This is a genomic window from Gramella sp. MAR_2010_147, assembly GCF_900105135.1.
GTDB lineage: Bacteria > Bacteroidota > Bacteroidia > Flavobacteriales > Flavobacteriaceae > Christiangramia.
In genome coordinates this window covers 865070-922740 of sequence record NZ_LT629741.1, presented here as the reverse complement: position 1 = coordinate 922740, position 57671 = coordinate 865070, and the positions used below count along the sequence as shown (strand labels likewise).

54 protein-coding genes (2 of these 54 running past the window's edge) are annotated in these 57671 nt (G+C 35.9%); 24 read left to right on the top strand and 30 right to left on the bottom strand.

The genetic code is table 11. The features are described from left to right. On the bottom strand, positions 1-497 hold the beginning of the coding sequence (locus BLT95_RS04085; protein ID WP_089666841.1) for a nicotinate-nucleotide adenylyltransferase. It extends 967 nt beyond the left edge of the window; only the first 497 of its 1464 coding nucleotides appear in the window; its start codon is at positions 495-497; its stop codon lies beyond the left edge, outside the window. Positions 498-601: 104 nt separating this feature from the next. Between BLT95_RS04085 and BLT95_RS04080 the strand changes: the two genes are divergently transcribed. Both BLT95_RS04080 and BLT95_RS04075 read left to right on the top strand, forming a co-directional pair. Then, positions 602-1363 (top strand): MBL fold metallo-hydrolase, encoded by a 762-nt coding sequence (locus tag BLT95_RS04080; protein WP_089664865.1) that lies wholly within the window; start codon positions 602-604, stop codon positions 1361-1363. A gap of 1 nt (position 1364) precedes the next feature. Then, positions 1365-1862, top strand: coding sequence for a hypothetical protein (locus BLT95_RS04075; RefSeq protein WP_089664864.1), 498 nt, complete (start codon positions 1365-1367; stop codon positions 1860-1862). Here BLT95_RS04075 and BLT95_RS04070 read toward each other — a convergent pair. From BLT95_RS04070 to BLT95_RS04030, 9 genes are all read right to left on the bottom strand, one after another. Next, on the bottom strand, positions 1859-2515 hold the full coding sequence (locus tag BLT95_RS04070) for an alpha/beta fold hydrolase (RefSeq protein ID WP_089664863.1): 657 nt from the start codon (positions 2513-2515) through the stop codon (positions 1859-1861). The two genes, BLT95_RS04075 and BLT95_RS04070, sit on opposite strands and share 4 nt — an antisense overlap. Beyond that, positions 2515-2838, bottom strand: coding sequence for a hypothetical protein (locus tag BLT95_RS04065; protein ID WP_089664862.1), 324 nt, complete (start codon positions 2836-2838; stop codon positions 2515-2517). Before BLT95_RS04065 ends, BLT95_RS04070 begins: the two co-directional genes overlap by 1 nt. A 12-nt stretch (positions 2839-2850) precedes the next feature. Continuing rightward, positions 2851-4101, bottom strand: coding sequence for a dihydroorotase (locus BLT95_RS04060; protein ID WP_089664861.1), 1251 nt, complete (start codon positions 4099-4101; stop codon positions 2851-2853). Further along, on the bottom strand, positions 4098-6017 hold the full coding sequence (locus tag BLT95_RS04055) for a BatA domain-containing protein (protein WP_089664860.1): 1920 nt from the start codon (positions 6015-6017) through the stop codon (positions 4098-4100). The genes BLT95_RS04060 and BLT95_RS04055 overlap by 4 nt, the downstream gene beginning before the upstream one ends. Positions 6018-6066: 49 nt before the next feature. Beyond that, on the bottom strand, positions 6067-7269 hold the full coding sequence (locus tag BLT95_RS04050) for a GAF domain-containing sensor histidine kinase (RefSeq protein ID WP_089664859.1): 1203 nt from the start codon (positions 7267-7269) through the stop codon (positions 6067-6069). Between the two features lie 63 nt (positions 7270-7332). Beyond that, a complete protein-coding gene (locus tag BLT95_RS04045) occupies positions 7333-8550 on the bottom strand; it encodes a GAF domain-containing sensor histidine kinase (protein WP_089664858.1) in 1218 nt (405 codons plus the stop codon). 54 nt (positions 8551-8604) lie between these two features. Beyond that, entirely contained in the window at positions 8605-9375 is a 771-nt protein-coding gene (locus tag BLT95_RS04040) for a TIGR02757 family protein (protein ID WP_089664857.1), read from the bottom strand. Between the two features lie 20 nt (positions 9376-9395). Next, a complete protein-coding gene (locus tag BLT95_RS04035; RefSeq protein ID WP_089664856.1) occupies positions 9396-10055 on the bottom strand; it encodes an ABC transporter ATP-binding protein in 660 nt (219 codons plus the stop codon). Positions 10056-10107: 52 nt separating this feature from the next. Continuing rightward, on the bottom strand, positions 10108-12477 hold the full coding sequence (locus BLT95_RS04030) for a DUF5916 domain-containing protein (RefSeq protein ID WP_231896409.1): 2370 nt from the start codon (positions 12475-12477) through the stop codon (positions 10108-10110). Between the two features lie 216 nt (positions 12478-12693). Here BLT95_RS04030 and msrA point away from each other — a divergent pair, with 216 nt between their 5' ends. From msrA to BLT95_RS04015, 3 genes are read left to right on the top strand one after another with little or no spacing between them, the layout of a single operon-like run. Then, the gene (gene msrA, locus BLT95_RS04025) at positions 12694-13236 is read left to right on the top strand and encodes a peptide-methionine (S)-S-oxide reductase MsrA (protein ID WP_089664854.1); all 543 of its coding nucleotides are present in this window, start codon (positions 12694-12696) and stop codon (positions 13234-13236) included. 1 nt (position 13237) lies between these two features. After that, positions 13238-13834 carry a GTP cyclohydrolase I FolE gene (gene folE / locus BLT95_RS04020; protein ID WP_089664853.1) on the top strand — a complete coding sequence of 199 codons (597 nt, stop codon included), beginning with the start codon at positions 13238-13240 and terminating at the stop codon, positions 13832-13834. 45 nt (positions 13835-13879) lie between these two features. After that, positions 13880-14182, top strand: a complete 303-nt coding sequence (locus BLT95_RS04015) for a hypothetical protein (protein WP_089664852.1) — start codon at positions 13880-13882, stop codon at positions 14180-14182. A gap of 85 nt (positions 14183-14267) precedes the next feature. Here BLT95_RS04015 and BLT95_RS04010 read toward each other — a convergent pair whose 3' ends face one another. From BLT95_RS04010 to BLT95_RS03975, 8 genes are all read right to left on the bottom strand, one after another. After that, a complete protein-coding gene (locus tag BLT95_RS04010; RefSeq protein WP_089664851.1) occupies positions 14268-16520 on the bottom strand; it encodes a TonB-dependent receptor in 2253 nt (750 codons plus the stop codon). 48 nt (positions 16521-16568) lie between these two features. After that, positions 16569-16886 (bottom strand): hypothetical protein, encoded by a 318-nt coding sequence (locus BLT95_RS04005; protein ID WP_089664850.1) that lies wholly within the window; start codon positions 16884-16886, stop codon positions 16569-16571. A gap of 1 nt (position 16887) precedes the next feature. Further along, a complete protein-coding gene (locus tag BLT95_RS04000; protein WP_089664849.1) occupies positions 16888-17193 on the bottom strand; it encodes a DUF6787 family protein in 306 nt (101 codons plus the stop codon). A gap of 29 nt (positions 17194-17222) precedes the next feature. Then, the gene (locus BLT95_RS03995; protein WP_089664848.1) at positions 17223-17651 is read right to left on the bottom strand and encodes a DUF6146 family protein; all 429 of its coding nucleotides are present in this window, start codon (positions 17649-17651) and stop codon (positions 17223-17225) included. Between the two features lie 39 nt (positions 17652-17690). Then, positions 17691-18257 carry a hypothetical protein gene (locus tag BLT95_RS03990; protein ID WP_157718011.1) on the bottom strand — a complete coding sequence of 189 codons (567 nt, stop codon included), beginning with the start codon at positions 18255-18257 and terminating at the stop codon, positions 17691-17693. Between the two features lie 126 nt (positions 18258-18383). Beyond that, on the bottom strand, positions 18384-19346 hold the full coding sequence (locus BLT95_RS03985; RefSeq protein ID WP_089664846.1) for a D-2-hydroxyacid dehydrogenase: 963 nt from the start codon (positions 19344-19346) through the stop codon (positions 18384-18386). A gap of 24 nt (positions 19347-19370) precedes the next feature. Continuing rightward, positions 19371-20435 carry a 3-phosphoserine/phosphohydroxythreonine transaminase gene (serC, locus tag BLT95_RS03980; RefSeq protein ID WP_089664845.1) on the bottom strand — a complete coding sequence of 355 codons (1065 nt, stop codon included), beginning with the start codon at positions 20433-20435 and terminating at the stop codon, positions 19371-19373. Positions 20436-20505: 70 nt separating this feature from the next. Then, positions 20506-21564, bottom strand: coding sequence for an acyl-CoA reductase (locus BLT95_RS03975; RefSeq protein ID WP_089664844.1), 1059 nt, complete (start codon positions 21562-21564; stop codon positions 20506-20508). Positions 21565-21705: 141 nt separating this feature from the next. On the opposite strand from BLT95_RS03975, the gene BLT95_RS03970 reads away from it, so the two are divergent. Beyond that, positions 21706-22059, top strand: a complete 354-nt coding sequence (locus BLT95_RS03970) for a 4Fe-4S dicluster domain-containing protein (RefSeq protein WP_089664843.1) — start codon at positions 21706-21708, stop codon at positions 22057-22059. Positions 22060-22152: 93 nt separating this feature from the next. On the opposite strand, the gene BLT95_RS03965 is transcribed toward BLT95_RS03970, so the two are convergent. Next, complete coding sequence (locus tag BLT95_RS03965) at positions 22153-23433, bottom strand: carboxypeptidase-like regulatory domain-containing protein (RefSeq protein ID WP_089664842.1); 1281 nt, start codon at positions 23431-23433, stop codon at positions 22153-22155. Between the two features lie 184 nt (positions 23434-23617). On the opposite strand from BLT95_RS03965, the gene BLT95_RS03960 reads away from it, so the two are divergent. Together BLT95_RS03960 and BLT95_RS03955 are read left to right on the top strand one after the other, a co-directional pair. Continuing rightward, entirely contained in the window at positions 23618-24352 is a 735-nt protein-coding gene (locus BLT95_RS03960) for a class I SAM-dependent methyltransferase (protein ID WP_089664841.1), read from the top strand. A 127-nt stretch (positions 24353-24479) separates the two neighbouring features. Next, positions 24480-25676 carry a hypothetical protein gene (locus BLT95_RS03955; RefSeq protein WP_089664840.1) on the top strand — a complete coding sequence of 399 codons (1197 nt, stop codon included), beginning with the start codon at positions 24480-24482 and terminating at the stop codon, positions 25674-25676. A gap of 118 nt (positions 25677-25794) precedes the next feature. Here BLT95_RS03955 and BLT95_RS03950 read toward each other — a convergent pair whose 3' ends face one another. Continuing rightward, the gene (locus BLT95_RS03950; RefSeq protein ID WP_089664839.1) at positions 25795-28464 is read right to left on the bottom strand and encodes a TonB-dependent receptor; all 2670 of its coding nucleotides are present in this window, start codon (positions 28462-28464) and stop codon (positions 25795-25797) included. A gap of 252 nt (positions 28465-28716) precedes the next feature. Between BLT95_RS03950 and ychF the strand changes: the two genes are divergently transcribed. From ychF to mscL, 5 genes are all read left to right on the top strand, one after another. After that, on the top strand, positions 28717-29811 hold the full coding sequence (ychF, locus tag BLT95_RS03945; RefSeq protein WP_089664838.1) for a redox-regulated ATPase YchF: 1095 nt from the start codon (positions 28717-28719) through the stop codon (positions 29809-29811). A 204-nt stretch (positions 29812-30015) separates the two neighbouring features. Further along, positions 30016-31878, top strand: coding sequence for a DNA topoisomerase IV subunit B (locus BLT95_RS03940; protein ID WP_089664837.1), 1863 nt, complete (start codon positions 30016-30018; stop codon positions 31876-31878). Continuing rightward, positions 31875-32369, top strand: a complete 495-nt coding sequence (locus tag BLT95_RS03935) for a hypothetical protein (protein ID WP_089664836.1) — start codon at positions 31875-31877, stop codon at positions 32367-32369. Before BLT95_RS03940 ends, BLT95_RS03935 begins: the two co-directional genes overlap by 4 nt. Next, complete coding sequence (locus BLT95_RS03930) at positions 32369-35014, top strand: DNA gyrase/topoisomerase IV subunit A (protein ID WP_089664835.1); 2646 nt, start codon at positions 32369-32371, stop codon at positions 35012-35014. Before BLT95_RS03935 ends, BLT95_RS03930 begins: the two co-directional genes overlap by 1 nt. Continuing rightward, positions 35014-35460, top strand: coding sequence for a large conductance mechanosensitive channel protein MscL (mscL, locus tag BLT95_RS03925; RefSeq protein WP_089664834.1), 447 nt, complete (start codon positions 35014-35016; stop codon positions 35458-35460). Before BLT95_RS03930 ends, mscL begins: the two co-directional genes overlap by 1 nt. Here mscL and BLT95_RS03920 read toward each other — a convergent pair. Together BLT95_RS03920 and BLT95_RS03915 are read right to left on the bottom strand one after the other, a co-directional pair. Next, positions 35457-35834: a DNA topoisomerase IV gene (locus tag BLT95_RS03920; RefSeq protein ID WP_089664833.1), complete on the bottom strand. Its 378-nt coding sequence runs from the start codon at positions 35832-35834 to the stop codon at positions 35457-35459. The genes mscL and BLT95_RS03920 overlap by 4 nt on opposite strands. A 31-nt stretch (positions 35835-35865) precedes the next feature. Beyond that, a complete protein-coding gene (locus BLT95_RS03915; protein WP_089664832.1) occupies positions 35866-36285 on the bottom strand; it encodes a helix-turn-helix transcriptional regulator in 420 nt (139 codons plus the stop codon). 280 nt (positions 36286-36565) lie between these two features. Between BLT95_RS03915 and BLT95_RS03910 the strand changes: the two genes are divergently transcribed. The 6 genes from BLT95_RS03910 (at position 36566) to BLT95_RS03885 (ending at position 43133) form a co-directional block, all read left to right on the top strand. Further along, positions 36566-37732 (top strand): M14 family zinc carboxypeptidase, encoded by a 1167-nt coding sequence (locus tag BLT95_RS03910; RefSeq protein WP_231896408.1) that lies wholly within the window; start codon positions 36566-36568, stop codon positions 37730-37732. A 74-nt stretch (positions 37733-37806) separates the two neighbouring features. Next, on the top strand, positions 37807-38286 hold the full coding sequence (locus BLT95_RS03905) for a winged helix-turn-helix transcriptional regulator (RefSeq protein ID WP_089664830.1): 480 nt from the start codon (positions 37807-37809) through the stop codon (positions 38284-38286). A 97-nt stretch (positions 38287-38383) separates the two neighbouring features. Next, positions 38384-40957 (top strand): phosphoenolpyruvate carboxylase, encoded by a 2574-nt coding sequence (locus BLT95_RS03900; protein ID WP_089664829.1) that lies wholly within the window; start codon positions 38384-38386, stop codon positions 40955-40957. After that, entirely contained in the window at positions 40958-41476 is a 519-nt protein-coding gene (locus BLT95_RS03895; RefSeq protein ID WP_089664828.1) for a DinB family protein, read from the top strand. Beyond that, a complete protein-coding gene (locus BLT95_RS03890; protein WP_089664827.1) occupies positions 41476-42486 on the top strand; it encodes a YihY/virulence factor BrkB family protein in 1011 nt (336 codons plus the stop codon). The genes BLT95_RS03895 and BLT95_RS03890 overlap by 1 nt, the downstream gene beginning before the upstream one ends. A 98-nt stretch (positions 42487-42584) precedes the next feature. Beyond that, a complete protein-coding gene (locus BLT95_RS03885; protein WP_089664826.1) occupies positions 42585-43133 on the top strand; it encodes a type 1 glutamine amidotransferase domain-containing protein in 549 nt (182 codons plus the stop codon). 157 nt (positions 43134-43290) lie between these two features. Here the strand turns inward: BLT95_RS03885 and BLT95_RS03880 are convergent, their stop codons facing one another. Further along, positions 43291-43590 (bottom strand): hypothetical protein, encoded by a 300-nt coding sequence (locus BLT95_RS03880; RefSeq protein WP_089664825.1) that lies wholly within the window; start codon positions 43588-43590, stop codon positions 43291-43293. Between the two features lie 92 nt (positions 43591-43682). Continuing rightward, entirely contained in the window at positions 43683-44753 is a 1071-nt protein-coding gene (aroB, locus tag BLT95_RS03875) for a 3-dehydroquinate synthase (protein ID WP_089664824.1), read from the bottom strand. Positions 44754-44841: 88 nt separating this feature from the next. Here aroB and BLT95_RS03870 point away from each other — a divergent pair, with 88 nt between their 5' ends. Beyond that, positions 44842-46041 (top strand): proline dehydrogenase family protein, encoded by a 1200-nt coding sequence (locus tag BLT95_RS03870; RefSeq protein WP_089664823.1) that lies wholly within the window; start codon positions 44842-44844, stop codon positions 46039-46041. Positions 46042-46049: 8 nt separating this feature from the next. Beyond that, positions 46050-46589 carry a 1-acyl-sn-glycerol-3-phosphate acyltransferase gene (locus BLT95_RS03865; protein ID WP_089664822.1) on the top strand — a complete coding sequence of 180 codons (540 nt, stop codon included), beginning with the start codon at positions 46050-46052 and terminating at the stop codon, positions 46587-46589. Here BLT95_RS03865 and BLT95_RS03860 read toward each other — a convergent pair whose 3' ends face one another. From BLT95_RS03860 to gcvT, 4 genes are all read right to left on the bottom strand, one after another. Further along, a complete protein-coding gene (locus BLT95_RS03860) occupies positions 46590-47318 on the bottom strand; it encodes a YebC/PmpR family DNA-binding transcriptional regulator (protein ID WP_089664821.1) in 729 nt (242 codons plus the stop codon). It abuts the gene before it with no gap. A gap of 92 nt (positions 47319-47410) precedes the next feature. Continuing rightward, positions 47411-47701, bottom strand: a complete 291-nt coding sequence (locus BLT95_RS03855) for a 4a-hydroxytetrahydrobiopterin dehydratase (protein ID WP_089664820.1) — start codon at positions 47699-47701, stop codon at positions 47411-47413. A gap of 86 nt (positions 47702-47787) precedes the next feature. Then, on the bottom strand, positions 47788-48603 hold the full coding sequence (locus BLT95_RS03850; protein WP_089664819.1) for a sugar nucleotide-binding protein: 816 nt from the start codon (positions 48601-48603) through the stop codon (positions 47788-47790). 5 nt (positions 48604-48608) lie between these two features. Continuing rightward, positions 48609-49691 (bottom strand): glycine cleavage system aminomethyltransferase GcvT, encoded by a 1083-nt coding sequence (gene gcvT / locus BLT95_RS03845; protein WP_089664818.1) that lies wholly within the window; start codon positions 49689-49691, stop codon positions 48609-48611. A gap of 130 nt (positions 49692-49821) precedes the next feature. Here gcvT and BLT95_RS03840 point away from each other — a divergent pair, with 130 nt between their 5' ends. Both BLT95_RS03840 and hutH read left to right on the top strand, forming a co-directional pair. Continuing rightward, on the top strand, positions 49822-51336 hold the full coding sequence (locus BLT95_RS03840; protein ID WP_089664817.1) for an NAD(P)H-hydrate dehydratase: 1515 nt from the start codon (positions 49822-49824) through the stop codon (positions 51334-51336). A gap of 112 nt (positions 51337-51448) precedes the next feature. Next, entirely contained in the window at positions 51449-52954 is a 1506-nt protein-coding gene (hutH, locus tag BLT95_RS03835; protein ID WP_089664816.1) for a histidine ammonia-lyase, read from the top strand. Here the strand turns inward: hutH and BLT95_RS03830 are convergent. Together BLT95_RS03830 and BLT95_RS03825 are read right to left on the bottom strand one after the other, a co-directional pair. Beyond that, the gene (locus BLT95_RS03830; RefSeq protein ID WP_089664815.1) at positions 52951-53325 is read right to left on the bottom strand and encodes a hypothetical protein; all 375 of its coding nucleotides are present in this window, start codon (positions 53323-53325) and stop codon (positions 52951-52953) included. The two genes, hutH and BLT95_RS03830, sit on opposite strands and share 4 nt — an antisense overlap. A 161-nt stretch (positions 53326-53486) precedes the next feature. Next, positions 53487-56039: an ATP-dependent Clp protease ATP-binding subunit gene (locus BLT95_RS03825; RefSeq protein ID WP_089664814.1), complete on the bottom strand. Its 2553-nt coding sequence runs from the start codon at positions 56037-56039 to the stop codon at positions 53487-53489. A 247-nt stretch (positions 56040-56286) separates the two neighbouring features. Here BLT95_RS03825 and gyrA point away from each other — a divergent pair, with 247 nt between their 5' ends. Continuing rightward, positions 56287-57671: the 5' portion of a DNA gyrase subunit A gene (gene gyrA, locus BLT95_RS03820; protein WP_089664813.1), read on the top strand. It continues 1147 nt past the right edge of the window; only the first 1385 of its 2532 coding nucleotides appear in the window; its start codon is at positions 56287-56289; its stop codon lies beyond the right edge, outside the window.

Genomic DNA, 57671 nt, shown 5'->3' with positions numbered 1-57671 from the left:
GTATTTTGCTGATGTCTGGCGTCATTTTCATGAAATCTTATGTGAAGAAGAATCTCGTTGTATTCTTCTCCAGGCTCCACCTGGTACCTGATTCCAACCCATCCATGACCTTTATATTTCTTGGCAAAATCTATGGTTGCCACTGTATTTGCGTAGGTAAAGAATAATTTATTAGGATGTTTTTCTCGGGAAATCCTTTCTTCAATAAGTCCGGTCTCATGGGCGAGCATTTTTTTTAATCTTGCCTCTGTAACATATCTACGGTCATTTTCAACCCCATAGATCGCATCACTAAAGTCTTTATCATAGGCACTCATTGCCTTTGCAATAGTTCCTGATGCCCCTCCAGCTCGGAAAAAATTACGCACTGTCTCCTGACCAGCACCAATCTCAGAAAATGTCCCGTAGATATTTTCATTTAAATTGATACGAAGGGCTTTGCTATTAATAGAAGGAACATTTTCAAATTCCTTATCGCCCATGATAGTAATTGGCATATTTTTCCTTTTAAATAAACAATGTTGTATGTATACTTCAAAAGTACTAAAAGCGGTAGGCATACAAAAAAATATATTTACTTTTGTGCTAAAAATAACACGGCTTGGACGTAACATTTTTAGGAACAGGAACATCACAGGGGATTCCAATTATTGGAAGTGAACATCCGGTATGCCTTAGTACAGACTCCAAAGACAAGAGGTTAAGGGTGTCTATTCTTATTACCTGGAACGATCTTAATATTCTTATAGATTGTGGCCCAGACTTCAGGCAGCAAATGCTTGCCAATAATGTTAAGAAACTCGATGCAATTTTCTATACACACGAGCATAATGACCATACCGCAGGCCTTGACGATATAAGACCTTTTTTTTTCAGACAGGGTGATATTCCCGTATATGCTCATAAAAGAGTATTAAGTGCACTTAGAAAACGCTTTGATTATATCTTTGCTACTGAAAATAAGTATCCAGGAGCACCCGGTGTCATTGAAAATATTATAGAGAATAAACCTTTCAATTTTCATGGTTTAACTGTAACCCCGGTTGAATTTATGCATAATAGATTACAGGTATTTGGGTTCAGGATGGAAGATTTTGCTTATTTAACAGATCTTAAATCTATTGAAGAAAAAGAAGTTGAGAAGTTGAGTGATCTAAAAGTTCTGGTAGTGAGCGCGCTGAGAATTGAGCCTCATCATTCTCATTTTAATCTAGAGGAAGCATTAGAATTTATTGAAAAAGTTAAGCCAGAACAGGCTTATCTAACACATATAAGCCATATGTTGGGGTTTCATGAAGAAGTGGAGAAAACCCTTCCAAAAAACGTTCATCTGGCTTTTGATAATTTAAAAATCACGGTTTAGCATGGGAAACAAGATATTGATGTATCTGTTCATTTTTACTCTTTTATTCTGCATTTTTATTTATGTAAATGATAAAAGAATATTGGATTCCAAACTGGAAAGGATAGAGAATCTTCAGGAGAAGCTGGAGCAAGTTGAAGCTGATGCTGAAAACTCAATGAACTCTACCAACAGTGAAGATTACTTCAGCCTGAAGAATAATGAAGACGCCATTACATATTTTGAGAATAAAGGCATTGATTATGATAATCTTATTCTAAGGATTGAAGATGCCATTATAAGTAAAAATAAGGCAGGGGAAGATAATCCACTTATTCCTGTGGATGGGATGGAAGGAGATATGCGCATTAATAAAATTAAAGTTTTAAACCACAAATGGGTTATTGCCGACTTTACTGATGGTACTTATTGGGGGGAAGTATTCTTAAGCTATGATGTAACCAAAGATGGTGACATTCAGTTTTTTACTGAAAAATCATTTATCTACCCACAATATTAAATTCGCTTTATTAGCCAGTCTTTAAATTCAAAGAAGTTTTGAGGAGCTACTCCATGTCCCACGGGAAATTCTGAATAGGAGTTTTCAATATCAAGTTCATCTAAAAAGGGTTTGGTCTTTCTAGCCCAATCTACAGGAATTACCTGGTCTACAGATCCGTGGGAGCAATAAAAACTCAAATTTGAAAAATCATTGTCTTCAAATCCTTTCGATATAATTCCTTTATTTACATACCCGCTTAAAGCGATTACATTCCTGATTTTTTGAGGATAGGAAAGGGCTACGGCATAGCTCAAGATACTTCCCTGACTAAACCCAAGAAGATTGATATTATCTGGATCTACCGGATATTTCTCTATCACTTCGTCAATAAAATCACGTATAGTGTCGCGGGAGGTGATGGCCTGTACATCATCACTAAATTTACCATCGTTATTATCCCAATGAATAGCATACCAGGCGTTTCCGTAGGGTTGCATGGTGTACGGGGCTTTGGCTGAAATGATAAACAAGTCTTCCGGTAATTCTTCAGCAAAAGAAAAAAGGTCGTTTTCATCGCTTCCGTACCCATGAAGAAGTATTAAAACCGGAGCTTTTGAAAGCTCTTTTTTAGGTTTTCTAATAATATGTTGCAGTGAAAATTCTGTAGTCATTATGTAATTGTACTAAACCATTTTTGAAATAGAGGTCCTAGAAAAGGGACCTCGCGTGTTTCTCCTTTTATTGCAGTAATAAGGCCATAACCCCATAATACAATAAAGCATACGTAAAAAGCGCCAATAATTAAGCCCTGATCAAACATGCCCATTAAAGCTCCTATGGCATAAAAAGTTATATTGATACCAAAGGCCTGTCTAATATGAAAACTGGCAAATCTGTCTTTGGTCTCTAGGTTCATAAAGTAAGCTATGATCGTGCCTATAATTGTAATATAGGCAACAATAGCAGTAGTTTTTGCCTGTCCCGTAATCTCCATTTTTTTATTAATTTATTTCAGAATAATTCCATTTTTAGTAATTACTCCCAGAGCTTTTCCCTTTAATTCCTTATGAAGGAAAATACTATTCTTTGAGGATGAAAGGATATCTTTTTCAGTAAAGCGGTATTTCTCACCAGGAATAAAAAGGCTTAAGTCTGCAACTTCTCCTTCCATGATCTTATAATCTTCAAGTTGAAATCGTTTTTTACCACTGCAAAGGATCTTAACAGCTTCATTTATTTCAAATTGAGTACATAAAGCACCAAAAGCAGATTCCAAACCAATACTGCCATAAAGTGCATTATCAAATTCCACTTTTTTATGTTCCACATCAATAGGATTATGATCTGTGGTAACCATATCTATAGTGCCATCTTTTAGACCCTTTATAAGAGCTTTGGCATCCTTCTTTGTCCTTAAGGGAGGCATTACTTTAGAATTCCCATCAAACTCCTTTAATTCATCATCATTAAGAACCAGATTATGAATTGCAACACTGCAACTTACATCCAGTCCTTTTTTCTTGGCTTCTTTAATGAGTTTGACAGATTTTTCGGTAGAAATAGTTGGAATATGTAACTTACCGCCAGTATATTCCAGCAAATAAAGATCTCTAGTGATTTGTAATTCTTCGGCAAGATTTGGGATCCCTTTCAAGCCAAGAGACGTACTGTTTTCATGTTCATTTACCATACCGTTGCCCGCGATCCTATTTTCCTGGGGATAACTTTGTATAAGGGCATCAAAATTCTGAGCATATTGCAATGCGATCTTTAGAAGATTAGGGTTGCGAAGAGGAGTTTTATAATCACCAAAACTTATTGCCCCGGCACCTTTCATGTCCAGTAATTCCGCCAGGTCTATACCTTCACTTTTATTGGTAAGCGCACCTATGGGGTAAAGCTGAACAGGGTGGCCATTGGCTTTTGCCTTGACTGCTGCAATACTCCCACTATGATCCAGCACTGGATTGGTATACGGATTCAAACCAACAGCACTAAAGCCAGATTTTCCGGCAGTATCCAATCCATTGGCAATTGTTTCTCTGTCTTCAAATCCAGGTTCGCCGAAACTTACGCTACTGTCAAACCAGCCACGAGAAACATGGAGGTTTTCAATATTAACTTCCTTATCTGCTTTCTCCTTTAGATTTTTGTCAATCTTTTTAATCACCCCATGATCAATAAATATATCAAGTTTTTTCTTGTGATGTTTGGAGGTGTCATCCAGGATTGTAATCGATTTTAAGAGTAGCTTCATTTGAGGAGTTTTATAAGTAGCATTTCGATGACTAAAAAGATCATGGCAAAAATAACAAACCATTTCCAAAGTGCCGTAATTTGAGAGGCTGCATTTGATTTGGAAAAATAATCTCTTACCGAATCATATATTTCAATATGATCTATTTTGGATAAATCAGCATAGCTGAGATCACTTTCGTTTCTATCATAGTTGAAACTAATATTGCCAATAGGAGAGGATGTATTCGATATTTCATAGTTCCCAGCTTCTAAAGAAATATTATTTGTACTAATTTCAACCCGATTGCCCAGGTTTTGTTGCTGAGGAATTACATTAACCTGCGATTTTGAAATATGTAATACCTGATCTTTTCCTATTTCTAACGGAATCTCAATAGTGCTCTCGCTGTTTGTTTTATAATAGAGCTCATTTTTCTTCAAAGAATTAAGACCAATTTGATAAAATACCGGGACTACTAATGGGGAGTTGATGAAGTTTGAGTTGGTAGTATTGAGTGCTGCAGTGAATAGGTAAATTGAATTTGTGCCTAAAAGAAATGCATGCCCATCCTGATATTTTAAAATGGAGCTGGAAGAATTTAGATTGTAAGAGTTCATAACCTTTGGATACTCAAAGTTTTCTGTTCTGTCTTCAAAAACATCCTGGAGTAAGGGGTGATCGTAAGTAATACTGGTAATTAACCTTTCTGCTGCCACTTTTTCACCAAATGCATTAAATCCAAAACTGTTCAAAATTTCAGAGTAATTAGTTGAATCTTCTGAAGGAATAATAATTATTGAAGTCCCTTTGCTATGAACATTATTTAAATTGTTTACAAGGGATGGAGAGATTTGATCAATTTCATTCAATATAATCAGGTTTGCCTCGTTTAGCTGATTGTAGTCAACCTGATTAGAAGTGAAATTTGAAATTTTAAATTCTGGCTCTGTATAGATCCTTTGTAGAAAACCAATTTCAGCATCAGCTATAATCACGGTTTTAATAGGATCACTTTTATTGATATTGAAAAATAGCTCGTTGTCATATTGAAGTCCAGAATCTTCGATTTCAATTTTACCCTTATTAATTTCTTTATTTTGAAGTCTGAAACTAATTGCTGCCTGTCCATTTTCGAATTTCGTAATCGTATTTCGTCCCAGTAAATCCTGATCGTCGAAAATTGAAATGCTTACCGGATCCTCTATGGCATTATTTGCCTTCAGTAAAATTCTTAGAGAGAGACTTTCTATATTAGAATCTTCAATATATGCACTGTCAATACTTATATTCATAATCTCGTCAGGCCTTTTATCTATAAAATGATAATTAACATTTTCAGGAGTTATTGCTGACGTAGATTCAGGAAAATTTTGAAAATCGGAGATGATGACCAGATTGTTTTCTGTATCAACAGAATTCTTAAAATATTTAGCTGTTTTTAGTTGAATTTGCCTAATATCGATTTGCTCACCTGTAAATTCAACCTCCTGAAGTTTCTTTCTTAGAACTGATGTTGAATGATTGAAATATTCAGAATTATTAGTAAAAACACCATATGAAATATCCTCCCGTAAATTATCCAGTAAATGATTTATAGATCTATGCAGTAAACTGGATTGCTCTGTGGTGGCCTGCATACTGAAAGAATTATCAAGATATATAAGTGTGTTTGCGTTAGCTAAAGCTTTGTCACTCGCCGGAATAAAGGGTTGAGCGAAAGCAAGAACGAGGCATGCGATCAATAATAACCGGGAAGTGAGGATTAAGAATTTCTTTAGTTTGGAACTTCTACGTGTCTCCTTAATTATCTTTTTTAAAAATTTTACATTGGTAAAATCTTCTTTTTGAAATTTTCTTAACCGGAATAAATGAACTAAAAGTGGAATTATTAGTAGAAACAGGGCATATAGTAATTCCGGATGTTGAAATTGCATATTCGGGAATAAGATTTCTCAAATATAGAAAATGAAAAGTGATTGGAGGTTAAAACCTTTTAATGCGGAATTTAAAATTACTTCCCTTTTCAGGCTCAGATTCTAAGGAAATACTTCCGCCCATAGATTCAATTAACTTTTTTACCGTCGCAAGACCAATTCCACTACCAAGATTTCCTTCTCGATCTACGGTTTCTAAAGTGGTAAATAAGTCGAATATATCATTGAACTTCTCTTCTGGAATACCTTTGCCATTATCTTTAACTTCAAAAAAGTAATATTCTTCATTCTTAGAAAATTCAATATGTACTTTTCTTATGTCCTTATCATTATATTTTAAAGCATTACTTAAAAGATTTAAAAAGACTTGCGTTAATGCAGCTTTATTAACATTGTGAAGCATCACATCATCTGGATAGGTGATCACAATATTATCAGCCACCTGGTAGAGATCTGTAATTCCTTTTAAAAGCTTTTTAAGATCTACATTGGTATAATCTTTTTCCATCACATGATCACTGCGATAAAAGCTTAAGATTCCATCTATATAATTGCGAAGAGAGTAGGAGGACTCTACCAGAAATTCTAAATACTGTTCTGTGTCTTCATCAAATTTGCCTTTATTCTCCTCTTTTAAAAGTTCGCTTAACGAAATAATATTTGCTAAAGGTGATTTTAGATCATGGGAAACAAGACTGGCAAATTTTTCAAGTTCTCTGTATTTTTCCTTCAATTTTGTCTGAACCTGATAAAGCTTATTTCTCTGTTTTCTGGATTCAAATAATTTCAGGGTTTGCTGTGCTAAAGCATATAAAGCTCGTTCTTGCTCTTCAGATAATGTTTTTTCTTCTGTATCAAAAATACAGAACACCGCTATCGTATGTCCCTGGGGGTTATGCAGTGGTACCCCAGCGTAAAAAGAGAATTCACGGTCATAGATACCTTTTGCTTTTGAAAAAATCTCAGGATCCTGAGATCTGTTTAAGAGAAGAATAGGTTTATCTGCATGGATGGCCTTTTCACAAAATGAATTTTTCCTGTCTATTTCTTTTATTTCGGCGCCATAAACGGACTTATTCCAAATCCTGTCTTTATCTACAATACTTATTTTTGCCACCGGCACCTCACAGATAGCGGCAGCAAGAAACGTAAGATTATCATAATCTTCGTCTGGCCCTGAATTTAAAATATTATACTCCTTTAATGCAGCCCTTCTAAGCTTCTCATTAAAAGGAACTAGTTTGTGTTGCATCGCCCCAATTAGAATCTTTTTTTAAAGTTATTTAAAAAAAAATAAGATTTACCCAAAAAAATCCTAATCTACTGTTTCCTGACGTTTTATGCTGAATTCAAAAAGTGTTCCTCTATCTACATCAGAGGTTAGGTGAATGTTTCCACCAAGGCTTTCAATCAATTTTTTAACCGTAGAAAGACCAATTCCATGACCTTTCTTTCCCTTTCGGTCTTTTGCAGCTATGGTTGTAAAAAGATCAAATATTTGATTTTGCTTATCCAGAGGAATTCCAATTCCATTATCGCTAATGCTAAAATTAAAGAACTCACGATTCTCTGTACAATCTATTTCAATGATTATCTTCTCGTTACTATTATACTTTAAGCTATTGCTTATGAGATTCATAAAAACCTGACCTAGAGCTGCGCTGTTCCCAAAGATTTTTAAGTTGTTATCTGGAAGGTTTATTTCGCAATTTTCTGCGATCTGCAATAAGTCTATGATATCCTCAAGAAGATCGTTAAGAAAAAATTCTTCATGGACACCAGAATGCGCTTTATTACTGGAGTAGTGATCTAATAATCCATTTATATAATCACTAAGTGTAAGCCCTGAATCTTTGAGATAATTGATGTACTCAAGTCCCTGGCTGTCTAATTGATTGGCATATTTTACCTTTAGCATATCTGCTGTTAGTATCATATTGGCCAATGGCATTTTTAAATCATGAGAAACGGTACTTGCAAATTCTTTAAGGATTCTGTTGTTCTCGTCTAGTTCTAATTTTAAGTTTTCAAGAGCCTTATTTTTTCTACGAGATTCAAAAAGCATTTCAACCTGCTTGCCTAATGCCTTTAAGGCTATCTTTTGATTTTTGTCTAAATGGTGTTCTTTAGAATCGTATACGCAAAGGGTTCCCATAGGAAAACCTTTATGGTCCAATAGTGAAATTCCGGCATAATAGTTTATGCGTGCTTCACTGGTTACAAATGGATTGTCCTTAAATCGCTCATCCTTAGAAGCGTTGGGGATTTCTAAAAATGTTTCAGGTTCCAGGATGGTATGGCCACAGAAAGAATCTTCTCTGGATGAACCACCAAGCTCAGTTCCAAATTTAGATTTGAACCAGTTATGATCTGAATCTATAATATTTATAACAGCAATGGGCGTTTTACAAATATAACTCGCTAATTGAGTAATACTGTCATAGGCATCTTCTGGCAAACTGTCAATAATCTCCAGCTCCCTTAGAGACTCAAGTCTTTGTGCTTCGTTAATTGGTATTGCAGGACTAATCATTGCTGAGAATTTTCAGGTGTTAAAGAAAACTAAAATTATTGAAAAAATCAAGGTTTAAAATTGTCCTTTTTCAAAGACACCCAGCCCGAATAATGCAAAATCATATTTAACCGGATCAGCAGGATCTAATTGTCTTAAACTATTGTCTAATTCGGCTAAAGCTTTTGAATCATTCATTTTTCGCTGCACTAATCCCAATTTCCTTGCCACATTTCCTGAATGAACATCCAAAGGACAGGAAAGTTGGGCTGAAGACAAACTTCTCCATAATCCAAAGTCTACTCCTTTTTCGTCATTCCTAACCATCCAGCGTAAAAACATATTAATGCGTTTTGCTGCAGATTTCTTTACTGGATCACTTACATGTTTCTCTGTTCTTCTTTGATGGGGTAACTCAAAAAAGGTATTCTTGAATTGATGAATGGCTGGCTGTAGTGTGTTTTCTGATGCATTTGCTTTAAAAACACTCTCTATTCCTCCATGTTTTGAATAGATATTGTTTAGAGCCTTGATAAAATATTTTAGATCTTCAGAATTAAAGGTTCTATGTACAAAGCCGTCAAGATTCTTGAGATCTTTTTCCTCATGATTTATAATAAACTCATAAGGACTCATATCCATGAGCTGCATGAGTTTTTTTGAATTTTTCAAAATACTCTTTCTATTGCCCCATGCAATAGTAGCAGTAAGAAAACCCGAGATTTCAATATCTTCTTTTTTTTGAAATAAATGTGGGATTTGAACAGGATCAGATTCAATAAATTTTGGGGTGTTGTATTGTTCCACTTTAAAATCGAGAAAAGATTTCAGTTCAGATGTATTCAAAAAAACTTAGAATTTAGGGTTTATATTATCTCGCCGTCTACCATAGTGAGTTTCCTGTCGGCCATATTAGCAAGTTCTTCATTATGCGTAACGATAACAAAAGTCTGCTCAAATTCGTCTCTAAGCTGGAAAAATAACTTATGAAGATTTTCAGCAGATTCACTATCTAGATTTCCTGAGGGTTCATCGGCAAAGATCACAGCCGGATTATTGACCAAACTTCTGGCAACAGCTATTCTTTGTTGCTCTCCACCACTAAGTTCTCCGGGTTTATGGGAAGCTCTGTTCTCAAGCCCTAGAAAACTTAAAAGCTCCATGGCTCTTTTTTCAGCTTCCTTTCGAGGGGTCTTATGTATAAATGCCGGGATACAAATATTCTCCAGTGCTGTAAACTCTGGTAATAACTGGTGAAACTGAAAGATAAAACCAATATGTTTATTTCTGAATTTGGACAGCTCCCGGGATTTTAACCCGTAGATATTGGTGCCATTAATCCTGAGCTCAGAATTTTTCTTTTTAGAAGGCTTATCTAAAGTACCCATTATTTGTAACAGGGTTGTTTTTCCTGCTCCAGAAGCACCTACTATAGATACGATCTCACTTTTTTTTATATGAAGATCTACAGCTTTTAGAACATGTAGGTCTCCGTAATATTTATGAATGTTTTTGGCAATGATCATTTACGAAAAATAAGTGCACCGAAATTAGCCAAATTAGGCAGATTCCCCAACTTTAACCACGTAATAAGTTCTTAATTCTATTATAATCTATAAAATAAACTACACGTAAGCTTAGGTTGTGTCGCGCCGGTTGGGCAAAGAGCCTATCTAAACTATCATTAAAACCTAGATAGCTAAGCTTATCATTATTAAAGATGGCATTTCTATAGAGTAAAACAGCCTCACTTCCAGGTGCAAACTGCCACCTGTAGCTCAAATCCAGGTTCCAGATATTAAAATTGGCATTAGGATTATTCTCATCGGTAATTTCATAATCAAAAGGAGCTAATTCTCCTTCTTGTTGCAATTGGGTATAACTATTTTCCTTAAAACTGGCTGTAGACCAGAAATGTCTGAAACTTAAATTTAATCCCTGTTTTGTATTGAAATTATAACTTCCGTTCAGGGAGTTTTCAAGGCTCTTCTGATCTCTCAGTCCAAAGATTATTTGATTATCTAAGCGATTTACAAAACTCGACCTGTCATTTTGATAAGAATATTCAAATTCATAGATCATATTAAATTTGTCGCTGAAACGATACCTTGGTTCTATACTAAGTTTAAAATTGCTTTGAGAAGATTTGTAATATTCTTCAATAGAAACTCTAATATCGTAGGCAAAGGTTTTTCTATAATCGGTAGAAACAAAAGCACTGGCAGTGCCGAAAGGTTTATAAAGAACATAGGTATTATCAGATCTGGGTTCAAAGTAATCTCTGAATTCTGAGTTAATGTCCATAGATCCCCCAAAAGCAAATCTCTCTCTCGTGCTTGCAAAAAATTCACCTCCAACGCCGGTATTAACAGGGACGTCTGGTCTATATCTTCTAAGATGCTGTCCGTAAAGGCCTATTCTATAATTGTTATAATTTCCTTTTGGTTCAAATATTTGATACGAAGCATTCCAGGAAAAGTTGTTGTAATTATTGGTGAAATTTATCCCAAGATCATTAATGTCGTAGGTTTCATTAGCGAATTCATTCGCCAGGCTATAGCGAATATTTCCTTTTGTTCGTTTCACTGCAAGAAAAGAAGCAAATCCCGTCTTATTTTGTTCGGGTAGATTAACATTACTCATTTTTGCCTGACCTTCGAAATTAAAAGAATTTTGTTTGTTATAAATGTCAAATAAAAACCCTGTAACATTCCCATCTCTAAAACGGCCATTTCTGGTAACATTGGTATTTATAAGTGATATGGAAGAATTTTTATTGAATCGTTGATCTAATACAACAATATTATAATTAGCAACAGATTCGGTTATTTCACGCCTCGTATTTCCTGAAATGGTATCTCGAAATATAGCTTCCTGTTTGTTGGTGATCGCATTAAAAAAGCCTATACCCAAACCCCTGTCTGTTCTTCCAGAAACTTTCAGCGCATTTAAAAGATCTGTTTTATCTGGATTTTCAAGGATCTCTTCATTTTCAAGGGCCAGAGCCTGAACTTTATTAAACCCAATTGGAGTACTTCCAACTCTTCGGGAATAAAAAAGGTCACCTTTGTTAAATAACTCTGTTCCTTCAGTGAAGAAAGCCCTGTTTTCACCAAATACCTGCTCAAAGGGTCCAAGATTTAGTTCTACTTCATCAAAAGCAGTCTGTCCAAAGTCAGGAACCAGAGTCATATCCAAAGTAAAAGAATCATTAATCCCGTACTTTAGATCCATACCTGCATTAAAATTGAAATCTGTATTCCCATCAAATTGATCTACAGCCATCGAAGTAAATGGATATAAACTAAGGCGAACAGGAGGATCTATATTTGATATTCCGAAAAGTAGCCCGGTGTACTGACTTAATTGTCCAGTAGATTTGTCAACATAGTTCCAGACATAAGTAGAATTTAAATGCGTAATCTCCCTGGCAAACTGCATTCCCCATAATTGTGCTGGTTTTTCCGGAAATCTAAGGGCTGAATAAGGGATCTTCATTTCTACATACCATCCATTCTCATCCTGTGAAACTGCCGACTCCCATACTACATTATAGGCATAGTCTTCATTATTCCCGGTCATTCTGGCATCTGCCTGCGTTCCTGCGGTGGTAACGATAAATCTTGTTTGATTCTCGCCATCATCATATGTATTGATGTCCATCAAAAAAAACTCAGATTGATTTATATTATCCCTTTGTGTAAACTGGCGCATGGTTTTTTCAGGATTACTTTCTTTCATAACCGCAGCCACGTAGATCGCTTCGTCATCATAAAGTATTTTGGCTGTAGTATTATGAGATTCTGGAATTGCTTCACCATCCCCGGGTTCCACCATTACAAAATTATCAGCGGTATCTGTATTTTGCCAAACCTCCTCATTTGGATATCCATCAATCTTTGGGGGATTTTCAATTCTTAGAGTATGATAAACTTTTCTGGTTTGCAAGGTGTTTTGAGAGTAAGAACATAAACAGGAACTGAAAAGAATTAAAAATAATATTCGATTTAGAAGCATTGATTGATGGATTGCTATTTTAGAACCATTCAAATGTATTATTGTTATTAATACTGGACAAAACATTTCTATAAAATCAAGTTAAACAGACTTTGTTTTGTTTATTTAAAAATTAAATTTGCTAAACAAAAATCAGGAATTGCTATTATGGAAGAGGTGGAATTGAAAAAGGCAACGTTGGCTGGAGGATGTTTTTGGTGTACGGAAGCAGTTTTTCAAAGACTGAATGGGGTAGAGAAAGTAGTTTCAGGCTTTACAGGCGGGGCAATTAAAAATCCCGCATACCGTGAAATTATAACAGGAAGAACGGGACATGCTGAAGCTATAGAGGTCGAATTTGATCCAGAAAAAATTAGTTTTGAAGAATTACTTTTGGTATTCTTTGCTACACACGATCCAACTACCCTGAACAAACAGCAAAATGATGTTGGAACCCAATATAGAAGTGGTATTTTCTATCATGATGATGATCAAAAACTGAAAGCAGAGGAAGTAATTAATTTACTGGGAGCTGAGAAGATGTTTAAAGATCCTATTGTTACAGAAGTTAGTGAGGCTTCCGCGTTTTATATTGCTGAGGAAGAACACCAGGATTTTTATAATCAACATAGACAACAACCATACTGTCAGTTTATTATTGATCCTAAGATTACGAAACTGAAAAAATTATTTTCTGATAAATTAAAATAAAATGGCTTACAAATACTTTGAAGAGTATAACGAAGAAATCACCGAAAACATGAAAACTAACTTTCATGATATTATTAAAGGTGTAGGAGAGGACCCGGGAAGGGAAGGTGTGTTGAAAACACCGGAAAGAGCAGCCAAAGCCATGCAATTTCTTACACAGGGTTATTCCATGGATGCTGAAAAGATCCTTAAAAAAGCTGTTTTTGAAGAGAGCTACGATGAAATGGTCGTAGTAAAAGATATTGAGCTGTATTCACTTTGTGAGCATCATATGCTTCCGTTCTTTGGAAAAGCACATATCGCCTATATTCCAAATGGAAAGATTATCGGACTTAGTAAATTACCTAGAGTGGTTGATGTTTTTGCACGCCGGCTGCAGGTTCAGGAAAGGTTAACGCATGATATTCTGGAGTGTTTAAATAGAACCCTACAGCCTCAGGGTGTTGCTGTTGTAATTGAAGCCGTGCATATGTGCATGATGATGCGTGGCGTTCAAAAACAGAATAGTGCGACCACTACATCCGGTTTTCGCGGGCAATTCAAGGAAATTGAAACCAGAAATGAATTTCTGAAATTAATCAGTTCAGACCTTCGCTAGTCTTTTGGCACTTTATTTGATTTATTTTGAATAAAATCAAATAAAATGAGATTATTTAAAGATAAAACTTTTATAAAGGGACTTGCTTATGATTTGGCCGGTATGGCTACTGTAGCAATTCCTGTTATTGGTCCTTTTCTGGATCTTGCCTGGGCGCCCTACGCTGCCAAGAAAATGAGAGAAATGTATCCCGGAAAGAAAGGAAAATTAGCTTCAGTTCTGGTTTTTATTGAGGAGATTTTACCAGGAACCGATATTATTCCAACTTTTACTTTGATGTACCTCTATACTCACGTATGGAAAAAAGAACCCTCGAAAGTTCAGATTATTGAAGTTGAAAATTATTAAAGAATATTCAATTAGTTTAAAAAAAAAGGCTGTTAGATTTTTCAACAGCCTTTTTTAATTCTGTAAAACTTATTAGCTTAATTCCTTAAATACTAATATTGGCAGAAAACATGATATTTCTTCCAATATTAAAAATACCATCCTGTTTTAGCCTGGATAAATGTGAGATATAAGTTTTATTGAGCAAATTGGTGCCACTAAGCCTTAGATCTAATTCTATTTGATTTAGATTCAATACAGTTCCAAATCCTGCTCCTAATAAACTATAAGCATTGGTTGCTGTTTCAAATCTTCCTGGATTATTCTGTTTAAAGACATTCTTAAGCCGAACAAAAGTATATTTCTGGCTAAATGTTTTTCCTTCTTCAAATTCTATTCGAAAAGTATTAGTTAATGAAGTTGCCGGGATAAGAGGTAAATATCCTCCATCATTTAGTTTACCGGTCACCGTTTCAAAACTACTTTCCAGGTGGAGCCAGTCTAATGGATGGGGGTGAATGTGAACACCAATTTCTCCCCCATATAGATTGGCATTTGCCTGCTCATATCTAAAAACAGGTTCATCATCAATAGTTTCTTCAGTAGGATTAATAAAAATATAATCCTTAATATTATTACTAAATGCATTCACAAATGCTTCAAAATGAACATTTCTCCATTCCAGAGCCAGGTCTACCTGAAAATTTTGTTCGTTATTCAGATCTGGATTTCCAATTTCATAACGATTTGCCCCATTATGATCTCCATTTGAAGTTAGCTCAGATAAATTTGGAGCACGAAAACCGCTGGCCAGATTAAGCCTTGCAATGAATTTTTGGTTTAAATGATATTTTGCCCCAAGCGCTGCATTAAAACTTTCAAAACTCCTGTCTACGCCTTCAATAAGATCACCGTCTTCCGCCAGAAATTCATCAGTTTCAAGGTTTCTGGTGTCAAATCTTAATCCCCCCTGAAAATCCCAACTTTCCAGGTGATAATGTGTTGTGGCAAATATCCCAAAGTCTAATGTTTCAGCATCAGGGATTAAGATTTCCTCCCCAAAATTGCGATTGGTCTGGTACATACCCTGAATTCCGGCTATGGTTTCAAACTTCCCTAATTTTGGTAGATTGTACTTGATGTTATAATTCAAAGTTTCCAGATGCATTTCTAAAGAAGGTTCACCAGATTCTTCTTCTTCCAGGTGTTCTTCTTCGGTTTCTTCCTCCTCATGGTGATGTTCTTCAAATTCTTTTCTATCATTGAATTGGTATCCCAGCTTAGCATCCAGACTTGAATTTCCAAAATAAAACTGGTTATCCAGGCTTAATACATGATTATCAATTTTCTGAAAGGGTAGAAGTGGTTCCTTGTCTTTAGATTGTGCACCAAGTTCCTCTGGTATTCCAATTTCACTTCTATTAAAATTATATCTTAAATCGGCTTTGTAGTTCTTATCCTGGAAGCCAGCACCTGCTTTAATATCTTTTTCATTGAACCTGGTATTGGTTACCCGGGTATCATTTCCGTCTTTATAATCGCTATGCGCAGCATAACTTCCACGGGCAAGAAATTTTAATTTTTCGCCGGAGGTTTTAGCCATAAGACTGGTTTGATAACCTATAGTATTGCTAAAATAATCGGTTTCAATTGCGGCATTGGTCTCTCCAGCGGCAGCATATCTTTCAGGATTTAAATAAAGGACTCCTCCAATAGCATCGCTACCATAGAGCAGTGAAGCAGGGCCTTTTATAACTTCTACACTTCCAATTCCCTTAGAACTAATACCCAATCCATGCTCATCTCCATACTGCTGATTTTCCAACCGCACACCCTGGGTATAAACTAAAACCCTGTTGGAGCTAAGCCCCCGAATCACGGGTTTGCCAATCCCCACTCCGGTAGTTAGACTTTCTACTCCGGCAATTTGAGTAATTCCGTCAGCAAGGTTTAAAGCGCCCTTTTTATTTAATTCAGAAACGCTTTCACGTTCTACCTTCATGACATTTTCACTTTGAAGCTGATGAAATGGAGTAGATATAATTACTTCTTCTATTTCTATAGCTGAAGGCACTAATTCTATAGTGATTTCTTCAGAAGGAATTTTCACTTCGAAGCTTACAGTTGAAAATCCTATGGAAGATATAACTAATTTATAAGTTCCATCTGGTAGATTTTTAAGAATGAATTTTCCATTGAGATCACTAATTGTACCTTTTTCTAACTGAGGAAGATAAATATTGGCACTAAAAACAGGCTCACTAGAATTTGAGTTTTTAATATTTCCTGATAATTGATTTTGACTATAAATAATAGTATTCACTGCAAATAGCAGTGTAATTAACAATGTATTTCGCATTGGTAAAAATTAAATGATTTATGTTTTTTGCTTTATAAAAGTTGAGACTTAAGCAAAAAATGGAGGCCCTCTAAGATCAAAATGCAGAGGTTCATATTCATTTAAAAATTGATAGTAGTCAAATATGCCTTCTTGGGTTACCTGAATAATTACAGGCTCAAAAGCAGAAAAATTAATAGTTAAGGCTGAATTTTTATGGAATTTGTGTAATTCACAATCCAGGGCTTTGTTATGATAATGCTTCTCAGCATAATTATCACAAATGGTATGATCGTGACCAGTAAAAATATGAGAAAAACTTACAGAGGAAGGCAGCAGTAGTAATACTGCTGTAAATACAAGAAATATTTTCTTAATTAAATTCACCTTAAGCTTTAAATACTTTTGCTAAACCTAATCTACTCAACATTTTCTTTTCAAAAGCCCAGAAAAACTGAAACTGACCAAAGATCCATCCAAAGAACACCAAAAGAACCTGGTAAATTGGAAATATTAAAAAGATTCGAGCAAACCAGTAAATCGCCCAATGGCTGGTTTCCTGATAAATCCCGAGTAAATTCACAAACGGACTCGCTAGCTTAGCCGCAGTAGATCCAGTGATTGCAAAAACCAGAAATATGATGAATAATTGCCAATTGGAATCTATTCCCCAGCGATCTTTCAATTTTTTCATGCAGCAAATATAAGGAATTGACGAAAGAATCAAATTCTTGTAGGGACACTAAATCTTTGGTTATAATGCCTGCTAAAAAAAACAAAATAGTTATATAGTAAATAATTCACTTCGTAACCATAATCTATATTTGCGTCATAATTGATCTGATTGATGTAAAGATCTGGATTGTATCTAAATGGTTGGTTTACCCTCTGGTTATATTCTGTAACGAGGAACTGATTTTTATTTTCAAGATAAGATTGGGAATGATAACCTCTTGGTCTCGCATAAGAATTTATGAATAAATTAAAACCAGGTTCAATGATGATGATCTCGTATTCCAGGCTGTCATTTGCAATACGCACAGTATCATTTTCGGCATTGTCGATCTTGTCTGAAGGAAAGTTTTTTCCGCCAGATGAACCGCAGCTATATACGAAAAGACCTAATAACACTATGTATACAATGTTTTTCATTCTTTTTTTTATTTATTATGATCAAAAATTATTCCTGTTTTAACGGCCGCCAGTATAACCTCCCAAGATGCTTTTATCACCGCTTCCGTCCTTTCTTCCCAAGGTGATCTCTTCGCTGTTATCAATAAAATTAGGGTCATCCTGGTTTTTAATCAGAACTTTCACAAAATTTTCATCATATATTGTTTCAATTCCGGCTAAGGTTTTTAAGATATTTGAGATTTCCACCTCATTTTTATCTCTTATTTCTGAAATAATTAAGGTAAGAATCGCAGTAGAAATATAAATTACTTTTTTAAAAGTTTCCAAATTAAGATCAATGAGCACAAAAAGATCTAGAAAAACTTTTTGCTCTTTTTTGTCTAATAAGAGGTTTAATTCTCGTTCTCCAAATTCTATTAAATCACCGTTTTCTATAAATTCAATTAAGTTGTTGGGTCTGCTATTATCTGGAACTCCATTGGTCATGTAAAGGCTAAGCAGTGCAGGTAATGATTGCACAAAAACTTTTTGAAGTTTTTCCTTTTCAAGACTGGTAAGGCTGCAACTTTGTTCTAAAAGTCGCTCTCCAGCATAAGTCCTAAAAATATCCAGAATATTAGCCACGTTAGAATGATTTTTACAATTATATAGTAAGTTAGCAAGTTTAAGACTGGATTTTCCCAAGGAAATAATAAAAAAGCCGATGAAGATGTTTCATCAGCTTTAATTTAAGATCAAAGTCTAAAAAAATTATGCTTTTGTCTTTTTAAGGATAGAGATGATCTGCTCAGCCAGTTCAACCCCAATGCGTTCCTGGGCTTCATTTGTTGAAGCACCTATGTGCGGACTAAGTGAAATACTTTCATTCATTAATAACCTTATCGCAGGAGTAGGTTCATTTTCATAAGTATCCAGAGCCGCGAAAGAAATCTTTCCAGATTCTATACCTTCAAGCAAGGCTTCTTCATCCAGAACTCCACCACGGGCAGTATTGATGATCCCAACACCATCTTTCATTTTCGCTATTTCCTTAGCTCCAATAACAGGACTATCCTGGGCTGGAACATGCAGTGTTATATAGTCTGAATCTTTGATGAGCATGTCTATAGGTTCTGTTTTAATGGGAATTTTGATGCTTTGATCGTTATAGAACTCCAGGGTTATTTCTACCTCTCCAATATTTTTATCACTTGCGATCACCTTCATTCCAACGCCCAACGCAATTTTGGCAACCTCACGGCCAATTCTTCCAAAGCCTATAATGCCCAGAGTTTTCCCTCTTAATTCAATGCCTCCAGCATAGGCTTTTTTTAGATCTTTAAACCTGGAATCTCCCTCAAGAGGCATATTCCTGTTGGCATCGTGTAATTTTCGCACACCTCCAAAAAGATGAGCAAAAACAAGCTCAGCAACCGAGCTTGAAGAAGCCGCAGGGGTATTAATAACAGCGATGCCTTTGCTTCTGGCATATGCAACATCAATATTATCCATTCCAACGCCTCCACGACCTATTACTTTAAGATGGATACAATTATCAATAATATCTTTCCTTACACTTGTAGCACTTCTTACAAGGAGTACGCTAATGGCATTTTGATTCAAGTAATCCTTGAGCTGCTCTTGCGCTACCTTTTTGATAATAACTTCAAAACCGGCATTCTTTAGAGTTTCTGCTCCACTTTTCGAAATACCATCATTTGCTAATACTTTCATTCTTGAAATGATCTAAAATTAGTTTTATACTTTATTCTCCAGTTCTTTCATGCAATCAACCACCACCTGAACACTTTCCAGCGGTAATGCATTATACATAGACGCGCGGTAACCCCCAACACTTCTATGCCCGTTTAATCCATTCACCCCGGCATCCTTCCACAATTTATCAAATATTTCTTTATGGGATTCATCAGTGAGGTTAAATGTTGCATTCATAGCAGAACGATCTTCTTTAGCGGCAAACCCGGTAAACAAAGGATTTCGGTCTATTTCAGAGTAAAGAAGATGAGCTTTTTCATTATTAAGCGATTCCATTTCCTTTAAACCTCCTTTAGATTTTATCCATCTTAGCGTAAGCATGGATACATAGACCGCGTAGACCGCCGGAGTATTGAACATACTGTCTTTACTAATATGAACAGAGTAATCCATCATAGAAGGAATTTTTCTGGAAACCTTACCAAGAATATCTTCCTTAATTACTACAAGAGTGGTTCCCGCAGGCCCCATGTTCTTTTGAGCTCCGGCATAGATGAGATCAAATTTAGCGAAATCCAATTCTCTTGAAAAGATATCACTACTCATATCGCAGACCATAGTTTTACCTGTGGCTGGAAATTCTTTTATTTGAGTACCGAAGATGGTATTATTACTTGTGCAATGGAAATAATCAATATCCTCGGGGATAGCGTAAGATTTCGGAATATAATTGAAGTTTCTGTCTTTAGAAGAAGCTACTTCTGTAATTTCTCCAAATAATTTAGCTTCTTTAATCGCTTTAGAAGACCAGGTACCAGTATTTAGATAAGCAGCCTTTTTCTCAAGCAAATTGTAAGCTGCCATTAAAAACTGCATGCTGGCTCCTCCCTGTAGGAATAGTGCTTTATAACCTTTGTCTTTTAAACCTAATAATTCCAGCGCCAGCGATTGTGCTTCATCCATAACTGAAACAAAGTCTGCACTACGGTGAGAAATCTCTAAAATCGATAAGCCTGAATTATTAAAATCCAGGATAGCCTGTGAAGCTTCCTTAAATACTTCCTGAGGTAGGATACAGGGGCCTGCGCTAAAGTTGTGCTTTTTCATAAATATTGGTAGTTGATTATAACAAAGATGCCAAAATTAGAAGGCAATTGTTGTTATGGAAATTATAAGATTAGAGTTTAGAAAGAAAGTCTATAGTATCAATATTATCTGCGTAATCCCAAAGCTGGGGTTTTTGAGTTTGTCCAAAGTTAACTTCTTGTTTATTCCCTTCGTTTTTCACGACACACTGAATTTTATCTGCATTTTCTTTTAAAATAGTTTTCAATTTTTGTTCATTCTCATATGTTTCATAGAATAGGGTAGCGATAGGAGAACCAAAGCTTTTATCTTCTTTCAACATTAAAAATCCATTGTCTAGCAACTTAAATTCACTCATAAGATAGACCGCTTTATTATAATCGTAATTATTGGCGTATTTATCCTGATTTATGATAGGATTCCAATCATACATTGATTTAAAGAACAAGTCGAAATCATAATTTTCAGGAACATAAAGTTTTGAAACATTTCTACATCCCAGGCCATAATATCTAAAAATGTCTTCACCTAGTTTTTGAAGTTCTTCTTTTTTTTCGCTACCAGTAATAATTGCAACTGAATTCCTGTTCTTTCTTATAATACTAGGTTTATTCTTAAAATAATATTCAAAGTATCTGGCTGTATTATTGCTTCCCGTGGCGATAACTGCGTCAAAATCTTTAAGTCTATCTTCTGTGAATTGTATGCGGTTTTCATAACGACTATCAAGATTCATCAAATAGGCTGCTATCACAGGGAGTAACTGTTTATCGTTGGTAGATAGCTTTACCAGAACTTTATGTCCGGAAACCAAAACTGAAAGAAAATCATGAAATCCAACCAGGGGAATGTTTCCAGCCATGACGATTCCAACGGTTTTTTCACTGCTCTTTGAAAGATCATAATCTGCAAGCCACAATTTTAAATTACGTGTGGTTAAAGCTGTGGCCCACTCCTGTAGCGAAAAGATGATATTTTCCCGATTAAACCATCCATTATAATGAATGGCAGCATCTATTTTCTGATCCATTTCATTAAAGAATTTATCATTTCCTGGAATATCCTTATCCTGAACAGAATTGGATACCTGAAACTGCTTCAGGAATTTTCCTAAAGTGATTAGATGTGATTTATGGTCATCAATTGTCATCGTCTTATTTGGTTAAGAGGTCGTCCTATGTTAAATTTGTGCAGCGAAATTAAAGTTTCCGGAGCTTATAACCATAAAATTTCCTAAAAGCTACCGGTCTTTTTTCAATGAGTTTTTAAATTTACAAATAAAAGAAGAGCTATGGCAATTGTTATAACCGATGAATGTATAAACTGCGGGGCCTGTGAGCCAGAATGTCCTAATACCGCAATTTATGAAGGTGCTGATGACTGGAGGTATGCTGACGGAACCGATCTTGAAGGTAATGTAGTACTTCCAAACGGTAAAGAGGCCGATGCAAATGAAGCACAGGAACCTATAAGCGATGAACTCTATTATATAGTACCAGATAAATGTACAGAATGTCAGGGGTTTCATGAGGAGCCGCAATGTGCAGCTGTATGTCCTGTAGACTGTTGTGTGCCTGATGACGAGCATGTAGAAAGTGAAGAGGAATTATTAGCGAAACAACGCTTTATGCATCATGAAGATTAATCAAATGCAAATCGCATAGAGTAAAACCTATTGCTATTTATTAAATAATCAACAAAAAAATCCCTGCTTTTTTAGCAGGGATTTTTTGCTTCTTTATTCATCATTTATCCTTCGTTTTATCTTATCAATGGCATTTTGAATAGATTTTTCCGGTTCAATTATGTTATTACTTCCCCAGAATTCAGAATCATAGAATCCTGCGACATCATCTACCATTACGATATTCGGGTTAATTAGATCAACTGTTTTTTTCCAGTCGTTACCGGCATATGCCTGCCAATCTGTAACCACCATTTCACTGTTTATCTTGTATTTAGAATTGAATATCTTCCTCTTCCAGTTTACAACATATTCCAGCTGAGCTTTTCCGTAGGCATAATGCCATTTTCCATTACTTTGAGCATAATCAACCTGGTAATTTAATTCGGTTGGATACACTTTAGAACCGTTTGGCTTTTTCTTTACAAACATTGCTGCGGCAGCATCTCTATCGTCTACATTTAAATTATAATCAGCTTTAACCAGGGTAGAGGTTTCTGCATCAATAAAAAGTTTACCGTAATACCAGGGATCAGACTTATCATTTTCCTTAAAGTCTATAACATAGGTATACCTGTCATTAATCTTAGTGGGCTCATCAAATTTAAAATCATAACTATTAAGCATTTCCGGTCTTAAAACATATTCTGTATATTTCATCATATCCAGGTATAGCGTATTAAAAGGTCCTCCACGTAATTTTAAAGCCAGTGTATCCAGTTTATCATAATTAGTACTTTTACGAGCTTTATAGAGGGAAACTAGGTCCTTTTTCGAAGAATTATAAGGACTTTTGAAAATCTTCACAACGGCTTCTGAAAGACTAACATTGTTCCAGCCTTTTTTGATGGTCTCTCTATAAAAAGAAGTCATTAAGCTTTGATCTGAGAGATAATTATCATCTTTTTTATCAAGCATTTCTTTAACCAGCAGATTTGCATTGGTAGCCTTATATAGGTTTACTTCTGTTAGCTCTTCTACTGTTTCTTCAAGTTCTATTCTTGTACCTTCTGGCTTAAAATAATCAAGAGGTAAAGTTTTACTTTGAAAACCAAGTACAGAGATAGTGACCGTTGCTTCGGTAAGATCTTCAGGTACCTTAAGGGAAAACTCTCCATCTGAATTTGTTATAGTAGAGATATTACTATTATTCAATGATAAATATGCTGAAGATATCGCTCTGCCATTACTAGCATTTACAACTTCGCCGCGATATTCAACGTATTCAATATCTGCAGGCTGATAAGCAAAACTGTGTGTCGATATAAAAAACATGCATGCCAAGAAAACCATGGAAAGCATGCTACCTTTAAGAACTGTATCAAATTTTTTCATAATTGCTGAATTAAGTTTGAAATAAACTTATACAATATAATGATTTTCAGCCTTAATATGATGTGAAACTGCTAGTATTTGACGCGAATAACTACTATATTTTTTATAATTTTTGCTTTACATTAAAAATATGATATAATTAAAGAGGTGTTTTTGCTATATCGTGAATAAATGAGTCTTAATTTTGAAAGATAACTTCTCAACAAAGTCTGCCGACTATAAAAAGTTTCGACCAGATTATCCAAATGAGATCTATGACTTTATAAAATCAAATGCACATGGTTTTGGGAAGGCCTGGGACTGTGGTACTGGAAACGGGCAGGTAGCTGGAAAATTAGCTGAATTTTTTTATCATGTAGAGGCCACAGATATTAGTAGAAATCAATTAAAGCATGCGGTTAAAAAAGCCAATATCAATTATTCAATTCAGCCTTCGAAAAAAACAGATTTTAAAAACGATCAATTTGATCTCATTATTGTTGCTCAGGCAGTACATTGGTTTGAATTTGAAAAATTTTATGCCGAAGTTAAAAGATGTCTAAAGCCTGATGGAATAATTGTGATCATGGGCTACGGGCTTTTTAAATCTTCTCCTGGAATTGATCATATCATCTCTCATTTTTATAATAATGTAATTGGTTCTTATTGGGATCCTGAACGAAAATATTTAGATGAAAACTACCAGGCGATTCCTTTTCCCTTTAGTGAAATTAATACTCCGGAATTCCAGCAGACTTATAATTGGGATATAGAACATTTACTGGGATACTTACGAACCTGGTCTGCCGTAAAACATTATGAAAAGGAAAATAACTACGATCCTGTAAAATTAACCGAAGAAAAACTACGTGCCTCCTTTGGAAAGAAGAACCGGATCACATTTCCAATACTTTTCAGAATGGGGAAAATTACCGGATAATGATCAATATTTCTACACTTGTAATCTTACTGAGCCTTAGTTTAGTAACTATTCTGCATCAATAATTTGGTGGCATGAAATATGCAAACTGGTACCACGTTAATAAGTTGACTAAAACCAATAGCTTATGAAGAAGATACTCTTCGTTTTTTCGGCTGTATTATTCAGCCTGAATTGTGTAAATGCACAGATATATGCAGACAACCAGAATGCATCAGTAACAGAACAGGTGCTGAAAGAATTAAATAGGGAACGTTCACTTTTAAGTCAGAATTTGGAATTCCGAATAAAAGAGATCGATTCCAAGATCACCAATCTGGATGAAAGTATTAAGAATACAAATTCGGCTTCAGAAAAGGTTGAGAAGTTACTGGAGCGAGTTAAATTTTTAGAAGAAAGACAGGAGGAGATAGATAAAAACACGATTAGTGTCTACAAATACAATTATAGCTCTGCAGTCTTAAATCTAGCCTCCATGGAGAGGGAAATAAAACCCTTGAACCTTTTTAACACTTCCCGTGAATTTTATACTACACTTGATGCCGTTGGGAATCCTATGAACTATGAAGGTTATCAGGAATGGTTCGGGAAATTTAAAAAATATATTGCCGAAGAGCAGGAAGATAATGCTCGTTTGGCCGCCCTAAACCATATGTTACAAGTTACTGGAGATCTTGCTAAAGGAACTCCGTTTACAGGAATGTTTGCCGGGAGTTTGTTTGATGGGATTAGTAGTTTTATTGGTTCTTTAAATAGACGAGATAAGGAGTTGAGAGAACAAAGCATGGACATGCTTAAGCTAACAACTTCTATAGCTCAATTCACCCATGATAAAGATCTTATAGAAACCGAATGGGAGGGAATCAATAAAAGTTTAAATGAGCTGAAAGAACTTCAAAATAAAGCCATGGAAGATAACCTGGTAGAGATCCTTGATCTCAAAAAGAAGAATTTCACTGAAAAATTCACGAATGAAACCGATGCTAAAAAGCGTACCCAATATATTCTTGATATTTCAAAAATTGCTGAAAACAGGATCGTAGAAGAACGTAAAAATAATCCTGAAAACTGGAAGCAGGAATATCATGATCAAATGCTAAGTGTGCAAAATCTAAAAATACGTTTTGGGATGTTAACTTTTAGAATTCTTGAGAACCTGGATAAGTATGAAAAGCTTATTCATAAATACCAGAATGATCCATACTTAAAGAATGAGATGAATAATTTAAAATTGAAACTGGATCTTGTTCGAAACAGTTTTGAATCAACTTTTAATCCCCAGGAATATATTAAAGCGTCTAATGAGATGTATATAGTGGAATAATTGAATCTTTGTCTCCAGTAGTGTATACAATGATATTTGATTCCTTTAAATTGATCTATAAAATAAGGGCTGTCTAAATTATGGATTTTAGACAGCCCTTATTTTATTTCAGGTGATTTTATAATCTAATATTGAGCTTTGCATAATAATAAGCTCCTCCAAATCCCATTTGAACAGCATCCCAATATCCGCCGGCTTCTGTCCAGTCATCCTGCTGGTCTGGATATACATTAAACAGGTTATTGCTTCCTACGTTCAGTTTTAGTGATTCGTTCAATTTAAAACCTAGATTAAGGTCGGTCACGATTTTTGATTCATAAACATCTGATGCAGCTGCCACCTGGTTTGCCAGACTGCCATAATCTGCTACATCCTCAAACATTTGGAAATCCAAAAGAGTAACATCACTAAATCTGGTTAATCCTAAGGCTATATCAAACCAGTCCTGATTATAATTCAAATTCAATGTTAATTTACTGTCGGGTGCTGAAGCAAGTAAAAATGATTTGTCCCTTTCACCAAAAAAGGTTTGTTCATTAAGATCAGCATTTTTTACATCGGTAATGGTCATATCATTAAAATTCCCAATAAAGCTGGTGGAAAGTTTTCCTTCTCCAAGTTCAAATTCATGCGATAGTACAATATCCAATCCTAGTGTCTCGGTATCGGCACCATTAGCGAAAAACTGGGCCGCTTCTACGTTATCAATTTGCGGAGCATCAAAATTTCCTGTTAATACAATACGATCCTGAACATTGATAAAATATCCATCTACTGTGGCAGTAAACTTTCCAAAATTGGCGGTGAAACCTAAAGAGGCATTAAAAGCGGTTTCCTCTTGTAGTGGTCCAATGCCAAAAGATGCGGTCACCGGACTATTGTTTGGAGACAAAAGAGATTCCAGTGCTTCCCCACCTACAAAATTGGTAAATTTAAGATTGTAATATATCTGAGCTAAAGAAGGAGCTCTAAAACCTGTACTCACAGATCCTCTTATATTAATATCATCTGTAGCCTTTAACCTTGCAGCTAGTTTTCCATTAATCGTACTTCCGAAATCACTATAATTTTCAAATCTTGCTGCCGCAGCCAATAAGAAAGCTTCTGTAAATTCAAATTCGGCATCTGCATATAGGGACACGTTAGATCTGCTTCGGTCCACTTCATTATCTGGTCCGTATCCAGGAAATCCCTGGGAACCGCCCGGTCTTGGATCTCCAGTTACCGGATCTATGGGCTGTTGCTGCACATCTGGATTGGTTATTGGGATACCATCAACATCATAGGTGGCATACGAAGCTTCTTCACCGGCAAAAATTTCAAAATTCTCAGTTCTGTATTCTGCTCCAAATGCAAAGTTTACACCCTCGAGCATGTCTTCATAATATTTAGAGAAGTCAAGGTTAATAACATTCTGGCTTAAACTATGACCGCCTGCATCGAAATCTGTGGGAGAAATATCACCTAAAGAAGCATTGATGGTGCCTTTAATGTAATAATGAAAAAAGTTCTTTCCCCAGGTATTACTAAGATCTATATTCCAGCCGCTTTCAGTTTGAGTTCTGAAACCTGCTGCAACAGAATTATCTGTAATTATAGAGGTGATTCTGGGAGTAAAACCATTTGGATAAACACTTATAACATTTCTCGCAGTGGGATTGTTACGTGTAAAGGCAAAGGCATCGGTATCCCGATAGTTTCTACCTCCAAAAGCATAAAATTCTGAATTATCTGATAACGGAATCGCAATGTTCCCCATAAAATTTAAACCTTCAATAGAAGCCTCGCCAAAACCACGTCTAAAATCGAATCCAGGACGCAGCGTTTTATTTTTGTTTAGATACTCCATTGTGAAGTTGGCATAACCTTCTTCAGCGATCTCGAATCCATAATTTGCAGCAACTTTTAAAGATCCACCATCAAAATTCTGATCATCGCTAATGGCATTTCCGTCTCTATCTGTATCTAATCGATTTCCATCGGTATTTGGAGTCCCCTCGGGGAAGTCACCATCAGCATTTGTATTATAAAAACCATAGTTAACACTTCCACTAAATTTTTCTACAGCATCTTTCAAAACAATATTAATAACCCCCGCAATAGCATCAGAGCCATATTGGGCAGAAGCACCATCTCTAAGAATTTCGATTCTCTTAATAGAAGAGGCGGGTATGGCATTGAGATCGGTTCCGGTATTACCACGGCCTCGGGTTCCAAAGATATTGATAAGTGAAGACTGGTGTCTACGTTTTCCATTTACCAGCACTAATGTCTGATCTGGCCCCAGACCTCTTAGCGATGCAGGGTCTATATGATCTGCACCATCTGAACCAGATTGCTTATTGGCGTTAAAGGAAGGCGCGGCATATTGTAATAGTTCATTTACTTCGATCTTTCCAGTCTGTGTATTCACTTCGCTTACATCAATCACGTCTACTGCTACTGGCGTGTCTGTTGATGTTCTTTTCGGACTCCTGGAACCAACAAGTTGTACTTCGCCAAGGGAGACACCATCGGCTAATACAATATCCACCTGTTGTCTTCCGTCTACAGCTACTTCTTTTTCTTCGAATCCTACAAAACTAAAGACCAGTGTGGCTTCAGCACTTACTTCAATTGAATAGCGACCATCAAAATCTGTTGAGGTACCATTTTCAGTTCCCTTTTCGAATACATTTACACCGGGAAGCGGGGTCCCGGAATTATCTGTAACTACACCGGTAACTTCCTGTGAAAAGAGAAGTATGGGTGTTAGTAAGACTGCAATAAAAATTGAAAATTTAGTCATATTGTTGTTTAATTTGTTAATTAGTTTTAACAATATATGTAAAAACCAGTAGATTATTAACGAATTGATATTTAGGTTTTATTATTGTTTCTTATGTAAGAATTAAACCTTTTTTATTTTCAACTGCCACTAAAAGCTTATCTAAAGTTTTAATAAAAATCTTAGGATTAAAGCCAGTAAGTATTTATGAAATACTCTTAGATAATACCTATCTTTGCAGCCGCAAAAACAAAAGCATCTAAACTATTTTATATGAAAGCTGGAATTGTAGGACTACCTAACGTTGGAAAATCGACACTTTTTAATTGTTTGAGTAATGCCAAAGCTCAAAGTGCAAATTTTCCTTTTTGTACTATAGAGCCTAATGTTGGTGTTGTGAATGTTCCAGATCAAAGATTATTAAAGCTGGAAGAACTGGTAAATCCTGAAAAGGTAATTCCTGCAACCGTTGAGATCGTAGATATTGCGGGACTCGTAAAAGGTGCAAGCAAAGGAGAAGGTTTAGGGAATCAGTTTCTAGGTAATATAAGAGAAACAGATGCGATCCTGCATGTACTAAGATGTTTTGAGGATGATAATATTGTACATGTTGATGGCTCTATCAACCCTATAAGAGACAAGGAAACTATCGATATGGAACTTCAGCTTAAAGATCTTGAAACAGCTGAAAAGAAACTGGAAAAAGTTAAAAGAGCCGCCAAGACTGGTAATAAAGAGGCACAGAAGGAAGAAGCAGCTTTATTAAAGGTAAAAGCAGGGCTTGAAGCAGGGAAATCTGTAAGAGCTATAGATCTCAATGAAGAAGAAAGAAAAGAGTTTATCGCACCTTTACAGTTCATTACAGATAAGCCTGTTATGTACGTTTGCAATGTAGATGAAGACGCCGCAGTAAATGGCAATGCCCATGTGGAAAAGGTGAAAGAAGCTGTTAAAGATGAAAATGCCGAGGTTTTAGTGCTTGCAGTGGGAACTGAAGCAGACATTACCGAACTGGATGATTTTGAAGAAAGACAAATGTTTCTTCAGGATATTGGTTTAGAAGAACCGGGTTCTGCAAAACTCATTCGAGGTGCTTATGAATTGCTAAACCTTCAAACATATTTTACTGCAGGTGTAAAAGAGGTGAGAGCCTGGACTATACCAATTGGCTCTTCGGCACCACAGGCTGCCGGAGTGATACATACCGATTTTGAGAAAGGCTTTATTCGTGCTGAGGTAATTGGTTATGATGATTATGTGAGTTTAGGAAGTGAAGCCAAGGTAAAGGAAGCAGGTAAAATGCGCGTAGAAGGGAAAGAATATATCGTGAAAGATGGCGATGTAATGCATTTCCGTTTTAATGTTTAAATAGAGATTGGAATACCATTTTAGGAGGCTCTATAGAAACCGGAGGATTAGTACATATAATTATTATTCCATCTAGATTTTAAAATCTCACTCCTCAAATCTAATTAACATTTCTTCCGAAATCTTTGTTAATTACTTTAGCGTTGAACTATTTCAGTTTTTTAGCTATTACATTATATTTAGGCCATAACTCCATTACTACCTATGAGCGAGAATACTAAATATACCGAAGATAATATCCGGTCGTTAGACTGGAAAGAACATATTCGTATGCGTCCCGGAATGTATATCGGGAAACTGGGAGATGGATCCAGTCAGGATGACGGTATCTATATTCTTTTAAAAGAAGTTATCGATAATAGTATTGATGAGTTCGTGATGGGCGCCGGAAAGACTATTGAGATTTCTGTGCAGAATCAACGGGTCATCGTTCGGGATTTTGGTAGGGGGATTCCGCTTGGGAAAGTTGTAGATGTAGTTTCTAAGATGAACACGGGTGGTAAGTATGATACCCGTGCCTTTAAAAAATCGGTAGGTCTTAACGGTGTTGGTACGAAAGCAGTAAATGCGCTTTCTTCTTATTTTCGCGTGGAATCTTCCAGGGATGCAAAAAGTCACGCTGCTGAATTTGAGCAGGGCGAATTAAAAGATGAAGAACATCTTGATGAAACTTCCCGCAGAAGAGGAACCAAGATCACTTTTATTCCCGATGAGGTTATTTTCAAGAACTATAAATACCGAAATGAATATATAGAAAAAATGCTTAAGAACTATGTCTATCTCAACCCGGGATTGACCATAGTTTTTAACGGAGAAAAATTCTATTCTGAAAACGGCTTAAAAGATCTACTGGGGGACAGCATTCATGAAGATGATATGTTATATCCAATTCTTCATTTAAAGGGTGAAGATATAGAAGTAGCTATTACCCACAGTAAATCTCAATATAGCGAGGAATATCACTCATTCGTAAACGGGCAAAATACTTCACAGGGAGGTACGCATCTGGCTGCTTTTCGAGAAGCTGTAGTAAAAACAGTGCGCGAATATTACGGAAAGAATTATGAAGCCAGTGATATCAGGAAATCTATCGTTTCAGCTATAAGTATTAAAGTAATGGAACCGGTTTTCGAAAGTCAGACGAAAACCAAACTGGGTTCTACAGATATGGGAGGAAAACTGCCTACTGTAAGAACTTATATTAATGATTTCGTAAAAAGGAACCTTGATAATTACCTGCATAAGAATCCTGAAACTGCTGAAAGTCTTCAGCGGAAGATCCTTCAGGCAGAAAGAGAACGTAAAGACCTTTCCGGAATTAGAAAACTAGCCAAGGACAGGGCTAAAAAAGCCAGTCTTCATAATAAGAAATTAAGAGATTGCAGGGTTCACCTGGGAGATAGTAAACATGAACGTTGTTTAGAAACTACTTTATTCATAACCGAGGGTGATTCTGCAAGTGGATCTATAACCAAAAGCCGTGATGTGGTTACCCAGGCAGTTTTTAGTTTAAAAGGAAAACCTTTAAATAGTTACGGACTTTCTAAAAAGATCGTATATGAAAATGAAGAATTCAATCTTCTTCAGGCGGCATTAAATATTGAAGATTCTTTAGAAGACCTTAGATATCATAATATCGTGATCGCTACTGATGCTGATGTAGATGGAATGCATATTCGGTTACTATTGATCACTTTTTTCCTCCAGTTCTTCCCTGAACTGATCAAGGAAAATCATTTATATATTCTTCAAACTCCTTTGTTTAGAGTTCGTAACAAGAAAGAAACGATCTATTGTTACAGTGAAATGGAACGTAAACAGGCCATGGAGAAGCTTTCCGGAAAACCTGAGATCACGCGATTTAAAGGTTTGGGTGAAATTTCGCCTGATGAATTTGTTCATTTTATAGGAGAAGATATTCGGCTTGATCCGGTAATGTTAGACAAAGACAAGTCTATCGAAGAAATGCTCAGTTTCTATATGGGTAAAAATACCCCAGATCGCCAGGAATTTATTATCGATAACCTGAAAGTTGAACTAGACCTTGTTGAAGAGCTTGGAATATGAGATTTACCAATAAAACCGAGGTCAGAATAATTCCGTCAATTTATATCGTACTAGTTGCGGTATTTGTCACTAACATCTTTGTGAATATTGAGATCATGGCATCTTCAGATACTGAACAGGAAATTAGTTTTAGTCATTTTATCCCGAACATCGTGACTCTTTTACTTGGACTTTATGTGCACAGAATTGGTCAGACCTTTGACTTTGATAGTGATGGTGAAACCCTGAATTTCAAGAATAACGGAGTCTTTCTTTCAAAATTTATGGAATACCGGATAAAGAGAGCGGAATTTCCAAAACGTAAATTGGGAAAGTTCAAATTTATAGATTTCGGTATTTATTCGGCTTTGACCATTTATATCAACTCCAGAAGAAAAAAAGGCTATAGAAAATATACATTTAACACCACATTTTTAACCCAAAAAAAGAAAAGGGGAATGGTAGATTCTTTAAACAAAGTATTAGCAACCGTTCCTAAACCTACTGCCTAATGGAAGAAAATCAAGAAGGAGCTCAGGAGGAGCAGTTTGAGAGTAAAGAAGAACTTATAAAAGTAACCGGCATGTACAAAGACTGGTTCCTGGATTATGCTTCATACGTGATCCTGGAACGGGCAGTACCTGCAATTGAAGACGGTTTTAAACCCGTACAGCGTAGAATCATGCATTCTATGAAAGATCTTGATGATGGCCGTTATAATAAGGTTGCCAATATTGTTGGGCACACCATGCAGTATCACCCGCATGGGGATGCGAGTATTGGGGATGCAATGGTTCAAATTGGGCAAAAAGATATATTAATAGATACACAGGGAAACTGGGGAAATATCCTTACTGGTGATCGCGCTGCCGCTCCTCGTTATATCGAGGCCAGGCTTTCAAAATTTGCGCTGGAAGTTCTTTTTAGTCCGAAACTGACTGAATGGCAACTATCTTATGACGGTAGAAAGCAGGAACCGGTGAATCTTCCGGTGAAATTTCCAATGTTGCTTGCACAGGGAGCTGAAGGGATTGCGGTAGGATTAAGTACAAGGTTTTTACCACATAATTTTAACGAACTAATTGATGCCTCCATAAATCATTTACGCGGAAAAAAGTTCACTATTTATCCTGATTTTCCAACTGGTGGGATTGCAGATATTTCTAATTACAATGATGGAAAACGAGGCGGGAGAGTTCGAATTAGGGCAAAGATCAATCAGCTGGATAAAAACACGCTGGTGATCAATGAAATTCCTTACGGTACCAATACGTCCAGTTTAATTGACTCCATTCTCAAGGCCAATGATAAAGGGAAGATCAAGATCAAAAAGATCGAAGATAATACAGCAGCAGAAGTAGAGATCCTAATTCATTTACCAAATAACTTATCTCCAGATAAAACGATCGATGCTCTTTATGCATTTACGCAATGCGAAAACTCTTTAGCACCGCTTGGTTGTGTAATTATAGATCACAAACCAGTATTTTTAGGAGTTTCTGATGTTTTACGAAGATCTACAGATCATACATTACACCTGTTAAAACGGGAATTGGAGATAAAGCTCGAGGAGCTGGAAGAACAATGGCATTTTGCTTCTTTAGAAAGAATCTTTATTGAAAACCGTATTTATCGGGATATTGAAGAAGAGGAAACGTGGGAAGGAGTGATCCAGGCGATAGATAGAGGGTTAAAACCGCATACTAAACATTTAAAAAGAGCCGTAACCGAAGAAGATATCGTTAGGCTGACCGAAATTAGGATCAAGAGAATTTCAAAATTCGATATTGATAAAGCACAACAAAAGATCGATGCTCTGGAAGGCGAAATTGGCACTGTAAAACATCACTTAGATAATCTTGTGGATTTTGCTGTTGATTATTTCAAAAAACTGAAGAAGGATTATGGCACAGGAAAAGAAAGAAAAACTGACCTTAGACTTTTTGAAGATATTGAAGCCACAAAGGTTGTTATAAGAAATACCAAGCTTTATGTGAATAGGGCAGAAGGTTTTGTAGGTACATCGCTTAAGAAAGATGAGTACGTTACCGAATGTTCAGATATTGATGATGTGATCTGTTTTACTGCAGATGGTAAGATGATGGTAACAAAAGTAGACTCTAAAACCTTTATTGGTAAAGATATTATTCATGTTGCGATTTTTAAGAAGAAGGATAAACGCACCACTTATAATATGATCTACCGAGATGGAAAAGCTGGTAATACGTATGTGAAGCGTTTTGCGGTGACTTCAGTAACCAGGGATCGTGAATATGACCTGAGTCAGGGTAAGAAAGACTCCAAAGTACTTTATTTCTCTGCAAACCCCAATGGAGAGGCAGAAGTAATCACGGTACTTTTACGCCAGGTAGGAAGCATTCGAAAGGTGAAATTTGATCTGGATTTTGCTGAAATTCTTATTAAAGGCCGAAATGTAAAAGGAAATTTGGTTACTAAATATTCCGTAAAAAGGATTGAACTCAAAGAAGAAGGCGTTTCTACCCTGAAACCACGCAGAATATGGTTTGATGATACCGTAAAAAGACTGAATGTGGATGAACGTGGTGAATTGCTGGGTGAATTTAGAGGAGAGGACCGCCTGCTTATTGTAACCCAGGATGGAGTGGCGAAAACCATTAAACCGGAACTCACTACAAGATTTGATAATGAGATCATCGTTTTGGAGAAATGGATAAAAGATAAACCTGTTTCGGCAATTTACTGGGAGGCTGAAAAGGAACGTTTTTATGTAAAACGTTTTCTTATAGAGCATCCAGATAAAGAAGAGAAATTTATTTCAGACCATGAAGATTCATTTCTTGAGCTGGTTTCTACCGATTACTATCCAATGGCTGAAATAGTATATACCAAGCCAAAAGGAAAAGAACGACGGGAGAATGAAAAGGTTAATATTGAAGAATTTATAGCGATTAAAGGTATAAAAGCACTGGGAAACCAGCTTACTTCAGAAAAAGTGAATGAAATAAACCTTCTGGATCCTATGCCTTTTGTGAAAGAGGTTTCAGAATCAAATGAAGACAACAATAATGAAGACTCAGAAGAAGAGATCACCGGGGAATCTATTAAAGCCGGAAAGATTAAAACTCCTGATAAAAAATCAAATCCAGATGATCAACCCTCTTTATTTGATGAATAATGGGATTATTTAAAGAGTTCAAAGAATTTGCTGTAAAAGGCAACATGATAGATATGGCGGTGGGTATCATTATTGGTACTGCATTCAATAAAGTTGTTGATGTCCTGGTAAAGGAGATCATTATGCCGCCCTTAAGTATGCTTACCGACGGGGTTAGTTATGAAAATAGAAAGATCGTTCTTCGAGAAGGCTTTGGTGTTGAAGGTGGGGAAAATTATATAGAAGAAGTTTCTATTGGTTATGGTTTATTAATTGAGACCCTTATAGATTTCCTGGTAATTGGATTTGTTGTTTTTCTGGTAATAAAATTCATGAATCGATTTAGAAATAAGGCTCAGGACCCAAAAAACACTCAGGTTGTCACTCCTAAGGATATAGAATTACTTTCCAGTTTGAACGATAAAATGGAGGAGCAGAATAAGCTGCTACGTGAAAGACAAAATTAGTCTTCGTCAATTTTTCTTACTTCTCCTCTGGCTTTTTTAGGATCTCCTACCTGGCCATATTCAAATTTGTACCCATTTCTGGTTGTGGTAAGTATTTTAATATGAATTGGCTTTTCTTCTGCCATTCCCTGCGGATTCGTGTTTTTTAGTATGTATTCACAATCATTGATCCATCTAACCGAGGAAGTATCTGTCTTACCCTGGTATTCCTCAATTTCGATACTATCATTCCTAATAAACCTGGAAGATTGTAATTCACCATTTATGTAGGTTTCAAATTGAAAAGTACCGGTTTTAAAATCCTCACAGTTTCTCTGAGCATTGAAACAGGAATTGAATAGGAGAATAGCCAATAGCGGTAAGAATCTTTTCATACCGCAAATTAATTCAATTTAAACCGGATAATCAATTTTCAAAAGCCTCAAAACTACCATCAGTATAAAAAATAACTATTTTCTGAATCGTTTTTCCGGAACTTCCGGGAGTAAGAGAAACCGGATTTTCGTTTTCATACTGATGTAAATTCTTTTTTTCAAGTGATCGTGCTGGACCCTGAACTTTTTTATTATCAGTCCCAGTTTGGCCTTGGGATTCTGAAGTAGAAGGAAAATTTCCTTTACCATTTAACAACCAATACAATTCTACCTCGGGAAAATTCTTTACAACTTTCATTACAAAATCAAGACTCGGTTTATTTCTGCCCGATAGAATATGGGAAATAGAGGAGCGTCCAACTTCAATTTTATCAGCAAAGGATGCCGCTGAAATATCATGATATTCCAGAATTTTATTGAGCCTTGAAGCAAATTTTTCAGTGTTTACCATTGTAACATTTATAGGTGGAATCAGATGGTTACAAATGTAAATAATTATATTGAAACAATATAATTACATATGTAAACATTAACAATTCGATTCAATAATTAGATCAAATAAAATGTATTAATAGTCTAAAAAACAAACTTTTAAATATTCAAAATAAATTTATTGGATATTTTCCAAAGGGAGTATTCACCAAGACTAAAGTACAGTTTACAGTTGTATACAATATGCTATTATTTTCATGTTTACAATTGTAAAATATACATTGTTTAGTTTTGTAAACATGAAGAACTTAGAGCTGAGAGATCTCTTTGAGGATGACTCTTATAATCAGATAAAATTTAAAGAAGTTACAGGTAGGTATGTCACCAATTCCAGTCTTGAGATTGTCAGGGATCTATTTAAAAATGATTTTGAAGTTGAAGAATTGGGGAAATCTGTTGAGAATAGACCTGTCTATAAATTTAGAATTGGAACCGGTAAATTGAAAGTTCTTATTTGGTCTCAGATGCACGGCAATGAGTCTACTACCACCAAAGCTGTTTTTGATCTTCTGAATTCTTTCAAATTGAATTCTGAAGAAAAAGTAATTTCAGGTATCCTAAGTGCCTGTACCATATATGTAATCCCAGTTCTTAATCCCGATGGAGCCCAGGCTTATACACGCGTAAATGCAAACTCTGTAGATCTCAATCGTGATCTACAGGATCTTAGTCAGCCGGAAAGCAGGTTGCTGAAGGGTATTTATGAGGATTTTCAACCTGATTTCTGTTTAAATCTTCACGATCAACGTACCATTTTTAGCGCTGGGAAGAAAGCTGAATCGGCTATCTTATCATTTCTTACGCCGTCAAAAGATAAAGAGAGGAGTATTGATTATTCGAGAAGGCAAAGTATGAGCCTGATAGCTGGAATGGCTAAAGATCTCTATGCTTATTTGCCCGAGTCTATAGGAAGGTATGACGATGCATTCAATATTAATTGTGCGGGAGACACCTTTCAAAATTTATCTACTCCAACCATCCTTTTTGAGGCGGGTCACACTCCGGGTGATTATGATCGGGAAGTCACAAGAAAGCATGTTTACCGGGCTTTACTCTCTTGTATTTATCAAATTGCTCAAAATAATTCGAGAGATTTGGAATATGAAGAGTATTTTAAAATTCCTGAAAATCAGAAATTATTTAATGATGTGATTATCCGGAATGCAAAAATTAATGGAAAGCTAAAGGATGTGAGTATTCAGTTTAAAGAAACTTTAAATAAAAATAAGATTGAATTCGTACCGGTTATTGAGAGAATAGCTCCAAAAATTTCCAATTTTGGGCACAGGGAGATTGATGCAGAGGAAAATGTCCTGGAGTTTCCGGATAATTCAGAAATTACCGAAAACGTTATAGTTAATAAAATTATCTTAAATAGTGCAGAATTGGAGGTTAAATACGGATAATTATCCAATTAATTGTCAATAATTCAACGATTTTGTATTAATTTTGAAGTTCATTAAAAAATAGAACTTTAAAAATGGCCAAGTTTAAATTAGACGAAACAGACCACCAGATTCTTGATATGCTTATTGAGAATACAAGGACACCATTTACAGATATTGCCAAAAAACTACTTATTTCTGCCGGAACGGTACATGTGAGAGTGAAGAAGATGGAAGAAGCAGGAATTATTATTGGTTCCTCTTTAACCTTAGATTATAAAAAGCTTGGATATGCCTTTATTGCATATGTAGGTGTATTTCTTAAAAATACTTCTCAAACTAAATTTGTTCTTGAAAGGATAAATGAGATTCCTTTTGTGACTGTAGCTCACGTTACTACTGGTAAGTTCAACGTTTTTTGTAAAATTCGCGCAAAAAACACACAACACGCCAAGGATATTATCTTCTTACTTGATGATATCGAAGGGGTGTATAGAACGGAAACAATGATTTCTCTAGAAGAGAGTATTAATGATAAAAAACGACTGATGCACTCTATTTTTAAAGACATGTAAGCAGTTCTAAACTTATTTTCAAAGCCCTTTAGACTGCTGTGTTTAAGGGGCTTTTTTTATTAAACATTTGAATAATTTACCATCCTAAAAATTAATTATGCACAGAGAACCAAGATTAGATAGATTTAATGATAACGTGCTTGCAAAATACCAGGTTTATAACAGTATATTCTTAACCCTGCCGTATGATGATATTAGACAGACGGGAGCACTCCTGCCTTTGTTTCAGGAAGTATGTGAAACAGGCTTTGAGAATAACCAAAATCCTTCACAAATTGTAGATAGATTTTTTAATAAATACGGAGAGAACCCTACAGAGGAAGAAAAGGTAGATCTCCTTTTTAGATTTATTCAATATATAGAAAGACAGGTAGTACTTTTTGATGCCATTGAAGATGCTTCGTTCTCTATAGTGAATAATATGGATGGCCGCGGAACTCTTAGAAGTGTAAAAGAAGAGGCTGAAGCGAAGCAAAAAACAGAAGAATTAAAAGAATACTTAAAAAGATTTAATGTAAGGCCAACACTTACTGCACATCCCACCCAGTTCTATCCTGGTACGGTATTAGGTATTATTACAGATTTGGATAAGGCAATTCAAAAGAATGATCTTGTTAAGATCAAGCAATTACTGGCTCAATTGGGTAAAACCCCGTTCTTTAAGAAGGAAAAGCCTACGCCCTACGATGAGGCTGTAAATCTTATTTGGTATTTCGAGAATGTATTCTATCAAAGTGCCAGTAAGATCCATAATTACATTCAGCAGAATATATTTGACGGTGAAGACATTGGCAATCAAGTGGTGAATTTAGGTTTCTGGCCCGGGGGTGATCGTGACGGAAATCCTTTTGTAACTACAGATATTACCCTGAGAGTAGCAAAAAGATTAAGAAGAACCATACTTCTTAATTATTACAGGGATATTCGAAAATTGAAAAGGAAGTTAACTTTTAGAGAGGTACATGAGTTAATGACTGAAATAGAAAGAAGCCTCTATGACTCTGCCATTTCTAAATCGGGGAATATTAAAATTTCACTTGAAGACTTTAAGTCTAAACTGCTCAAGATCAAAGACATTCTTAAAAAGCAACATCAATCCCTGTTTATTGATGATGTAGATGATATGCTAAATAAATTACATTTGTTTGGCTATCATTTTGCTACTTTAGATATCCGTCAGGATTCAAGTATACATCAGGAAGTATTGGAAGATTTAAGTAAGCTTCAGCCAGAATTAATTCCAGCTGATTATAATGATCTGGATGATGCTAAACAAATTGAACTATTGAGCAATGTACAGGGTAAACTCGATCCTGAAGAGATGGAAGAAGGAATGACAAAAGCTACGATCTCTTCTATATATGCAATGCAGGAAATTCAGAAGAAGAGTGGAGAGATGGGAGCAAATCGCTATATAATTAGTAATTGCGGAAGTGTACAGGGAGTACTTCAGCCATTTGCATTTTTAAGAATGACTGGTTGGGAAAAACCAAGTGTAGATGTTATACCTTTATTTGAAACGGTTCCAGATCTTCAGGATGCCCACAATGTAATGGAACAGCTTTATACAAACCCGGTATATAAAGAACATTTAGAAAGAAGAGGGAATAAGCAAACGATCATGTTAGGTTTTAGCGACGGAACCAAAGATGGCGGATATTTAATGGCAAACTGGAGCATTTATAAGGCAAAAGAATCTTTGACTAAAGTTTCCAGGGAATATGGAATTAAAGTAGTATTTTTTGATGGTAGAGGAGGACCACCAGCAAGAGGAGGTGGTAAAACACATCAATTTTATGCTTCACTAGGCCCAACCATAGAAAACGAAGAAATTCATCTTACCGTTCAGGGGCAAACGATCAGTTCTAATTTCGGAACTAAAGATTCCTGTACTTATAATCTTGAGCAATTGCTAAGTTCAGGAGTTTCTAATGAGATTTTCAGTAATGGTAAAAATGCTTTAAAAGACGAGGATAGGCAGACCATGACGGAGTTAGCAGAAATAAGTTATAAGACATATACTAACTTCAAGAAACATCCAAGGTTTATACCTTACCTTGAAAAGATGAGTACCTTAAAATATTATGCCAAAACAAATATTGGTAGTAGACCATCAAAACGTAACAAATCGGCTGAACTGAATCTTTCAGATCTTAGGGCGATTCCGTTTGTAGGAAGTTGGAGCCAATTGAAACAAAATGTCCCTGGTTTTTTTGGTGTTGGAACTGCTATGGAAAAACTAGAGCAGGATGGTAATTTTGATAAGGTGAAACAACTTTATGAGAATTCAGAATTTTTCAAGACATTACTGGAAAATAGTATGATGAGTCTTACTAAGTCATTCTTTCCTTTAACGGCGTACATGCAAAATGATGAAGAGTTTGGAGAGTTCTGGAAACTAATTCATGAAGAGTTTGAAAGAACGAAGAAAATGTTGCTAAAGGTAACCGGGTACAATGTTCTAATGCAAAATCAGCCGGCAGGAAGGGCTTCTATCCAGGCTCGTGAAAGAATTGTATTGCCGTTGCTTACCATTCAACAACATGCATTAAGAATGGTACAGGAATTAAGTAAAGATCCCGATAAGACCGGCGAGAAACTGGAAACCTTCGAGAAAATGGTAACTCGTTCACTTTATGGAAATATTAATGCAAGTAGAAATTCAGCTTAAATGATTAAATCAGATTTAACAAAGGGTGAGATTGGTGATTTTTATTGGGGTTATATTAATAGAATTCCTGGTGATGCCGAACTAATTCAAACCTTAAGGAATAATACAAAAGAGTTTAGTGATTTTCTGGAGTCTATCCCAGAGGATAAATGGGCTCATCGCTATGCTCCTGAAAAATGGAGTATTCTTGAAATGGTTCAGCATATTATTGATACCGAGAGAATTTTTCAATATAGAGCCCTTTGTTTTGCGAGGAATGAAAATGCAGCTTTACCGGGCTTTGATCATGATGTGTATGTGCTAAATTCTGATGCTGAAATACGTAAACCTTCAGATCTTATTGAAGAGTTTAACTCTGTAAGGGATTCAGGTATCTTTTTGTTTAAAAATCTTACGGAGCAGAAACTTAAACTTAACGGTAATATGAATGATATGAATGCTACGCCCCGGGCCATTGGTTTTATTATGGCCGGGCATGCATTACATCACAAGGAAATTATTAGCAATAAATATCTTTGATGTTTAACTCACTCAAAATATTCCTAAAGCTTTTAAAAAACACATACATAAGCTGGGATAAGAACGAACCCTATGCACGTAGTGCTACTATTGCGTATTATGCGTTATTTTCTTTACCATCATTATTAATTATAGTGGTAAGTATTGCTGGTTACTTCTATGGAAGAGAAGCTGTACAGGGAAGGATTACCAGGCAAATAGGTGATTTTATTGGTTTAGATGCCGCTAATGCAATTGAGAATATGATCGAGAGTGCTGCACTATCTCAGGATTCTATTCTGGCCATTATATTTGGTTTTGCAATGTTGATCTTTGGTGCTACCGGAGTTTTTTTTCAGCTTAAAGTGGCGATGAACAATATTTGGAATGTTGCTGCTAGAAAAACAAACTTCTTTAAGATGGTATTAGATCGTATGATCTCATTAGGGATGATCTTCGTAATTGGATTACTTCTTTTGGTGACGCTCGTTATTTCAACCCTTATGAATGTACTTGCAGATCAAGCGGGGCAGGTCTTTCCTAATGTTACTGAATTAGCGGTAATAGTTTCAAATTTTATTCTCTCCTTCTTTTTTATCACAACGCTATTTGCGATGATCTTTAAATTGCTTCCAGATATCAGGATTAGATTGCGAACCACGTATACCGGAGCGGCTCTTACTGCAATATTGTTTTTAATTGGAGAATTTTTAATTAGCTTTTATTTTGGTCAGAGTGAACCCGCTTCTGTTTATGGCGGTGCATCGTCAGTTGTTTTAGTTTTATTATGGGTGTATTATACCTGTTTAATTCTCTTTTTTGGTGCGGAATTTACTGTTCAATACGCATTAATTAAAAAAGAAAAGGTGGAGCCAAATCGTTTTGGAGAACCGGCAATTTATCAGGAAATGAAAAAACTGGAGCAAAAGCGTGTTCAGTTAAAAGAAGAAAAATATATTGTAGATCGTTTGAAATCATACCTGGATCTTGAGGAGAAAAAAACTAAAGAAAGTGATTCTTCCAATACTTAATAAAGCTTTAACTTAAAGCACCTTGTTTTTAGTAGAGCCTTAATATACTTTCCCTAAACCAATTTTTATCTTCGAATAAACTAAAAAAAGACTTTATTATGGAAAAGAAGATTGCAATTTTGGCTACTCACGGATTTGAAGAAAGTGAGCTGGCATCTCCAAAAGAAGCGATGGAGAAGGAAGGATTTAAAGTAGAGATAGTAAGTCTGGAAAAAGGAAAAATTAAATCCTGGGACAAAGATAACTGGGGTAAGGAATATGAAGTGAACAAGACCCTGGATGAAGTTTCAGCAAAAGATTATAACGCATTAGTACTACCAGGAGGAGTTATTAATCCAGATAAACTAAGAAGGGAAGAAAGCGCATTAATTTTTGTTAGAGACTTTTTTAAGCAAAGCAAACCTGTAGGAGCTATTTGCCATGCTTCCTGGACATTGATTAGTGCCGATGTTGTAGAAGGAAGAACTATGACGTCTTTTAACTCTATAAAAAAAGACCTGGAGAATGCCGGGGCACTTTGGGTAGATAAAGAAGTTGTGGTTGATGAAGCTTTGGTTACCAGTAGAAATCCCGATGATCTTCCTGCATTTAATGCTAAGGTTATTGAAGAAATAAAGGAAGGAAAGCATGACCTGCAGCACGCTTAAGACATTTTGAAAAATTTGAATAAAAAAGGAACGTTAATTACGTTCCTTTTTTTTATTCTCATGGTCTTAATATATCAACCTCTTATTTTACTGATAATTTTTAAAGTGGGAAAAATAAATTTCACAATAATGCTTTTTGAAGCTACTGCATAGAAATTTACTTATCACCATCTTCTTCTTCATCTTCTTTTTCTGGAATATCAACAATTGGATCGTTGTACTCAGAATCATCGTAGTCTTCTTCGTCAAAATTTGCCATTGTATTTTCCAGACGGGTACTTACTTTTACTAGATACACAGTATCCTCAGTACGTACCTCGACAGCATCAACTGTTTCGTTTTTCGCATTTTTGAAAGAAATGACGTGATCATCGTCATAGCCATCTGGATACTTCTCTACAAGCAGGCTTAAAATTTCTGGAGTTAGCTTTTTGTAATCTACGATTATCCGTTTCATAGTTTCATTGGTTTATGCAAGTATAAATAAAAAAATAAATCAGATACAATACTTGGGTAGAATATATCTTATTTTTTTTAATCAGTTAAAATTCAAATTGTTGAGTAGAAATCAAATGCCTTTTTTATAAGATCATCTGATACGGTAATATCATAAACCGGCTTTCCTATATCTTCAAGCAACACAAAGTTGATATTTCCGTGTTCATTTTTTTTATCAAATTTCATGAGTTCCTTTATCTCTTTAATGTCATCTTCTAAAAAGCTTTCAGTACCATACATACTCTTTATAATTTCAGTGACCTGTTGCAATTTATTTTCAGGAAAACCTTGTAATTTAACCGACAAATAAGTTTCCAGGATCATACCGGCTGCAATAGCCTCGCCATGTAAAAGTTTCTTTTTTTGGGAATGAGTCAGGCAATAAGATTCAATAGCATGCCCCAGGGTGTGACCGTAGTTTAATGTTTTTCGAATATTCTGTTCAAAAGGATCTTTTTCAACAATGGCTCCTTTAATCTCAACAGACTCCTTGATAATATCATCTAAATCTGATAAGTTCAGCTCTGAAAGTCTGGAAACCTTTTCCCAATACATTTCATCAGCAATTAATCCATGCTTTAGAATTTCAGCAAGACCACTTCTCATTTCCAGAGCAGATAAAGTCTCCAGGTAAGTTGAGTCAATAAGCACCAATTCCGGTTGATTGATCACTCCAATCTGGTTCTTTAAATTTCCAAGGTCCACTCCTGTTTTACCTCCAACCGATGCATCTACCATAGAAAGAAGGGTAGTAGGAATATTGATGAATTTAATTCCACGTTTAAACGTAGAAGCAACAAATCCGCCTAGATCTGTAACTACGCCTCCACCCAGATTAATAAGAAGACTTTTCCTGTCTGCTTCTAATTCTGACAAAGCATTCCAAACGCCTTCACAGGTTTGAAGGTGTTTAAATTCTTCTCCCGCTTCTATCTCTATAACCTCAGTTTGAAACTCGACTTTAATCTTCTGAAGAAATCTGGAAAGGCAAAGTTCATGCGTGTTGCCATCTACAAGTATGAACACTTTTGAAGGCTTTTCTTCCTCTAGAAGATCATTGAGCCTGGAGTATCCATCTTGTCCATAAAATACAGAATCTAATGATGTTGGTAAATCGTTCATTTCATTAAGATTTATGCTGTCGAAATTAAATAGAAATTATGAATTAACTCAACTTCAATAATTATATTTGCGCGATTAACAGCTCAAAATGATAAATAAAAAGATTTTCAATAATACTAAATCGGCTTTTAAATTAAAGTCTAATGCTGAATTGGATAGAGCTATTTTCCTATTCAGTATGATGAATTATTCTTCTTTGGTTAAAGCAGGTAGTTCGTTAACAAAATTATCCCTGAAACTTCATCTACCCGTTGAAACATTAATAAAGAAAACAATCTTTGAACAGTTTTGTGGTGGTGTGACAGAAGATGATTGTAAACCTGTGATCAAGGAAATGTATGATGAAAATCTTCATTGTATTTTAGATTACTCCGTAGAAGGCAAAAAGAATGAGGAGGAATTTGATTCTGCCATGGAGAAAAAGCTAAGTCTTATTGAGTACGCTAAAGATAGCGATGAAGTATCTTTTGCAATGTTTAAACCTACCGGGATTGGAAGGTTTGAAATTTGGGAAAAAGTTAGTGAGAAAATCAGCCTTTCTGAAGATGAAAAAGAGGAATGGGAGAGGGTTAAAAATAGAGTTAACACATTATGTAAGCGCGCTCATGAGCTAGGTGTTCGTTTATATGCCGATGGTGAAGAGACCTGGATGCAAACATCAGCAGATGAGCTCATGGAAGAGATGATGCAAAAGTATAATAAAGATGAAGTACTTATTTTTAATACGCTGCAATGTTATCGCTGGGATAGGTTAGATTATTTGAAGGGATTGCATGAAAGAGCTGAGCAGGCAGGTTTTAAAATAGGAGCAAAAATTGTTCGTGGAGCTTATATGGAGAAAGAAAATGCCCGTGCTAAAAAGCTTGGTTATGATTCCCCAATTTGTGAAAGTAAAGAAGCAACAGATGTAAACTTTAACAGCACACTTTCATACTGCTTAAATCATCTTGAGGATATTTCGGTTTTTATTGGGACTCATAATGAAGTGAGCAGTTATTTAGCACTTCAGATCATGGAGGATAAAGGTATATCTATAGATGACGATCGTATATGGTTCAGTCAGTTATATGGTATGAGTGATCATATTAGTTATAATCTTGGAAGAAAGGGTTACAATGCGGTTAAACTTGTTCCTTTTGGGCCGGTAAGAGATGTTGTTCCTTATTTATTACGACGAGCGCAGGAAAATACTTCGGTTAAGGGACAAACAGGTAGGGAGCTTTCACTACTTAGAGAAGAAAAAAAGAGACGTAGAGGAGACAAATCCACAAAACATCATAGAGAGTAAGTTGAGCTATGAGATGGCTTGCAAATCTTATCTTTTTTAAAATTCTTGGTTGGGAACTGGAAAATCGTTTTGATCCGGCCATAAAGAAGTGTGTAATTATTGTTGCACCTCATACAAGTTCCTATGATTTTTTAATCGGAATTCTAGTTAGAAAGATTATGGGTATCCAGATTAATTTTGTTGGTAAAAAAGAACTTTTTGATTCACCATTTGGTTGGTATTTTCGTGCCGTTGGTGGTTCTCCAATAGACAGGGCAGGGAAGAAGAAAAAGGTAGACGCTATTGCCAGGATATTTGAGGAAAAGGAAATTTTTAGACTGGCAATGTCTCCCGAAGGTACCAGGAAGAAGACCGAAAAGTGGAAGACCGGTTTTTACTATTTAGCTAAAAAAGCTGATGTTCCAATAATCAGGGTTTCATTTGATTATGAGACTAAAAAAGTAAAAATCTCCGAACCGTATTGGCCAAGCGGAGATTTAGAAAAAGATTTTACTAAAATCTTAAATTATTATGATGGTGTGGTTGGGAAAATCCCCGAAAACTTTTAATTACTCCCCGGTTTCTTCTGAAGCCTCCATGGTATGATACACGTTTTGTACGTCATCATCTTCCTCTAGTTTCTCCAGTAATTTTTCAACATCGGCAGTTTGTTCTTCATTAAGGCTTTTTGTTACCTGAGGGATTCTTTCAAATCCTGAAGAAACGATCTCTATCTCCCTGTTTTCCAGTTCTTTTTGAATAGAGCCGAAATACTCAAATGGTGCGTAAATATGGATTCCATCTTCATCTTCAAAAACTTCTTCTGCTCCAAAATCTATTAATTCTAATTCCAGTTCTTCAGGATCTAAACCTTCAGAATGAATTCTGAAATTACATGTATGGTCAAACATGAATTCTACAGAACCTGAAGTACCAAGATTCCCATCAGATTTATTGAAATGGGAGCGAATATTAGCAACGGTTCTATTGTTATTGTCTGTAGCTGTTTCCACCAAAACAGCGATCCCGTGTGGTGCATAGCCTTCAAAAAGCACAATTTTATAATCTCCCTGGGATTTATCAGAAGCACGTTTAATTGCGCGTTCCACATTGTCTTTAGGCATGTTAACGCTTTTCGCATTTTGAATTACGGCTCGTAATTTTGCGTTCGTGTCAGGATCTGGTCCTCCTTCCTTTACGGCCATTACAATATCTTTACCAATCCTGGTAAATGCTTTGGACATTGCAGACCAACGTTTCATTTTACGTGCTTTACGGAATTCAAATGCTCTTCCCATGCTTAGAATAAAATTAGATTCGGGCAAAAATATAAAAAAAGCTTCTAATTTTCCGGGGAAATTTAGAAGCCTTTAGTCTGGTTGTATTTACTTTAATTGGTCGCTTCGATTATATCTTCAATGGCTCGCGCTAATTTAAAGTCTTTTTCGGTAACGCCATCGGCATCGTGCGTAGATAATGAAATCTCAAGCTGATTATAGACGTTGCCCCAATTTGGGTGATGTTGTTGAGCTTCAGCTTCAAAAGCAATGCGCGTCATCACCGTAAATGCTTCTTTAAAATTTTCAAATTGAAATGATGTATGAATAGCATTTTTAGCATAAGTCCAGCCCTCAAACTTTTCCAGTCTATTATGAATCTCGTCTTTGCTTAATTTTTCCATTACTCTTAATTTTATGGTTTTATCTAAGTTAGAAATTAAGCCGACAATAGAAATGCTTGAGCTTTGGTTTAGTATAAGATTAACAGCTATAGTTTAGTGGAGGCTTCAATAACCTGATGTACCGTGATTTGTAAATTAGCAGGTAGCTTATTATCTTTTGGAAGCACAGCTAAAAACCTATCGTAATTTGAATCATATACATTCTTAAAAAGCGGGTTTTCGTAGCCTAATTCTGCGCAAAGATCTTCAATGAAATCTTTTTGATGAGTTAGATCTGTACTACCAAGGTGAAAAACTCCTTGTCTATCCCTGTTTATGAGATAATGTATCTGTTGTGTGACCTTCAGTATTTCGGTAGCATTGATCACCACATTTGGAAAAACCTCCAGTGGCTCTCCTAAATCCAGAATGGTCCTTATTTGTTTTACTCTGGGTGATGATTTACCAAAAACCATAGGGAGCCTTATTATATTATAATTGTGGTTTGGCAAGCGCAATAGTGCATTTTCAATCTTTATCTTAAACCGTCCATAAATACTTTGACTCAAGGTTTTGTCATATTCATAAGAAGGGAAATTTGTAAAGGCATCGAATACATTGGCTGAACTTATAAAAATAAGTTTGCTATTATATTTCAAGATATGATTTACAATAGAGAAATGTGTGGAGATCTGCGATTCAAAACTTCCTCTCAGGGAGGATACAATTACATCGGGACGTAGATTTTCAAGAAGAATTTCTATATTTTCAGTCTCCATATCAAAATGATGAAACTGGTGATTTTCTTCAAAAAAATCATTTTGGGTGTAGTAGGTGCCGTGGGTATCAAAATAGGAGCATAGCTCTTTATATAAGGCGTTGCCTATAAACCCGCTAGCTCCTAAGATGAGTATTCGTTTCAAATAAATTAACCTTTATAAAAGGGCAATTTCACCTGAGTTGCAGTAACGATTTTTTTGCGTATTTGAATTGAAATTTTATTTCCAACACCTGCAAATTCAGCTGGCACATACCCTAAACCAATTCCTTTTTCGAGGGAAGGAGACATGGTGCCCGAAGTTACATCTCCAATTTTCTTACCATTTTCATCAACAATATCATATCCCTGGCGCGGAATACCCTTTTCATCCAGTTCAAAAGCTACGAGCTTACGTTCCGGACCGTTCTCTTTCTGGGCTTTAAGCTCTTCACTATTGATAAAATCTTTTGAAAATTTAGTGATCCAACCTAAGCCGGCTTCTATAGGTGAAGTTTTATCATCAATATCATTTCCATACAGGCAGTATCCCATTTCCAGTCTTAACGTATCTCTTGCAGCAAGACCAATTGGCTTGATTCCATATTCTTTTCCGGCTTCCATTACCGCGTCCCAAACCTGGTGAGCATCTTCATTTCTAAAATAGATCTCAAATCCACCACTTCCCGTATATCCCGTGGCAGAAATAATCACTTTTTCTACACCGGCAAATTTGCCAAGTTCAAATGTGTAAAACTTCATGTTTTCAAGGTCTACTTCAGTGATAGCCTGCATTGCCTCTGCGGCTTTGGGGCCTTGAATGGCCAGTAAAGACATTTCATCGCTCATATCACGCATAGTGGCATCCATCGTATTATGGTGTGCGATCCAATTCCAGTCTTTTTCGATATTAGATGCGTTTACAACTAATAAATATTTTTCTTCATCTATCCTGTATATAATAAGATCATCTACAATACCGCCGTCATGGTTTGGCATGCAAGAATATTGTGCTTTCCCATCAACTAGCTTTGAGGCATCATTAGAACTTATCTTTTGAATTAATTCCAGCGCATTTTCTCCGGAAATTAAAAATTCACCCATATGAGAAACATCAAAAACTCCAAGTTTTTCTCTTACGGTTTGATGCTCAATATTTACTCCTTCGTAGGATACAGGCATATTAAAACCGGCAAAAGGAACCATTTTGGCGTTCAATTCTTTATGCTTTTCAGATAGGGCTATTTCTTTCATTATTTTCAAAAATTTGCGCAAATTTATTCAATTCAGGGTGAATACAATATTTATTTAGGCTTTTTATGGAATTATATTTAAGATGATTACTTTACTTTATATTTAAACAAGAATAAAGAAACTTAGTTTTATGAAAATACTTTCTGCAAAGCAACTTTCAGAAGCCGATAAGGAAACGATCAAAAATCAAAATATTACTTCAGAAGAGTTAATGGAGCGGGCTGCTACTCTTGTTTTTAATGAAATAGACCAGAGGTTGCAGGGAGCCCCAATTCCCATAAAAATATTTTGTGGAATTGGTAATAATGGAGGAGACGGGCTGGTAGTTGCACGGCATTTATTACAACATGGATATCACGTCACCGTGTTTGTGGTTAATTACAGCGATAAGAGAGCCGATGATTTCTTGGCGAACTACGAAAAACTGAAGGAGATCACTAATGACTGGCCACAGTTAATTAAAGGTGAGGATAATTTTCCTGATATTAATGTAGGAGATTTCCTGATCGATGCGATTTTCGGGATTGGTCTTAATCGTCCTATTGAGGGTTGGGTGGCAAAACTGGTAGATGTAATAAATAATTCTGAGGCTTTTACACTAGCCATAGATATGCCTAGCGGATTATTTTCTGATAAAGCCCCGGGAAAAGATGCGACGATAATTAGAGCGAACTATACCTTAAGTTTTCAAGCTGCGAAGCTGGTATTTTTTCTGCCTGAAACCATGGACTATGTTGGAGATCTTCAGGTTCTTGATATAGGCCTGGATAGGGAATATATTGGAAAAATTGAGTCTGAAACCTTTCTTATAGGTCGGCAGGAGGCCGTAAGTCTTTATAAACCCAGGAAAAATAACTCTCATAAGGGTGATTACGGAAAGGTTTTAATTGCAGGTGGCAGTTATGGGAAGATAGGCAGCGTTCTACTCACTGCCACAGCAGCTTTAAGAACGGGTAGTGGCCTATGCAGCCTGTATATTCCTAAATGCGGGTATGATATTATTCAAACCGGCCTGCCAGAAGCGATGGTAATTACAGATAATGAAGATGAAGTATTGAGTAATTATCCCTCAAAATTTGAAACTGATGTGGCTTGCTTTGGAATGGGTGTCGGGACTTCTTCAAAAGCAAAAAAGGCGTTAACAGATCTTTTAAACGTTGTGAATTCACCTGTGGTGATAGATGCCGACGGAATAAATCTTCTTGCTAAAAACACCGACCTTTTAAAGCATTTGCCAGAATATTCGGTTTTGACTCCACATCCAGGAGAACTTAAAAGATTAATAGGGGAGTGGCGTGATGATTTTCATAAACTGGAACTGGTTAAAGAATTTAGTAAAAAATATAAGGTGATCCTTGTTGTAAAAGGGGCTCATACTTTTACTATAGACAGGGATTTTATGTATATAAATAATTCAGGTAATCCGGGAATGGCTACTGCCGGAAGCGGGGATGTGCTTTCTGGAATAATAACTTCTTTAATTGGCCAGGGTTATGAACCAGTAAATGCAGCTGTCTTTGGAGTGTTTCTTCATGGTCTTTCCGGTGATATAGCTGCTGGCAAATTAGGAATTGAATCTGTCATGGCTGGAGATATTGCTAAAAATTTAGGTAGAGCAATAAATTCACTTTTTGACAAAGAGTGAAAGAAATTAAACTATAATTAAGAATTGTTTAATTTTTTCGATTTTAACCATCAATTATTTGGAATCTTATGGTCGAAGTGAGATTTTTGCAGTCTAAATTCTAAGCACAAACATGGAAAATCATCATTATATAAGTTCGGCAGTTTTAGATCTTGAAGTGATACATGACATTTTAAAAAATCGAAAGAAACTAGCCTTAAGTGATGAGTCCAGAGTAAATATTGAAAAATCCAGAACTTACTTAAATAACAAGATAAAATCCAGCGACGCACCGGTTTATGGTATAAATACGGGATTCGGTGCCCTTTGTAATGTTAAGATCACTTCAGAAAAACTTACCGAATTACAGGAAAACCTGGTAAGATCCCATGCCTGTGGCACCGGAGAAAAAGTTTCAAAATCGGTGATCAGGCTAATGTTATTATTAAAGATTCAATCTTTAAGTTATGGAAACTCCGGCGTTGCTTTGCAAACGGTGGAGAGGCTTATAGAACTTTATAACAATGATGTTCTTCCTGTAATCTATGAACAGGGGTCTTTAGGTGCTTCTGGCGATCTTGCTCCATTAGCGCACCTGGCCTTACCTCTAATTGGTGATGGAGAGGTTTATTTTGAAAACTCTATTATCCCAGGAGCCGATCTGTTGAATAAAATGAACTGGGAGCCTTTGAAATTGCAGAGTAAGGAAGGTCTTGCATTGCTCAATGGAACCCAATTTATGAGTGCACATGGGGTATATGCCTTATTAAAAGCATATAAACTCTCTTATATGGCAGATCTCATAGGTGCAATCTCGGTTGATGCATTCGATTGTAATCTATCTCCATTTGATGAGTTAGTTCATATGGTAAGACCGCATCGCGGCCAGGTTAAAACTGCAGAGAGAATAAGAGAATTTTTAAGCGGAAGTGAAATTGCAGAATCTGAAAAGGATAACGTGCAGGATCCTTATTCTTTTAGATGTATTCCACAAGTACATGGTGCATCAAAAGATACTTTGTCTTTTGTTCGAAAAACAGTGAAGACTGAAATAAATTCGGTGACTGATAATCCGAACATATTTATTGAAGCAGATAAGATTATTTCCGGAGGGAACTTTCATGGTCAGCCGCTGGCACTAGGTCTGGATTATCTTGCCATCGCCCTGTCTGAGCTTGCGAATATTTCTGAACGAAGAATTTATCAGTTGGTTTCCGGTCTTAGGGGTTTGCCAAACTTTCTGGTTGAAAACCCCGGCTTAAATAGTGGTTTTATGATTCCGCAATACACTGCCGCGAGTATTGTGAGTCAAAATAAGCAGTTATCTGCACCTGCTTCCGTTGATTCTATTGTATCTTCCAACGGGCAGGAAGACCATGTGAGTATGGGGGCAAATAGTGCCACTAAACTATTAAAAGTGGTTGAAAATCTTAATTCTGTATTGGCGATTGAATTGTTCAACGCCTCCCAGGCGATTCACTTTAGAGAACCGGTTAAAACTTCTGAAAAATTAAACGAAGTAATACAGGATTTTAGAGAGGAAGTTCCGGTGCTTACAGAGGACAGAACAATGGCACCTTATATAGCCAAGGCGAAAAGATTTGTTGATCTATTTGAAGCAAAAGATTTTCTGGATTAAATTCTTGTTTTAATCCATTCTGTAGCTTCTTCCAGGCTTTGAAATACACCAAAACAATTGTTGTCTTTGTAAAATTTCTTTTCAACCGCATCAGCATTTCTGCGGGTCATCTCACTTTCGCTAACTACAGCGATGGCCTTTAGGTTGTTCACATTTGCAGATTCCATGTAAACCATAGGATCTACTGCATATGAATTTACGCGGTGTGAAATATATCCATAATCTGCATCCTTGAAAACTTCAGAGCCAATTTCAAGAAGTTTTTTGTTAGATTCTAAGTCGAAAAGTATACCTTCATCGAGTTTAGCTACCAAAATATTCTCATGGATAAATACTTTTCCGAAGTCTAATTCAATTTCTTTTAATAACATTGGGCGTAGGGGCTGTTTCGCGCTAATTTATAATATTTGGATTACTGTTGAAAGGATTTCAATAAAAAAGCCGCTTCTTTAAAAGCGACTTTTTCAGGTTATTATATAATTTATTGAAAATCAAATTGTCTTAGTCATTGCAATATGATCATTTATGTAGGCTATGATTCTGTTTCTTTTATAGATTTTTGAATATCAATAATTAACTCATTCTTTTCTTCATCGAGATCCATCTGAATCTTATCTCCCTCTTTTAGGTTAGAGGTGATAATTTCTTCAGCTAATGCATCTTCAATATATTTCTGAATGGCCCGATTTAGAGGTCGTGCTCCATATTGCTTGTCAAACCCTTTATCTGCAATAAAGTCTTTGGCTTTATCAGTTAAATTTAGCTCATATCCAAGACCATGAATTCTATTAAAAAGTTTTCCTAGCTCGATATCAATGATCTTATGAATATCTTCTCTTTCCAGACTATTGAAGATAACCACATCATCTATTCTATTTAAAAATTCAGGAGCGAATGCTTTTTTCAATGCATTTTCAATTACACTTCTGGCATTATCATCAACCTGTGATTTCTGGGCGGTAGTTCCAAAACCAACTCCCTGACCAAAATCTTTTAGTTTTCTAGCTCCAATATTGGAAGTCATAATAATGATCGTATTTCTAAAATCTATTTTTCTTCCAAGACTATCAGTTAAATATCCATCATCAAGTACCTGAAGCAACATATTGAAAACATCGGGATGTGCTTTTTCTACTTCATCTAAAAGTACTACAGCGTACGGCTTTCTTCTAACTTTTTCAGTAAGTTGACCACCCTCTTCATAACCAACATACCCAGGAGGAGCCCCAATTAATCTTGAAACTGCGAATTTCTCCATGTATTCACTCATATCTATACGAATAAGAGTGTCTTCATTGTCAAATAATTCACGTGCCAGTACTTTAGCTAACTGAGTTTTACCCACACCAGTTTGCCCAAGGAAAATAAATGAGCCAATTGGTTTATTTGGATCTTTAAGACCTGCCCTGTTTCTCTGAATTGCTTTTACAACTTTACCAACTGCCTCGTCCTGGCCAATTACCTTACCCTTAATTTTTTTAGGAAGTTCAACCAGTTTATTACTTTCTGTTTGGGCTATTCTATTCACAGGAATACCTGTCATCATAGAAACCACATCTGCAACACTATCTTCAGAAACAGTTTCTTTATGTTTCTTAGTTTCTTCTTCCCATTTTTCCTGAGCAACACTTAGTTCCTTTTCAAGATTTTTTTCATCATCTCTTAATTTAGCGGCTTCTTCATATTTCTGTTTTTTTACGACAGAATTTTTACTTTCCCTGACTTCTTCCAGTTTTCTCTCTAATTCCAGAATTTGTTTAGGAACGTCAATATTGATAATATGAACTCTGGATCCTGCTTCATCTAAGGCATCGATGGCCTTATCTGGAAGGAATCTATCGGTCATATATCTATTAGTAAGTTTAACGCAAGCCTGAATGGCATCATCGGTATAAACCACGTTATGATGTTCTTCGTACTTATTCTTAATATTATCGAGAATTTCAATGGTCTCCTCAACTGTTGTTGGTTCAACTATCACCTTTTGAAACCTTCTTTCAAGTGCTCCGTCCTTTTCGATATACTGTCTATACTCATCAAGAGTGGTAGCTCCAATACATTGAATTTCACCTCTGGCTAATGCTGGTTTGAACATATTACTGGCATCAAGGCTACCTGTAGCGCCACCAGCACCTACAATAGTATGGATCTCATCTATAAAAAGAATGATATCATCGTTCTTTTCAAGCTCGTTCATTACCGCTTTCATGCGTTCTTCAAACTGCCCTCTGTATTTAGTACCTGCAACAAGACTGGCTAAATCCAGGGTAACTACTCTTTTATCAAAAAGAATCCTCGATACTTTACGCTTTACAATACGTAAGGCTAATCCCTCTGCAATAGCAGATTTACCAACACCCGGCTCTCCAATTAAAAGCGGATTGTTCTTTTTTCTTCTGCTTAGTATCTGGGAGACTCTCTCAATTTCTTTTTCTCTTCCAACTACAGGATCCAGTTTGTCCTGCTCGGCTAAAGCGGTGAGATCTCTACCAAAATTATCTAAAACTGGGGTTTTGGATTTTTTAGAAGGTTTTCCTGTAGAGCCACCACCACTAAAAGGATTTTCTCTTGCAGTCTCGTCTCCATCATCGTCTGAGAAAGATTCTGCAGACTGGCTGTCAGTGAAATCGCCTTCATCGCTGGCGATCATATACTTAAATTGGTCTTTTACACCATCGTAATCTATCTTCAATTTATTCAGGAGTTTAGTGGTAGGGTCGTTTTCGTTTCTTAAAATACACAACAACAGGTGAGCGGTGTTAATCGAAGAACTCTGGAAAAGTTTAGCTTCCAGGAATGTTGTTTTCAATGCTCGTTCAGCCTGTCTTGTTAGGTGTAAGTTTTTTTTCTCGTTACTAATAGTAACTGTATTTGGGTTTGCGGGGCTTAGAATTTCTACTTTACGTCTTAAGTGACTAAGATCTATCTCAAGTGCTGTTAGTATTTCTATAGCTTTACCATCACCATCTCTCAGTAAACCAAGCATAAGATGTTCTGTGCCAATAAAATCATGGCCAAGTCTTAGTGCTTCCTCTTTACTGTAAGCAATAACATCTTTAACTCTTGGTGAAAAATTATCATCCATTTTTATCTTCCTTTCTCAAAATTTATTTCACCCCGTGAAGTTCAAAAACTGTACCTAATAGGGAGTTAATAGCTAATTGACAAAATAACTTTCAATTTTCAAAGTGTAAAATACTGAACTTATTAACTAAATCACAATAAAAATTTGTTAATAAAAAGGAGGCTATCCAAGTCTTGAATGCCCATTAAAATTGATAAAATATGTAAATTGCCCCTTACATTTATTGAGATAAATTAAATTTTTAAATATGGCTGAAGGAGAAAAGTTAATTCCTATCAACATTGAAGATGAAATGAAGTCGGCTTACATCGATTATTCGATGTCGGTCATTGTGTCACGTGCGTTACCAGATGTGCGCGATGGACTAAAACCAGTACATAGAAGAGTATTGTACGGTATGTACGAGCTTGGAGTTCTTTCAAATAGAGCCTATAAAAAATCTGCAAGAATTGTAGGAGAAGTATTAGGTAAGTATCACCCACATGGGGATTCATCTGTTTACGATACCATGGTAAGAATGGCTCAGCACTGGAGCATGCGATATATGCTGGTTGATGGTCAGGGTAACTTTGGTTCTGTAGATGGAGATAGTCCTGCAGCGATGCGTTATACAGAGGCTCGTATGCGCAAGATTAGTGAAGACATGCTTGCCGATATTGATAAAGAGACGGTTGATACGCAATTAAACTTTGATGATTCTTTAAGTGAGCCTATCGTAATGCCAACAAGAGTTCCAAACCTTTTAGTGAATGGTGCTAGTGGTATTGCAGTTGGGATGGCAACCAATATGCCGCCTCATAATCTTTCTGAAGTTATTGATGGAACGATCGCTTATATTGATAATCATGATATTGAGATAGATGAGCTTATTCAGCATATCAAAGCTCCAGATTTTCCTACCGGCGGTATTATTTATGGTTATGATGGCGTAAAGGAAGCTTTTAAAACTGGAAGAGGACGAATCGTTATGAGAGCCAAATCTCATATGGAAGAGATCAACGGTAAAGAATTTCTGGTAGTTACAGAAATTCCATATCAAGTCAATAAAGCTGATATGATCAAGAAAACCGCTGATCTTGTAAATGAGAAGAAAATTGAAGGAATCAGCCTTATTAGAGATGAGTCAGACAGGAACGGGATGCGTATCGTCTACCAAATTAAGAGAGACGCCATTCCTAATATTGTTTTAAATACATTATTTAAACATACAGCACTTCAGTCATCATTTAGTGTAAATAATATTGCACTTGTAAAGGGGAGACCAGAGATGTTGAACCTAAAAGATCTTATTTACCATTTTGTCGAGCATAGACATGATGTTGTTGTTCGTAGAACAGAATTTGAATTAAGAAAAGCGAAAGAGCGTGCTCATATTCTGGAAGGTTTAATCATAGCTTCAGATAATATAGACGAGGTAATTAAGCTTATTAGAGCTTCTTCCAATACAGAAGAGGCTAGAAATAAATTGATAGACCGTTTTGAGCTTTCAGAAGTTCAGGCGAAGGCTATCGTAGAAATGAGGTTAAGACAACTTACCGGCCTGGAGCAGGATAAGTTGAGAGCTGAATATGATGAAATATTAAAAACTATAGAAGACCTGGAGGATATTCTTGCCCGTAAAGAGCGTAGAAT

Bases quoted from the DNA above. Each gene is read 5' to 3' on its own strand.
- mscL (WP_089664834.1), top strand. From the start codon at position 35,014: ATGGGATTATTTAAAGAGTTCAAAGAATTTGCTGTAAAAGGCAACATG.
- BLT95_RS03995 (WP_089664848.1), bottom strand. From the start codon at position 17,651: ATGAAAAACATTGTATACATAGTGTTATTAGGTCTTTTCGTATATAGC.
- BLT95_RS03870 (WP_089664823.1), top strand. From the start codon at position 44,842: ATGATAAATAAAAAGATTTTCAATAATACTAAATCGGCTTTTAAATTA.
- ychF (WP_089664838.1), top strand. From the start codon at position 28,717: ATGAAAGCTGGAATTGTAGGACTACCTAACGTTGGAAAATCGACACTT.
- BLT95_RS03855 (WP_089664820.1), bottom strand. From the start codon at position 47,701: ATGGAAAAATTAAGCAAAGACGAGATTCATAATAGACTGGAAAAGTTT.
- BLT95_RS04060 (WP_089664861.1), bottom strand. From the start codon at position 4,101: ATGAAGCTACTCTTAAAATCGATTACAATCCTGGATGACACCTCCAAA.
- BLT95_RS03900 (WP_089664829.1), top strand. From the start codon at position 38,384: ATGCACAGAGAACCAAGATTAGATAGATTTAATGATAACGTGCTTGCA.
- BLT95_RS03920 (WP_089664833.1), bottom strand. From the start codon at position 35,834: ATGAAAAGATTCTTACCGCTATTGGCTATTCTCCTATTCAATTCCTGT.
- serC (WP_089664845.1), bottom strand. From the start codon at position 20,435: ATGAAAAAGCACAACTTTAGCGCAGGCCCCTGTATCCTACCTCAGGAA.
- BLT95_RS03910 (WP_231896408.1), top strand. From the start codon at position 36,566: ATGAAGAACTTAGAGCTGAGAGATCTCTTTGAGGATGACTCTTATAAT.
- BLT95_RS04035 (WP_089664856.1), bottom strand. From the start codon at position 10,055: ATGATCATTGCCAAAAACATTCATAAATATTACGGAGACCTACATGTT.
- BLT95_RS03935 (WP_089664836.1), top strand. From the start codon at position 31,875: ATGAGATTTACCAATAAAACCGAGGTCAGAATAATTCCGTCAATTTAT.
- BLT95_RS04065 (WP_089664862.1), bottom strand. From the start codon at position 2,838: ATGGAGATTACGGGACAGGCAAAAACTACTGCTATTGTTGCCTATATT.
- BLT95_RS03915 (WP_089664832.1), bottom strand. From the start codon at position 36,285: ATGGTAAACACTGAAAAATTTGCTTCAAGGCTCAATAAAATTCTGGAA.
- BLT95_RS03895 (WP_089664828.1), top strand. From the start codon at position 40,958: ATGATTAAATCAGATTTAACAAAGGGTGAGATTGGTGATTTTTATTGG.
- BLT95_RS03860 (WP_089664821.1), bottom strand. From the start codon at position 47,318: ATGGGAAGAGCATTTGAATTCCGTAAAGCACGTAAAATGAAACGTTGG.
- BLT95_RS03965 (WP_089664842.1), bottom strand. From the start codon at position 23,433: ATGAAAAAATTTGATACAGTTCTTAAAGGTAGCATGCTTTCCATGGTT.
- BLT95_RS04050 (WP_089664859.1), bottom strand. From the start codon at position 7,269: ATGCAACACAAACTAGTTCCTTTTAATGAGAAGCTTAGAAGGGCTGCA.
- BLT95_RS04045 (WP_089664858.1), bottom strand. From the start codon at position 8,550: ATGATTAGTCCTGCAATACCAATTAACGAAGCACAAAGACTTGAGTCT.
- BLT95_RS04070 (WP_089664863.1), bottom strand. From the start codon at position 2,515: ATGACTACAGAATTTTCACTGCAACATATTATTAGAAAACCTAAAAAA.
- BLT95_RS03975 (WP_089664844.1), bottom strand. From the start codon at position 21,564: ATGACAATTGATGACCATAAATCACATCTAATCACTTTAGGAAAATTC.
- BLT95_RS03825 (WP_089664814.1), bottom strand. From the start codon at position 56,039: ATGGATGATAATTTTTCACCAAGAGTTAAAGATGTTATTGCTTACAGT.
- BLT95_RS03905 (WP_089664830.1), top strand. From the start codon at position 37,807: ATGGCCAAGTTTAAATTAGACGAAACAGACCACCAGATTCTTGATATG.
- gcvT (WP_089664818.1), bottom strand. From the start codon at position 49,691: ATGAAAGAAATAGCCCTATCTGAAAAGCATAAAGAATTGAACGCCAAA.
- BLT95_RS03940 (WP_089664837.1), top strand. From the start codon at position 30,016: ATGAGCGAGAATACTAAATATACCGAAGATAATATCCGGTCGTTAGAC.
- BLT95_RS04055 (WP_089664860.1), bottom strand. From the start codon at position 6,017: ATGCAATTTCAACATCCGGAATTACTATATGCCCTGTTTCTACTAATA.
- BLT95_RS03890 (WP_089664827.1), top strand. From the start codon at position 41,476: ATGTTTAACTCACTCAAAATATTCCTAAAGCTTTTAAAAAACACATAC.
- BLT95_RS04000 (WP_089664849.1), bottom strand. From the start codon at position 17,193: ATGAAAAAATTGAAAGATCGCTGGGGAATAGATTCCAATTGGCAATTA.
- BLT95_RS03985 (WP_089664846.1), bottom strand. From the start codon at position 19,346: ATGAAAGTATTAGCAAATGATGGTATTTCGAAAAGTGGAGCAGAAACT.
- BLT95_RS04015 (WP_089664852.1), top strand. From the start codon at position 13,880: ATGAGATTATTTAAAGATAAAACTTTTATAAAGGGACTTGCTTATGAT.
- hutH (WP_089664816.1), top strand. From the start codon at position 51,449: ATGGAAAATCATCATTATATAAGTTCGGCAGTTTTAGATCTTGAAGTG.
- BLT95_RS03970 (WP_089664843.1), top strand. From the start codon at position 21,706: ATGGCAATTGTTATAACCGATGAATGTATAAACTGCGGGGCCTGTGAG.
- BLT95_RS03930 (WP_089664835.1), top strand. From the start codon at position 32,369: ATGGAAGAAAATCAAGAAGGAGCTCAGGAGGAGCAGTTTGAGAGTAAA.
- BLT95_RS03830 (WP_089664815.1), bottom strand. From the start codon at position 53,325: ATGTTATTAAAAGAAATTGAATTAGACTTCGGAAAAGTATTTATCCAT.
- BLT95_RS04010 (WP_089664851.1), bottom strand. From the start codon at position 16,520: ATGCGAAATACATTGTTAATTACACTGCTATTTGCAGTGAATACTATT.
- aroB (WP_089664824.1), bottom strand. From the start codon at position 44,753: ATGAACGATTTACCAACATCATTAGATTCTGTATTTTATGGACAAGAT.
- folE (WP_089664853.1), top strand. From the start codon at position 13,238: ATGGCTTACAAATACTTTGAAGAGTATAACGAAGAAATCACCGAAAAC.
- BLT95_RS03840 (WP_089664817.1), top strand. From the start codon at position 49,822: ATGAAAATACTTTCTGCAAAGCAACTTTCAGAAGCCGATAAGGAAACG.
- BLT95_RS03955 (WP_089664840.1), top strand. From the start codon at position 24,480: ATGAAGAAGATACTCTTCGTTTTTTCGGCTGTATTATTCAGCCTGAAT.
- BLT95_RS03865 (WP_089664822.1), top strand. From the start codon at position 46,050: ATGAGATGGCTTGCAAATCTTATCTTTTTTAAAATTCTTGGTTGGGAA.
- BLT95_RS03885 (WP_089664826.1), top strand. From the start codon at position 42,585: ATGGAAAAGAAGATTGCAATTTTGGCTACTCACGGATTTGAAGAAAGT.
- BLT95_RS03950 (WP_089664839.1), bottom strand. From the start codon at position 28,464: ATGACTAAATTTTCAATTTTTATTGCAGTCTTACTAACACCCATACTT.
- BLT95_RS03880 (WP_089664825.1), bottom strand. From the start codon at position 43,590: ATGAAACGGATAATCGTAGATTACAAAAAGCTAACTCCAGAAATTTTA.
- BLT95_RS04075 (WP_089664864.1), top strand. From the start codon at position 1,365: ATGGGAAACAAGATATTGATGTATCTGTTCATTTTTACTCTTTTATTC.
- msrA (WP_089664854.1), top strand. From the start codon at position 12,694: ATGGAAGAGGTGGAATTGAAAAAGGCAACGTTGGCTGGAGGATGTTTT.